The organism is Actinomycetospora aeridis, assembly GCF_037400275.1.
Classification (GTDB): Bacteria; Actinomycetota; Actinomycetes; order Mycobacteriales; family Pseudonocardiaceae; genus Actinomycetospora; species Actinomycetospora aeridis.
The window spans coordinates 1-54,793 of sequence record NZ_JBBEGL010000008.1 but is presented as its reverse complement, the minus strand read 5'-3'; the positions used below and the strand labels follow the sequence as shown (position 1 = coordinate 54,793).

62 protein-coding genes and 2 tRNA genes (1 of these 64 cut by a window edge) are annotated in these 54,793 nt (G+C 72.6%); 36 read left to right on the top strand and 28 right to left on the bottom strand.

The annotated features are described in order from the left end of the window. Both lhgD and era read left to right on the top strand, forming a co-directional pair. Window positions 1-325, top strand: the end of a protein-coding gene (gene lhgD, locus WCD41_RS25120) for an L-2-hydroxyglutarate dehydrogenase (RefSeq protein WP_373695192.1). The gene continues 980 nt to the left of window position 1, outside the view; 325 of the gene's 1,305 nt are visible here — the last part of the coding sequence; its start codon lies beyond the left edge, outside the window; its stop codon occupies window positions 323-325. Next, a complete protein-coding gene (gene era / locus WCD41_RS25115) occupies window positions 322-1,218 on the top strand; it encodes a GTPase Era (protein WP_337717663.1) in 897 nt (298 codons plus the stop codon). Before lhgD ends, era begins: the two co-directional genes overlap by 4 nt. Window positions 1,219-1,278: 60 nt before the next feature. On the opposite strand, the gene WCD41_RS25110 is transcribed toward era, so the two are convergent. Next, entirely contained in the window at window positions 1,279-1,650 is a 372-nt protein-coding gene (locus WCD41_RS25110; RefSeq protein WP_337717661.1) for a nuclear transport factor 2 family protein, read from the bottom strand. A gap of 25 nt (window positions 1,651-1,675) precedes the next feature. Here WCD41_RS25110 and WCD41_RS25105 point away from each other — a divergent pair, with 25 nt between their 5' ends. The 7 genes from WCD41_RS25105 to WCD41_RS25075 all read left to right on the top strand — a co-directional run bounded on the left by WCD41_RS25105 (window position 1,676) and on the right by WCD41_RS25075 (window position 8,552). Continuing rightward, on the top strand, window positions 1,676-2,440 hold the full coding sequence (locus tag WCD41_RS25105; protein ID WP_337717659.1) for an SDR family NAD(P)-dependent oxidoreductase: 765 nt from the start codon (window positions 1,676-1,678) through the stop codon (window positions 2,438-2,440). Between the two features lie 18 nt (window positions 2,441-2,458). Then, window positions 2,459-3,340, top strand: a complete 882-nt coding sequence (gene recO / locus WCD41_RS25100; protein ID WP_337717657.1) for a DNA repair protein RecO — start codon at window positions 2,459-2,461, stop codon at window positions 3,338-3,340. A gap of 68 nt (window positions 3,341-3,408) precedes the next feature. Then, on the top strand, window positions 3,409-4,188 hold the full coding sequence (locus tag WCD41_RS25095; RefSeq protein WP_337717895.1) for an isoprenyl transferase: 780 nt from the start codon (window positions 3,409-3,411) through the stop codon (window positions 4,186-4,188). Further along, window positions 4,185-4,595, top strand: a complete 411-nt coding sequence (locus WCD41_RS25090) for a hypothetical protein (RefSeq protein ID WP_337717655.1) — start codon at window positions 4,185-4,187, stop codon at window positions 4,593-4,595. Before WCD41_RS25095 ends, WCD41_RS25090 begins: the two co-directional genes overlap by 4 nt. A 136-nt stretch (window positions 4,596-4,731) precedes the next feature. Next, on the top strand, window positions 4,732-5,748 hold the full coding sequence (locus WCD41_RS25085; protein ID WP_373695191.1) for a permease: 1,017 nt from the start codon (window positions 4,732-4,734) through the stop codon (window positions 5,746-5,748). After that, window positions 5,745-6,491 (top strand): TIGR03943 family putative permease subunit, encoded by a 747-nt coding sequence (locus tag WCD41_RS25080; RefSeq protein ID WP_337717653.1) that lies wholly within the window; start codon window positions 5,745-5,747, stop codon window positions 6,489-6,491. Before WCD41_RS25085 ends, WCD41_RS25080 begins: the two co-directional genes overlap by 4 nt. A gap of 132 nt (window positions 6,492-6,623) precedes the next feature. After that, window positions 6,624-8,552: a BCCT family transporter gene (locus WCD41_RS25075; RefSeq protein WP_373695190.1), complete on the top strand. Its 1,929-nt coding sequence runs from the start codon at window positions 6,624-6,626 to the stop codon at window positions 8,550-8,552. 165 nt (window positions 8,553-8,717) lie between these two features. On the opposite strand, the gene WCD41_RS25070 is transcribed toward WCD41_RS25075, so the two are convergent. From WCD41_RS25070 to WCD41_RS25060, 3 genes are read right to left on the bottom strand one after another with little or no spacing between them, the layout of a single operon-like run. Then, complete coding sequence (locus tag WCD41_RS25070; protein ID WP_337717647.1) at window positions 8,718-9,140, bottom strand: Fur family transcriptional regulator; 423 nt, start codon at window positions 9,138-9,140, stop codon at window positions 8,718-8,720. Further along, a complete protein-coding gene (locus WCD41_RS25065; protein ID WP_337717645.1) occupies window positions 9,137-9,520 on the bottom strand; it encodes an ArsR/SmtB family transcription factor in 384 nt (127 codons plus the stop codon). Before WCD41_RS25065 ends, WCD41_RS25070 begins: the two co-directional genes overlap by 4 nt. Continuing rightward, on the bottom strand, window positions 9,517-9,762 hold the full coding sequence (locus WCD41_RS25060; RefSeq protein ID WP_337717643.1) for a DUF6703 family protein: 246 nt from the start codon (window positions 9,760-9,762) through the stop codon (window positions 9,517-9,519). Before WCD41_RS25060 ends, WCD41_RS25065 begins: the two co-directional genes overlap by 4 nt. Before the next feature lie 163 nt (window positions 9,763-9,925). Here WCD41_RS25060 and WCD41_RS25055 point away from each other — a divergent pair, with 163 nt between their 5' ends. From WCD41_RS25055 to WCD41_RS25030, 6 genes are all read left to right on the top strand, one after another. Next, a complete protein-coding gene (locus WCD41_RS25055) occupies window positions 9,926-10,258 on the top strand; it encodes an antibiotic biosynthesis monooxygenase family protein (RefSeq protein WP_337717642.1) in 333 nt (110 codons plus the stop codon). Between the two features lie 95 nt (window positions 10,259-10,353). Further along, entirely contained in the window at window positions 10,354-11,781 is a 1,428-nt protein-coding gene (locus tag WCD41_RS25050) for a glycine--tRNA ligase (protein WP_337717640.1), read from the top strand. Between the two features lie 230 nt (window positions 11,782-12,011). Then, a complete protein-coding gene (locus WCD41_RS25045) occupies window positions 12,012-13,007 on the top strand; it encodes an XdhC family protein (protein WP_337717638.1) in 996 nt (331 codons plus the stop codon). Further along, window positions 13,004-13,678 carry a YdcF family protein gene (locus WCD41_RS25040; protein WP_337717636.1) on the top strand — a complete coding sequence of 225 codons (675 nt, stop codon included), beginning with the start codon at window positions 13,004-13,006 and terminating at the stop codon, window positions 13,676-13,678. The genes WCD41_RS25045 and WCD41_RS25040 overlap by 4 nt, the downstream gene beginning before the upstream one ends. Before the next feature lie 7 nt (window positions 13,679-13,685). Beyond that, window positions 13,686-14,954, top strand: coding sequence for a deoxyguanosinetriphosphate triphosphohydrolase (locus WCD41_RS25035; RefSeq protein ID WP_337717633.1), 1,269 nt, complete (start codon window positions 13,686-13,688; stop codon window positions 14,952-14,954). Between the two features lie 26 nt (window positions 14,955-14,980). Next, window positions 14,981-15,496 (top strand): gamma carbonic anhydrase family protein, encoded by a 516-nt coding sequence (locus WCD41_RS25030; protein ID WP_373695189.1) that lies wholly within the window; start codon window positions 14,981-14,983, stop codon window positions 15,494-15,496. A 38-nt stretch (window positions 15,497-15,534) separates the two neighbouring features. On the opposite strand, the gene WCD41_RS25025 is transcribed toward WCD41_RS25030, so the two are convergent. Then, window positions 15,535-16,212 (bottom strand): GntR family transcriptional regulator, encoded by a 678-nt coding sequence (locus WCD41_RS25025; protein WP_337717628.1) that lies wholly within the window; start codon window positions 16,210-16,212, stop codon window positions 15,535-15,537. Between the two features lie 262 nt (window positions 16,213-16,474). On the opposite strand from WCD41_RS25025, the gene WCD41_RS25020 reads away from it, so the two are divergent. From WCD41_RS25020 to WCD41_RS24995, 6 genes are all read left to right on the top strand, one after another. Further along, window positions 16,475-18,217 carry a 2-hydroxyacyl-CoA lyase gene (locus tag WCD41_RS25020; RefSeq protein ID WP_337717625.1) on the top strand — a complete coding sequence of 581 codons (1,743 nt, stop codon included), beginning with the start codon at window positions 16,475-16,477 and terminating at the stop codon, window positions 18,215-18,217. Further along, complete coding sequence (locus WCD41_RS25015) at window positions 18,217-19,614, top strand: phenylacetate--CoA ligase family protein (RefSeq protein ID WP_337717623.1); 1,398 nt, start codon at window positions 18,217-18,219, stop codon at window positions 19,612-19,614. Before WCD41_RS25020 ends, WCD41_RS25015 begins: the two co-directional genes overlap by 1 nt. A gap of 89 nt (window positions 19,615-19,703) precedes the next feature. Beyond that, on the top strand, window positions 19,704-20,351 hold the full coding sequence (locus tag WCD41_RS25010; RefSeq protein ID WP_337717621.1) for a gluconate 2-dehydrogenase subunit 3 family protein: 648 nt from the start codon (window positions 19,704-19,706) through the stop codon (window positions 20,349-20,351). A gap of 7 nt (window positions 20,352-20,358) precedes the next feature. After that, window positions 20,359-22,011, top strand: a complete 1,653-nt coding sequence (locus WCD41_RS25005) for a GMC family oxidoreductase (protein ID WP_337717619.1) — start codon at window positions 20,359-20,361, stop codon at window positions 22,009-22,011. A 34-nt stretch (window positions 22,012-22,045) separates the two neighbouring features. Continuing rightward, window positions 22,046-23,383 carry an MFS transporter gene (locus WCD41_RS25000; protein WP_337717618.1) on the top strand — a complete coding sequence of 446 codons (1,338 nt, stop codon included), beginning with the start codon at window positions 22,046-22,048 and terminating at the stop codon, window positions 23,381-23,383. Then, window positions 23,380-23,715, top strand: a complete 336-nt coding sequence (locus WCD41_RS24995) for a thioesterase family protein (RefSeq protein ID WP_337717616.1) — start codon at window positions 23,380-23,382, stop codon at window positions 23,713-23,715. The genes WCD41_RS25000 and WCD41_RS24995 overlap by 4 nt, the downstream gene beginning before the upstream one ends. On the opposite strand, the gene WCD41_RS24990 is transcribed toward WCD41_RS24995, so the two are convergent. Further along, complete coding sequence (locus WCD41_RS24990) at window positions 23,712-24,503, bottom strand: SDR family NAD(P)-dependent oxidoreductase (protein ID WP_337717614.1); 792 nt, start codon at window positions 24,501-24,503, stop codon at window positions 23,712-23,714. The two genes, WCD41_RS24995 and WCD41_RS24990, sit on opposite strands and share 4 nt — an antisense overlap. 90 nt (window positions 24,504-24,593) lie before the next feature. Between WCD41_RS24990 and dnaG the strand changes: the two genes are divergently transcribed. From dnaG to WCD41_RS24975, 3 genes are read left to right on the top strand one after another with little or no spacing between them, the layout of a single operon-like run. Next, window positions 24,594-26,513 (top strand): DNA primase, encoded by a 1,920-nt coding sequence (gene dnaG, locus WCD41_RS24985; protein WP_337717612.1) that lies wholly within the window; start codon window positions 24,594-24,596, stop codon window positions 26,511-26,513. After that, complete coding sequence (locus WCD41_RS24980) at window positions 26,510-27,070, top strand: hypothetical protein (RefSeq protein ID WP_337717610.1); 561 nt, start codon at window positions 26,510-26,512, stop codon at window positions 27,068-27,070. Before dnaG ends, WCD41_RS24980 begins: the two co-directional genes overlap by 4 nt. Beyond that, window positions 27,067-27,837, top strand: coding sequence for a trans-aconitate 2-methyltransferase (locus WCD41_RS24975; RefSeq protein ID WP_337717608.1), 771 nt, complete (start codon window positions 27,067-27,069; stop codon window positions 27,835-27,837). Before WCD41_RS24980 ends, WCD41_RS24975 begins: the two co-directional genes overlap by 4 nt. Window position 27,838: 1 nt before the next feature. On the opposite strand, the gene WCD41_RS24970 is transcribed toward WCD41_RS24975, so the two are convergent. Then, window positions 27,839-28,123, bottom strand: a complete 285-nt coding sequence (locus WCD41_RS24970) for a hypothetical protein (RefSeq protein ID WP_337717606.1) — start codon at window positions 28,121-28,123, stop codon at window positions 27,839-27,841. 105 nt (window positions 28,124-28,228) lie between these two features. On the opposite strand from WCD41_RS24970, the gene WCD41_RS24965 reads away from it, so the two are divergent. Continuing rightward, window positions 28,229-28,301 (top strand) — tRNA-Asn (locus WCD41_RS24965). Window positions 28,302-28,428: 127 nt separating this feature from the next. Here WCD41_RS24965 and WCD41_RS24960 read toward each other — a convergent pair. The 3 genes from WCD41_RS24960 to WCD41_RS24950 are packed head-to-tail and all read right to left on the bottom strand — an operon-like array spanning window position 28,429 to window position 29,650. Continuing rightward, window positions 28,429-28,809: a maleylpyruvate isomerase mycothiol-dependent enzyme family protein gene (locus tag WCD41_RS24960; protein WP_337717604.1), complete on the bottom strand. Its 381-nt coding sequence runs from the start codon at window positions 28,807-28,809 to the stop codon at window positions 28,429-28,431. A 17-nt stretch (window positions 28,810-28,826) separates the two neighbouring features. Then, window positions 28,827-29,306 (bottom strand): SRPBCC family protein, encoded by a 480-nt coding sequence (locus tag WCD41_RS24955; RefSeq protein WP_337717602.1) that lies wholly within the window; start codon window positions 29,304-29,306, stop codon window positions 28,827-28,829. Further along, on the bottom strand, window positions 29,303-29,650 hold the full coding sequence (locus tag WCD41_RS24950; RefSeq protein ID WP_337717600.1) for an ArsR/SmtB family transcription factor: 348 nt from the start codon (window positions 29,648-29,650) through the stop codon (window positions 29,303-29,305). The genes WCD41_RS24955 and WCD41_RS24950 overlap by 4 nt, the downstream gene beginning before the upstream one ends. A 350-nt stretch (window positions 29,651-30,000) precedes the next feature. Between WCD41_RS24950 and WCD41_RS24945 the strand changes: the two genes are divergently transcribed. Beyond that, window positions 30,001-30,534: a hypothetical protein gene (locus tag WCD41_RS24945; protein ID WP_337717598.1), complete on the top strand. Its 534-nt coding sequence runs from the start codon at window positions 30,001-30,003 to the stop codon at window positions 30,532-30,534. Here WCD41_RS24945 and WCD41_RS24940 read toward each other — a convergent pair. From WCD41_RS24940 to WCD41_RS24930, 3 genes are all read right to left on the bottom strand, one after another. Next, window positions 30,521-31,048 carry a hypothetical protein gene (locus WCD41_RS24940; protein ID WP_337717596.1) on the bottom strand — a complete coding sequence of 176 codons (528 nt, stop codon included), beginning with the start codon at window positions 31,046-31,048 and terminating at the stop codon, window positions 30,521-30,523. The genes WCD41_RS24945 and WCD41_RS24940 overlap by 14 nt on opposite strands. A gap of 4 nt (window positions 31,049-31,052) precedes the next feature. Beyond that, window positions 31,053-31,511: a hypothetical protein gene (locus WCD41_RS24935; protein WP_337717594.1), complete on the bottom strand. Its 459-nt coding sequence runs from the start codon at window positions 31,509-31,511 to the stop codon at window positions 31,053-31,055. A gap of 87 nt (window positions 31,512-31,598) precedes the next feature. Beyond that, window positions 31,599-32,825 (bottom strand): adenylate/guanylate cyclase domain-containing protein, encoded by a 1,227-nt coding sequence (locus WCD41_RS24930; protein ID WP_337717592.1) that lies wholly within the window; start codon window positions 32,823-32,825, stop codon window positions 31,599-31,601. Between the two features lie 83 nt (window positions 32,826-32,908). On the opposite strand from WCD41_RS24930, the gene WCD41_RS24925 reads away from it, so the two are divergent. From WCD41_RS24925 to WCD41_RS24915, 3 genes are read left to right on the top strand one after another with little or no spacing between them, the layout of a single operon-like run. Continuing rightward, window positions 32,909-33,835, top strand: coding sequence for a metallophosphoesterase family protein (locus tag WCD41_RS24925; protein ID WP_337717589.1), 927 nt, complete (start codon window positions 32,909-32,911; stop codon window positions 33,833-33,835). Continuing rightward, the gene (locus WCD41_RS24920; protein ID WP_337717587.1) at window positions 33,832-34,578 is read left to right on the top strand and encodes a 4'-phosphopantetheinyl transferase family protein; all 747 of its coding nucleotides are present in this window, start codon (window positions 33,832-33,834) and stop codon (window positions 34,576-34,578) included. The genes WCD41_RS24925 and WCD41_RS24920 overlap by 4 nt, the downstream gene beginning before the upstream one ends. Next, window positions 34,578-35,069: a DnaJ family domain-containing protein gene (locus WCD41_RS24915; RefSeq protein WP_337717585.1), complete on the top strand. Its 492-nt coding sequence runs from the start codon at window positions 34,578-34,580 to the stop codon at window positions 35,067-35,069. The genes WCD41_RS24920 and WCD41_RS24915 overlap by 1 nt, the downstream gene beginning before the upstream one ends. 4 nt (window positions 35,070-35,073) lie before the next feature. Here WCD41_RS24915 and WCD41_RS24910 read toward each other — a convergent pair whose 3' ends face one another. The 6 genes from WCD41_RS24910 to WCD41_RS24885 form a co-directional block, all read right to left on the bottom strand. Then, window positions 35,074-37,845: an AAA family ATPase gene (locus WCD41_RS24910; protein ID WP_337717583.1), complete on the bottom strand. Its 2,772-nt coding sequence runs from the start codon at window positions 37,843-37,845 to the stop codon at window positions 35,074-35,076. Next, window positions 37,842-39,014: a metallophosphoesterase family protein gene (locus WCD41_RS24905; RefSeq protein ID WP_337717581.1), complete on the bottom strand. Its 1,173-nt coding sequence runs from the start codon at window positions 39,012-39,014 to the stop codon at window positions 37,842-37,844. Before WCD41_RS24905 ends, WCD41_RS24910 begins: the two co-directional genes overlap by 4 nt. A 247-nt stretch (window positions 39,015-39,261) precedes the next feature. Continuing rightward, window positions 39,262-40,893 carry an alkaline phosphatase D family protein gene (locus WCD41_RS24900; RefSeq protein WP_337717579.1) on the bottom strand — a complete coding sequence of 544 codons (1,632 nt, stop codon included), beginning with the start codon at window positions 40,891-40,893 and terminating at the stop codon, window positions 39,262-39,264. A gap of 50 nt (window positions 40,894-40,943) precedes the next feature. After that, a complete protein-coding gene (locus tag WCD41_RS24895; protein ID WP_337717576.1) occupies window positions 40,944-41,645 on the bottom strand; it encodes a hypothetical protein in 702 nt (233 codons plus the stop codon). Then, entirely contained in the window at window positions 41,614-41,763 is a 150-nt protein-coding gene (locus WCD41_RS24890; protein ID WP_337717574.1) for a hypothetical protein, read from the bottom strand. Before WCD41_RS24890 ends, WCD41_RS24895 begins: the two co-directional genes overlap by 32 nt. A gap of 156 nt (window positions 41,764-41,919) precedes the next feature. Next, entirely contained in the window at window positions 41,920-42,111 is a 192-nt protein-coding gene (locus WCD41_RS24885) for a hypothetical protein (protein WP_133828170.1), read from the bottom strand. Between the two features lie 424 nt (window positions 42,112-42,535). Here WCD41_RS24885 and WCD41_RS24880 point away from each other — a divergent pair. Continuing rightward, window positions 42,536-42,613: transfer RNA gene (locus WCD41_RS24880), tRNA-Ile, on the top strand. Window positions 42,614-42,672: 59 nt separating this feature from the next. Here the strand turns inward: WCD41_RS24880 and WCD41_RS24875 are convergent. The 7 genes from WCD41_RS24875 to WCD41_RS24845 are packed head-to-tail and all read right to left on the bottom strand — an operon-like array spanning window position 42,673 to window position 46,625. Then, on the bottom strand, window positions 42,673-43,836 hold the full coding sequence (locus WCD41_RS24875) for a site-specific integrase (RefSeq protein ID WP_337717573.1): 1,164 nt from the start codon (window positions 43,834-43,836) through the stop codon (window positions 42,673-42,675). A gap of 2 nt (window positions 43,837-43,838) precedes the next feature. After that, entirely contained in the window at window positions 43,839-44,030 is a 192-nt protein-coding gene (locus tag WCD41_RS24870; RefSeq protein ID WP_337717572.1) for a helix-turn-helix transcriptional regulator, read from the bottom strand. 3 nt (window positions 44,031-44,033) lie between these two features. Continuing rightward, the gene (locus WCD41_RS24865) at window positions 44,034-44,378 is read right to left on the bottom strand and encodes a hypothetical protein (protein WP_337717570.1); all 345 of its coding nucleotides are present in this window, start codon (window positions 44,376-44,378) and stop codon (window positions 44,034-44,036) included. Next, entirely contained in the window at window positions 44,375-44,599 is a 225-nt protein-coding gene (locus WCD41_RS24860; RefSeq protein WP_337717568.1) for a hypothetical protein, read from the bottom strand. The genes WCD41_RS24865 and WCD41_RS24860 overlap by 4 nt, the downstream gene beginning before the upstream one ends. Continuing rightward, window positions 44,596-45,855, bottom strand: a complete 1,260-nt coding sequence (locus WCD41_RS24855; RefSeq protein ID WP_337717566.1) for a hypothetical protein — start codon at window positions 45,853-45,855, stop codon at window positions 44,596-44,598. Before WCD41_RS24855 ends, WCD41_RS24860 begins: the two co-directional genes overlap by 4 nt. Then, on the bottom strand, window positions 45,855-46,211 hold the full coding sequence (locus tag WCD41_RS24850) for a WhiB family transcriptional regulator (protein ID WP_337717564.1): 357 nt from the start codon (window positions 46,209-46,211) through the stop codon (window positions 45,855-45,857). The genes WCD41_RS24855 and WCD41_RS24850 overlap by 1 nt, the downstream gene beginning before the upstream one ends. Before the next feature lie 3 nt (window positions 46,212-46,214). Further along, complete coding sequence (locus WCD41_RS24845; protein ID WP_337717562.1) at window positions 46,215-46,625, bottom strand: hypothetical protein; 411 nt, start codon at window positions 46,623-46,625, stop codon at window positions 46,215-46,217. Window positions 46,626-46,786: 161 nt separating this feature from the next. Here WCD41_RS24845 and WCD41_RS24840 point away from each other — a divergent pair, with 161 nt between their 5' ends. The 4 genes from WCD41_RS24840 (at window position 46,787) to WCD41_RS24825 (ending at window position 50,325) form a co-directional block, all read left to right on the top strand. After that, the gene (locus tag WCD41_RS24840; protein WP_337717559.1) at window positions 46,787-47,533 is read left to right on the top strand and encodes an XRE family transcriptional regulator; all 747 of its coding nucleotides are present in this window, start codon (window positions 46,787-46,789) and stop codon (window positions 47,531-47,533) included. A gap of 93 nt (window positions 47,534-47,626) precedes the next feature. Further along, a complete protein-coding gene (locus tag WCD41_RS24835) occupies window positions 47,627-48,571 on the top strand; it encodes an NACHT domain-containing protein (protein WP_337717557.1) in 945 nt (314 codons plus the stop codon). A 521-nt stretch (window positions 48,572-49,092) separates the two neighbouring features. Next, a complete protein-coding gene (locus WCD41_RS24830; protein ID WP_337717555.1) occupies window positions 49,093-49,749 on the top strand; it encodes a hypothetical protein in 657 nt (218 codons plus the stop codon). Window positions 49,750-49,851: 102 nt separating this feature from the next. Continuing rightward, window positions 49,852-50,325, top strand: coding sequence for an NUDIX hydrolase (locus WCD41_RS24825; RefSeq protein ID WP_337717554.1), 474 nt, complete (start codon window positions 49,852-49,854; stop codon window positions 50,323-50,325). Here WCD41_RS24825 and WCD41_RS24820 read toward each other — a convergent pair. Further along, window positions 50,322-50,876 carry an HD domain-containing protein gene (locus tag WCD41_RS24820; protein WP_337717552.1) on the bottom strand — a complete coding sequence of 185 codons (555 nt, stop codon included), beginning with the start codon at window positions 50,874-50,876 and terminating at the stop codon, window positions 50,322-50,324. The two genes, WCD41_RS24825 and WCD41_RS24820, sit on opposite strands and share 4 nt — an antisense overlap. A 10-nt stretch (window positions 50,877-50,886) precedes the next feature. Then, window positions 50,887-52,068: a rep family protein gene (locus WCD41_RS24815; RefSeq protein WP_337717550.1), complete on the bottom strand. Its 1,182-nt coding sequence runs from the start codon at window positions 52,066-52,068 to the stop codon at window positions 50,887-50,889. A gap of 989 nt (window positions 52,069-53,057) precedes the next feature. Between WCD41_RS24815 and WCD41_RS24810 the strand changes: the two genes are divergently transcribed. Both WCD41_RS24810 and WCD41_RS24805 read left to right on the top strand, forming a co-directional pair. Further along, window positions 53,058-53,777, top strand: a complete 720-nt coding sequence (locus tag WCD41_RS24810) for a GAF and ANTAR domain-containing protein (RefSeq protein WP_337717548.1) — start codon at window positions 53,058-53,060, stop codon at window positions 53,775-53,777. Between the two features lie 93 nt (window positions 53,778-53,870). After that, entirely contained in the window at window positions 53,871-54,557 is a 687-nt protein-coding gene (locus WCD41_RS24805; protein WP_337717546.1) for a hypothetical protein, read from the top strand. Window positions 54,558-54,793 lie beyond the last annotated feature (236 nt).

Here is a 54,793-nt window from a genome sequence, read left to right as displayed (position 1 = left end):
CGGGCGCCAGTGGCGCTACGGGCTGGGGGAGATGCACCGGTCGCTGTCGCGGGCGGCGATGGCCGCGGCGGTGGCGCGGATGCTGCCCGGGGTGACGGCGGACGACCTGCGCACGCCGCACGACGTCCCCCGCCGGGCCGGCGTGCGGGCCCAGGCCGTCCGGCCGGACGGCTCGCTCGTCGACGACTTCCTGTTCGTGCAGGACGGGTCGGCCGAGGACGGGCCGAGCGTGCTGCACGTGCTCAACGCGCCCTCGCCCGCGGCGACCGCGGCGCTGCCCATCGGGCGGGAGATCGTGGCGCGGCTGGAGGGGAAGGCGGCGTGACCTCGCCCGACGAGACCTTCCGCTCCGGCTTCGCCTGCTTCGTCGGCCGGCCCAACGTGGGCAAGTCGACGCTGACCAACGCGCTGGTGGGGTCGAAGGTCGCGATCACGTCGTCGCGGCCGCAGACGACCCGGCACGCGATCCGCGGGGTGGTGCACCGTGAGGACGGCCAGCTGGTCCTCGTCGACACCCCGGGCCTGCACCGCCCGCGCACGCTGCTGGGCGAGCGGCTCAACGACGTCGTGCACACGACCTGGGCCGAGGTCGACGTGATCGGCTTCTGCGTGCCGGCCGACCAGCAGATCGGGCCGGGCGACCGGTTCATCGCCGCCGAGCTGGCGAAGGTCACCGCGAAGACCCCGTTGATCGGGATCCTCACGAAGACCGACCTGGTGCGCCCCGAGGTGATCGCGGAGCGGCTGCTGGCGCTCCACGAGCTGGCGGAGTTCGCCGAGATCGTCCCGGTGTCCGCGTCGCAGGGGCACCAGGTCTCGCTGCTCGCCGACCTCCTGCTCGCGCGCATGCCTCCCGGCCCGCCGCTCTACCCGGACGGCGAGCTCTCCGACGAGCCGGAGACGACCCTGATCGCCGAGTTCGTCCGCGAGGCCGCCCTCGAGGGCGTGCGCGACGAGCTCCCGCACTCGCTGGCCGTCGTGGTCGAGGAGATGACGCCGGGCAAGGTGCTCACCGTCCGCGCCGAGATCTTCGTGGAGCGCGACAGCCAGAAGTCGATCGTGATCGGCAAGGGCGGCTCGCGGCTCAAGCACGTCGGCACCGAGGCCCGCCGCCAGATCGAGGCCCTCCTCGGCGAGAAGGTCCACCTCGACCTGTTCGTCAAGGTCGCCAAGGACTGGCAGCGCGATCCGCGCCAGCTCCGCCGCCTCGGCTTCTAGACGTGTCAGCGGAGTGGCTCCGCAGACGTTCAGTGCCCGCAACTCTCCGTCGCATCGGCGTCAGGCCAGCAGCGCGAACAGCCCCGCCAGCTGACCCGTGTCGACGTACTCCTCGATCCGGGTGACGAGCCCGTCCTCGACGTGCACCACCAGCGCCGCCGGGGCCCGCAGCGCCGAGCCGTCCGGCAGGGTCCCGACGATCACGTATTGCGCGAACCCGTCGCCCGCACGCACGTCGGTCATCGTGAAGTCGGGGACCTTCTCCCGGATCGCGCGCAGGGTCGCGAACGTGTCCGGCACCGTCGGGGCCTCGACCTCGTCGAACGAGTGCCAGGTGATCGCGCCGGGGGCGAAGAGGCCCTCGGGCGGCTCGGACGCGGGGTGGGCCAGGGCATCGACGACGCCGACGACCTGCGCAGCGATTCCGCTCATGGCCCGATCGTCCTACGTTCGGGCCATGAAGCGATACCGGGACAAGGTCGCCCTGGTGACCGGCGGCGCCTCCGGCATCGGTGCCGCGATCGGGGCGCGGCTGGTCGCCGAGGGCGCCTCGGTGGTGCTCGTCGACATCGACGAGGTCGGCCTCGGCCGGCAGCAGGGCGCGGAGACGGTCGTCGCCGACGTCACCGACTCCGCGCAGGTCCAGGGCGCGGTCGCGCGGACCGTGGAGCGGTTCGGGCGGCTCGACGCGGCGTTCAACGTCGCCGGCTCGGCCCGGTTCGGCACCGTCGTCGACGGCGACGAGGAGGACTGGCGCTGGACGGTCGACCTCGTGCTGCGCGGCGTCTACCTCAGCACCCGCCACGAGGCGCGGGCCATGGCGCCGGGCAGCGCGATCGTCAACATCTCCTCGCTCAACGCCCACGTCCCGCTCTACGGCGCGAGCTCGTACGCCGCGGCGAAGGCGGGCGTGGAGATGTTCACGAAGAACGCCGCGCTGGAGCTCGGCGACCGCGGCATCCGCGTCAACGCGATCCTCCCGGGCCTGATCCGCACGCCGCTGACGGCCGGGTTCCTGGACGGCGGGCCGATCGAGAAGGACTTCGTGACGAGGATCGTCGCGGCCCGCGCCGGGGATCCCGACGAGATCGCCGGGCCCGCGCTCTTCCTGGCCGGCGACGACGCGTCCTACGTCAACGGCACCAGCCTCGTCGTCGACGGCGGCTGGGAGATCACGAACTACCCCGATCTGCGGCCACTGCTGCACCCTCCGTCGCCCTAGGGGTGGGACGATGGCGCCGTGGGCTTCTATCGCGACACCGGGGTGGTGCTGCGGCTGCAGAAGCTCGGTGAGGCCGACCGGATCGTCACGCTCCTGACCCACCGGCACGGCAAGGTCCGCGCGGTCGCCAAGGGCGTGCGGCGCACGAGCTCGCGGTTCGGGGCGCGGCTGGAGCCGTTCGGCCACGTGGACCTCCAGCTGCACACCGGCCGCAGCCTGGACATCGTCACCCAGGTCCAGACCCTCGACGCGTTCGGCGGCGAGCTGACCGGCGACTACCCGCGGTACACGGCGGGGTGCGCGCTGCTCGAGACGGCCGACCGGCTGACCTCCGAGGAGGGCGAGCCGGCGCGTGACCTGTTCCTGCTGCTCGTGGGCGCGCTGCGTGGGCTGGCCGGCGGCGTGCGCGACCCCTATCTCGTCCTCGACGCCTACCTCCTGCGCGCCATGGTCATCGCGGGCTGGGCCCCGGCGATCACCGAGTGTGCGCGCTGCGGGGTCGAGGGCGCGCCGTACCACCGGCGTTTCTCGGTGCCCGCGGGCGGCGCGGTGTGCGAGCACTGCCGGCTCTCCGGGGCCGTCGTGCCGTCCGAGGAGACCTGGCGCCTGCTCGAGGCGCTGCGCAGCGGCGACTGGGCCACCGCCGAGGGCACCGACGCCGCCGCCCGTCGCGACACCGCCGGGCTGGTCGCGGCCCACCTGCAGTGGCACCTCGAGCGCACCCTGCGCTCGCTGCCGCTGGTCGACCGCCGCGGCGGGGTCCCGCGCGTCGACCTCACGGGGACGCCGCTCGCGATCGGGATCGACGACGAGCACGACGCCGAGACGAGCGAAGGGCACCTTCGCCCCGAAGAGCCGAGCGAAGGTGCCCTTCGCTCGGGACCGGGAGTCCCTCTGTGAGCCCCCGCCTGCGTCCCACCCGCGGCCGGAGCGCCGACCGGCTCCGGGGACGTGACGACCCGACGGTGATGGCGCCGACGCCGCACCCCAGCGGCGCGACCGCGCCGGCGATCCCGTCCGAGCTCGTGCCGAACCACGTCGCGCTCGTGATGGACGGCAACGGGCGGTGGGCCAACCAGCGGGGCCTGCCGCGGATCGAGGGGCACCGCCAGGGCGAGGGCCAGCTCCTCGACGTCGTCCGCGGGTGCATCGACCTCGGCGTCAAGTGGATCTCGGCCTACGCCTTCTCCACCGAGAACTGGCGGCGCAGCCCCGACGAGGTGCGCTTCCTGCTGGGCTTCAACCGTGACGTCATCCGCCGCCGGCGCGACGAGATGCACGCGATGGGCGTGCGGGTGCGCTGGTCGGGGCAGCGGCCGCGGCTGTGGCGGTCGGTGATCAAGGAGCTGGAGATCGCCGAGGAGCTGACGAGGGACAACGACGTCGTCACGCTGACCATGTGCGTCAACTACGGCGGGCGCGCGGAGATCGTCGGCGCCGCCCGCGAGCTCGCCCGCCGGGCTGCCCGCGGGGAGATCGACCCCGAGCGCATCGACGAGAAGGCGCTCGCGCGCCACCTCGACGAGCCCGACATGCCCGACGTCGACCTGTTCCTGCGCAGCTCGGGGGAGCAGCGGACGTCGAACTTCCTGCTCTGGCAGTCCGCGTACGCCGAGATGGTCTTCCTCGACACGCTCTTCCCCGATTTCGACCGTCGCCACCTCTGGGAGGCGTGCGAGATCTACGCGCGGCGTGACCGCCGGTACGGCGGTGCCGTCGACGGAGCCGAAGGGACCGGTGCCCCGTGAGCCGTGAGGCCGCCACCACCGCGGGCCTGCTGATCATCGCCCGCGAGGCGATGGAGCAGTTCGTCGACGTGCACGTGGACGACGACGGCGCGCTGTCGTTCCGCCACGCCGGCGTGCCGTGCGCGATCCAGGGCGTCGAGCTGGTCGAGGGCCTCGCCGTGCTGAGTCTCACGTGCGTCGTCGCCTGGGACCTCGCGGACGCGGACACGCCGCGCCTGGTCGCCGAACGCGCCGGACAGGGCCTGTTCGGCACGCTCGGCGCGGTCGCGACCGACCAGGGCTGGGACGTCACCCTGCGGTACGCCTTCCCCGCCGAGGGCCTCACGGTCGGCCCGCTCGGCACCCTGCTCATGCTCGTCGTCTCCACGGCGGCCCAGGTCCGGGAGGACCTGCTCGGCGAGGCCTGAGGGCGCCGCCGCTGCGCCGGGCGGCGGGCGCGTCGGGAGGCGCTGCTCCCGTCGCCGTCCCCATGCTCCGTTCGCCTCCACAGGGTCCGCGACGGGTCCTCGGCGTCCGCGCGGCCGGCTGGGAGCATCACGATCCGTGAGCTCCCCGCCGCCGCGCACCACGCCCCGGCCGGCGTCCCGGACCCGCCACGGGTCGGTGTCGCTGGTCGTGCTGTGCGGGGCGCTGCTGGTGGCGACGGCGCTGCAGGGGCCGCTGGTGCGCCTGCTCGACGTCGGCGTCGTCCGGACGGCGGCGACGGTGTTCGTCGCGGTGTGCGTGCAGGCGCTGCCGTTCCTCGTCCTGGGAACGGTGCTCTCGGGGGCGATCGCGGCGTGGGTCTCGCCCGCGGTGCTGCGCCGCGTCCTGCCGGCCCGGCCCGCCCTCGCGGTGCCGGTCGCCGGTGCCGCGGGGATGGTGCTGCCGGGCTGCGAGTGCGCGTCGGTGCCCGTGGCCCGGCGGCTGACGGCGCAGGGTGTCCCCGAGGCCGCGGCACTCGCGTTCCTGCTCGCCGCGCCGGCGATCAACCCGGTGGTGCTCGTGGCCACGGCCGTCGCCTTCCCGGACCACCCGGAGATGGTCGGCGCCCGGTTCCTCGGCTCGGCGGCCACCGCGCTCGGCGTCGGCTGGTTGTGGGTCCGGTACGGGCGCGCGGAGTGGATCGCGGCGCGCGTGCGCCGACCGCCACCGGACGACGGCACGCCGCGGTGGGCGGTGTTCGCCGAGACGGCGCGCCACGACGTGGTCGAGGCCGGGGGCTTCCTCGTGCTCGGCGCGCTCGCGGCCTCCGTGGTGACCGTCGTGGTGCCGTCGGCGTGGCTCGACGGGCTGGCGGGCCGGGTCGTCCTCGCCTGCGCGGTGATGGCGGTGCTCGCGGTGGTGCTCGCCCTGTGCAGCGAGGCCGACGCCTTCGTCGCCGCGTCGCTCTCGGCGCTGCCGTTGCTGCCGCGCCTGGTGTTCCTGGTGGTCGGGCCGGCGGTCGACGTCAAGCTCGTCGCGCTGCAGGCCGGTGCGTTCGGGCGCGCGTTCGCGGTGCGCTTCGCCCCGCTGACCTTCGTGGTCGCGGTGACGTGCGCGGTCGCGGCCGGGCTGCTGGTGTTCGGGGGCCCGCGATGAGCCGCGACACCCAGCACGTCCTGCTCGTCCTCGTCGGCGGGGTGCTCGTCAAGATCGTCGTCGACGGGTCCTACCTGCGCTACGTGAAGCCCTGGTCGGCGACGCCCGTGCTCCTCGCCGGCGTCGTGCTCGTCACGGTGGCGGTGGTGGGGATGGTGCGTGACCTGCGGGGGCGGGCGCCCGCCGGCGCGGGGCACGACCACCTCGACCACGGGGCCGGGCCGTCCGCGTGGATGCTCGTGCTGCCGGTGCTCGCGCTGCTGCTCGTGGTGCCCCCGGCGTTGGGATCGGCGGCCGTGGACGGGGTCGGCGCCCGCGCGGCCCCGGTGAGCGCGGTTGCCGACGACCCGCTGCCCGCCGGGGACGCGCCGGCGCTGGGGCTGCTCGACGTCGTCTCCCGCACCGCCGCCGACCCGTCCGGTCCGCTCACGACCCGCGACGTCACCGTCACGGGCTTCCTCGTGCCGGCGCGTGGCGCACCCACGGGGGCCGGCGCCGTCGACCTGGCGCGGCTCGTGATCACGTGCTGCGCGGCCGACGCCTCGACCGTGCGGGTCCATCTCGCCGACCCCCGCGGGGCGCTCGGCGAGGCGGCCACCGGCGGGTCCGGCGACGACCGCTGGGTGGCGGTGCGTGGACGGGTCGTGGCCGGGACGGGCACCCCGGACGACGGTCATGTCCCGACACTGTCGGTCACATCATGGTCGCCGGTTGCCACACCCGACCCGGTGTACGAATACTGACCCGAACACGGCGATGCGACAGCAAAGGTCCGAAAGCGGGATGAACTCGCTGCAACCAGACGTACACTCGGCGTCCGCTGACGACCCGGAGAGGAGGGGCGTCTCTCGAGAGCCTGGGAGGCGCGACTCGCCATGACACAAGATCTCTCATCACCGCCGGGCCAACCGGCCGGATCGTCGGGGGGCGAGCCGGACGTACCGGCGACGAGCGCGGCCGATCGGAAGCAGGGCACCGACTGGGTGGTCTTCGGGATCGGTGCGGCGCTCGCCGTGCTCTTCCTGCTCTGGGGCATCATCGGCACCGACAGCCTGAGCTCCGCGTCGAGCGCCATGCTCAGCGGCCTGATCCGCGGTGGCGGCTGGGGCTTCATCCTCGCCGCGACGGGCTTCGTGGTCTTCGCGCTGTGGCTCGCGTTCAGCCGCTTCGGGAAGATCCGTCTGGGCCGCGACGACGAGCAGCCCGAGTTCAAGACGGTCTCGTGGATCGCCATGATGTTCAGCGCCGGCATGGGCATCGGGCTGATGTTCTACGGCGTCGCCGAGCCGCTGTCGTTCTTCACCGAGCCGCCGCCCGGCTCCGCGCCCCCGGGTGACCAGGTGGAGGCGCTGCGCACGGCGATGGCCACCTCGCTCTTCCACTGGACGCTGCACCCCTGGGCGATCTACGCCGTGGTCGGCCTGGCCATCGCGTACTCGACCTTCCGCAAGGGCCGTCGTCAGCTGATCAGCTCCGCGTTCATCCCGCTCATCGGGGAGCGCGCGGCCAACGGCACCATCGGCCGGATCATCGACATCATCGCGATCTTCGCGACGATCTTCGGCTCCGCGGCCTCGCTGGGCCTCGGGGCCCTGCAGATCGGCGGCGGCCTCGACGCCACCGGCTTCCTGCCCGGCGCGGGCAACGAGGTCCTGGTCCCGCTGATCATCGTGCTCACCGCGGCGTTCGTGCTCTCGGCCGTCTCCGGCGTCGCCAAGGGCATCCAGTGGCTGTCGAACATCAACATGGTGCTCGCCGGCGTGCTGGCGTTCTTCCTGTTCGTCGTCGGCCCGACGGTGATCATCCTCGACCTCCTGCCCACCGCCCTCGGCGCGTACTTCGGCGACTTCGCCGAGATGGTCGGACGCACCGAGGCCACCGGCGGCGAGGCGATGCTGACCTGGCTGAGCTCGTGGACGGTCTTCTACTGGGCGTGGTGGATCTCCTGGACGCCGTTCGTCGGCATGTTCCTGGCGAAGATCAGCCGGGGGCGCACGATCCGCCAGTTCGTCGGCGGCGTCATCCTCGTGCCGAGCCTCGTGAGCCTCGTCTGGTTCTCGATCTTCGGCGGCACGGCGATCAGTCAGCAGCAGGCGGGGCTCAACCCGGCGGCGGCGGACACCGAGACGCAGCTGTTCGCCGTGCTCCAGGCCTACCCCTGGGCGACCTTCACCGGGCTGCTCGTCATGGTCCTGGTCGCGATCTTCTTCGTGTCCGGCGCCGACGCCGCGTCGATCGTCACCGGCACGCTCTCGCAGCGCGGCACCGACGAGCCGTCCCGGTGGGTCGTGATCTTCTGGGGCTCCACCATGGGCGCCGTCGCGATCATCATGCTGCTCGTCGGCGGCGAGGACGCGCTGTCCGGTCTGCAGAGCCTCACGATCCTGGTCGCGGCCCCGTTCGTCGTGATCATGGTGTTCCTCTGCGTCGCCTTCATGCGCGACCTCAACCACGACCCCGTGATCCTGCGCGAGCGCAAGAGCCTCGAGGTCATGGAGCAGGCGATCGACCACGGCACCGACAAGCACGGCGAGGACTTCTACCTGCGCGTGCAGGCGTTCCCGACCACGAGCCCCCGGCAGCGGACGGGGGATGCGACGGGCCCGACGTACGCCGAGGTCTACGGCGTGCAGGACCCGTTCTCGACGGGGGAGACCCCGGTCGTGCCGTCGGACCCGGAGGAGGCACGGGCTCAGGCACGGGCGGTGCCGAAGGACGACGACCCGGGCGGCACGGAGGTCGTCGACACCGGCCCTGGCGCGAGGGCCGAGGCCGCCGGGCGGCCGTCGGCGGACCGCGAGTAGTCAGCACCACCGAGCCGCGAGCCGGGTCCCCGCGCGGGGGCCCGGCTCGTGGCGTGTCGGGGCCCGGCTCGTGGTGTGTCGCTGCGCGGCACGGGGTGTGGAGCGAGGGACTCCCGGAGTGCTCCGGACGCAGCGAGGGACGCCCTCGCTCCGGACGGGGCGCGCTCAGCCGGCGGCGCGGCAGGCGGCGCAGACGCCGAGGATCTCCACGGTGTGGGAGATCTCGGCGAAGCCGTGCTGGGCGGCGACGCGGTCGGCCCAGTGCTCGACGGCGGGGCCCTCGACCTCGACGGTCTTCCCGCAGACACGGCAGACCAGGTGGTGATGGTGGTGCTCCGAGCAGCGCCGGTACGAGGCCTCGCCGGTGCCGGTGCGCAGCACGTCGATCTCGTCCGCGTCGGCGAGCGCCTGCAGCGTCCGGTACACGGTGGTCAGCCCGATGCCCTCGCCGCGGCGTCGCAGCTCCTCGTGGATCTCCTGGGCGGAGCGGAAGTCGGAGAGCTCGTCGAGGAGTCCGGCGATCGCGGCCCGCTGCTTGGTCGCGCGCAGCCCGGGCACCGAGGGCGTCCGCGAGCCGGATGCCGTCACGACTCCTCCTCCACGTGCGCGACCGCGTCGACGACGATGTGCGCGAGGTGATCGTCCACCAGGCGGTAGACGACCTCGCGACCCCGTCGGTCACCGCGCACCACCCCGGCGGCCTTGAGGACGCGCAGGTGCTGGCTGATCAGCGGCTGGGTGACCTCGAGGGCGTCGACGAGCTCGTGGACGCAGCGCGGCGAGCTGCGCAGCTGCAGCACGATCGCGATCCGCACCGGCGCGGCGAGCGCGCGCAGCAGGTCGCCCGCCGCGACCAGCGACGCAGAGCCGGGCGTCTCGGGACCGGGGACGGGGAGCCCGGTCGGGGCGCCGGCGTGGAGGTGCTCGGGGCCCGCGATCGTGGTCCTCCCGACCTGCGGCGCGCTCATCGCAGGACCAGCCCGACGGCGATGGCGACGAGCACCACGAGGACGAGCACGCGCAGCATCCGCTCGCCGGTGCCCAGGCGCGGCCACGTCGCGGCGAGCAGCCCGGCCACCCCGACGGCGAGCAGGCCGAGCAGGACGGCGCCGACCGGACCGCCGACGATCACCCCGGCGGCGAAGACCACGACCACCACGGCGAACACCGCCACCGCCGGGACGCGCGCCAGCGGCCCGTCGCCGGGCACCGCCCGGCCGCGCCGTCCTGGGAACGGTGTCCGCGCCCGCCCCGGTCCGCCACCGTTCACGGCTGCCTCCCGGCCGTCGGCTCCCCGTCGCACCGGGCTGCGGCCCGGGACGACATCTCCCGATAATGGTATCCGTTGTCGATGCACGGGGGAGGACGCCCGGATGCTGCTCGTCTGTCGATTCGCGCCGGCCCCGGCGGACGCCGAGCGCTTCCTGGAGCGCGCGCGGCGCGCGGTCGGGCTACTGGCCGCCCAGCCGGGCTGCGAGGGCGTCGACCTCGGCCGCGCGATCGAGGAACCGGGACGCTGGGTGCTCGTCGCCCGCTTCGCCACCGTGACCGCCTACCGCCGGGCGCTGCAGCCCTTCGACGTGCGCGAGCACGTGGTGCCGCTGCTCTCCGAGGCCCTCACCGACGAGCCCGCCGCCCACGAGCGCGCCCTCGTCGCCGGACCCGACGGCGTCACCGAGCACCCGAGCCTGCTCACCGACCGCTGACCAGAACCTCCGGTCGCCGGGCGCCGCGGGCCCGCTCGCTACGCTGGGTGCACCCGCACGACGCGCGATCCCCTGCGATTTCCCGGAGTACCACCGTGCCCACCCCCACCGGCAGCGCCCGTATCGAGACCGTGGTCAACCTGTGCAAGCGCCGCGGCTTCGTCTTCCCGTCCGGTGAGATCTACGGCGGTACCCGCTCGGCCTGGGACTACGGCCCCCTCGGCGTCGAGCTCAAGGACAACATCAAGCGGCAGTGGTGGAAGTCGATGGTCACCGGCCGCGAGGACGTCGTCGGCCTCGACTCCAGCGTCATCCTGCCCCGCCAGGTGTGGGTCGCGTCGGGCCACGTCGACGTGTTCACCGACCCGCTGGTGGAGTGCACCAACTGCCACCGCCGCTTCCGCGCCGACCAGCTCGCGGAGGACTTCTCGGAGCGCACCGGCGGCCCGTCGCTCGAGACCGTCGACGCCGAGGGCAAGGTCGGCTACGAGCTCGCGACGGTGCCGTGCCCGAACTGCGGCGTGCGCGGCGAGTACACCGCGCCGCGCGAGTTCAACATGATGCTGAAGACCTACCTCGGCCCGGTCGAGTCCGAGGAAGGGCTGCACTACCTGCGCCCCGAGACCGCGCAGGGCATCTTCGTGAACTTCGCCAACGTCATGTCCGCGGCGCGCAAGAAGCCGCCGTTCGGCATCGGCCAGATCGGCAAGAGCTTCCGCAACGAGATCACCCCGGGCAACTTCATCTTCCGCACGCGCGAGTTCGAGCAGATGGAGATGGAGTTCTTCGTCGAGCCGGGCTCCGACGAGCAGTGGCACCAGTACTGGATCGACGAGCGCACCCGCTGGTACACCGACCTCGGCATCGACCCGGAGAACCTGCGGCACTACGAGCACCCCAAGGAGAAGCTCTCCCACTACTCCAAGCGCACGGTGGACGTGGAGTACAAGTTCCAGTTCAACGCCGGCCAGGAGTGGGGCGAGCTCGAGGGCATCGCGAACCGCACCGACTTCGACCTCACGACGCACACGAACCACAGCGGCGTCGACCTGTCCTACTACGACCAGGGCACCGACTCCCGCTACCGGCCCTACGTCATCGAGCCCGCTGCGGGCGTCGGCCGCCCGATGATGGCGTTCCTGCTCGAGGCCTACACCGAGGACGAGGCCCCCAACGCCAAGGGCGGCGTCGACAAGCGCACCGTGCTGCGCCTCGACCCGCGCCTGGCGCCGGTGAAGGCGGCGGTGCTCCCGCTCTCGCGCAACGCCGACCTGTCCCCGGTCGCCCGCGACGTCGCGGCCACGCTGCGCAAGCACTGGAACGTCGAGTTCGACGACGCCGGCGCGATCGGCCGCCGCTACCGCCGACAGGACGAGATCGGCACCCCGTTCTGCGTGACCGTCGACTTCGACTCGCTGAACGACCAGGCGGTCACCGTCCGGCACCGCGACGCCATGACCCAGGAGCGCGTGGCCCTCGACCAGCTCGAGTCCTACCTCGCCGGCCGCCTGATCGGCTGCTGAGCTCGCCTGCCTGTTCCGCAACGAACGGGTATCTCGCTGCTTCTAGGCGCGCAAAGTCCGCGTTCGCGAACGCCGAGCACTGCGGAGCCGTTCGCGAACGCGGACTTCCGGCGCCTAGTAGCAGCGAACAGCGCGTTCGCTGCCAACCCGGCGCGCAACCCGGCGCGCACCACGGCCTGCCCGGGCCCGGCGAGCAGGGCGGGTCGGGGGGCTCGCCTACCCTGGTGGGCGTGAGCGACCTGACGGACGTGGCGGCGGTCCTGGCGCGCGGGGACGGGGCGCGGGTCGTGGTACGGGTGCTCGACCGGCACGGGTTCGGCACCGTCGAGCCCGGGCAGCTCCTCGTCGCCGGCGCCGACGGGACTCTCGGGGGCGACCTGCTCCGCGGCGCGCTCGACGACCGCGCGACGGCGCTGGCGAAGGACGCGCGCGACCACCCCGCGACCGTGGACGCCCACGTCGCCGAGGACGCCGCGGTCGCCGCCGGGCTCGCCTGCGCGGGCGGGGCGACGCTGCTGGGCCACCCCCTCGACGCCGCGCCGGCACGGGCGCTCGGCGAGGCGTTCGCCGCCGGCACGCCGGCGGCGTTGATCTCCCGCGCCGACGGGTCGGCGTCGCTCGCGGTCACGGGCGGCGAGCTCGACGCCCCGGTGGGCACGCTGGGTGACGCGACGCTCGACGAGGCCGGGCTCGCGCACGTCCGGAGCTTGCTGCGCCGGGGCGCGACGGCCACCGACCGCACGACGCTCGAGGGCGCGGACCTGCTGGTCGACCTCTGGGTCCCGGTGCCGACGATCACGGTGGTCGGCGGCGGGGCGATCGCCGACGCGCTGGCCGCGCAGGCCGGGGTGCTGGGCTGGGCGTCCCGCCGCGCCGACACGGTCGCCGAGGCCGACGCCGCCGTCGCCGCGTTCACCGACGCCGACGTCCTCGTGCTGCTCGACCACGACCCCGCGTTCGACGCGATCCTCCGGACCGGGCTGGAGGGCCGCGGCTTCCTCGGGGCCCTCGGCTCGCGCCGCACCCAGGCCGCCCGCCGCGAGCGCCTGCTCGCCGCCGGCGTCACCGAGCACCAGCTGGCGCGCATCCACGGCCCGGTGGGCCTCGATCTCGGGGCCCGCACGCCCGCGGAGACGGCCGTGTCGATCGTCGGCGAGGTCCTCGCCGTCCGCAGCGGGCGCGACCCCTCGGCCCTGGGCCGCGCGGCGGGACCGATCGGCGCATGAGCCGGACGCGGGAAGCGACGCCGGCCACCGGAGGAGGCACCGCCCGCGCGGCGCTGGCGTGGGCGCCGCGGGTCGTGGTCGGCGCGATCGTCGTCGCGCTCCTGCTCGTCGGCGGCACGGCGATCCGGGTGTGGCAGCTGGGTCGGGTCGACGAGCGCCAGCCGGTCGACATGATCGTCGTGCTGGGCGCCGCCCAGTACGACGGTGAGCCCTCGCCGGTGTTCCGCGCGCGCCTGCAGCATGCCCTCGAGCTCTACGAGGAGGGCGTCGCCCCGCGCATCGTGACGGTCGGCGGGGCCGCGGACGGCGACGCGTTCACCGAGGCCCAGGCCGGCGAGCAGTGGCTCGTCGAGAACGGTGTCCCCGGTCAGGCGCTGCTGCCGGTCGACGAGGGACGCGACACCTACGAGAGCTTCGAGGCCGTCGCGGCGGTCGCCGAGCAGCGCGGGTGGTCCTCGGCGGTGCTGGTCAGCGACCCGTGGCACTCGCTGCGCTCCCGCACGATGGCCGACGACGTCGGCCTCGACGCGACGACGTCGCCGACCAAGCGCGGCCCGGTGGTGCAGACCCGCGAGACCCAGTTCCGCTACATCGTCCGCGAGACCGGCGCGCTGATCTATTACCACCTCACCCACGGCTCGGCGGACTTCTCCGACCCCGGGCTCGGCTGAGGCCCCGGTGAGCACGGACGGCCACCGCGCCGCGCGGCTGTTCGACGAGGCCCCCAAGCCGGGCCGCGACCTGCGCTCGCCGTTCGCCCGCGACCGCGGCCGGGTGCTGCACTCCGCGGCCCTGCGCCGCCTCGCCGGGAAGACCCAGGTCGTCGGCCCCGACGAGGACGCCGCGGTCACCGGCGTGCCGCGGACGCGCCTGACCCACTCGCTCGAGGTCGCGCAGATCGGCCGCGGCATGGCCGAGGACCTCGGCGCCGATCCCGACGTCGTCGACACCGCGGGGCTGGCCCACGACATCGGCCACCCCCCGTTCGGCCACAACGGCGAGCGGGCCCTGCACGCGGTGGCGGGCGACTGCGGCGGTTTCGAGGGCAACGCCCAGACCCTGCGGATCCTCACGCGGCTCGAGCCCAAGGTGCTCGACGACGAGCGCTGCCGCGGGCTCAACCTGACGCGCGCGGTCCTCGACGCCTGCCTGAAGTACCCGTGGGAGCACCGCCCGGGGGTGCGCAAGTTCGGCGTCTACGCCGACGACCTCCCGGTGTTCCGTTGGGTCCGCGAGGGCGCGCCCGCCGACCGGCGCTGCGTCGAGGCGCAGATCATGGACTGGGCCGACGACGTCGCGTACTCCGTGCACGACCTCGAGGACGGCATCCTCGCCGGGCGCATCGTGCTGGCCTGGCTCGGCCGGCCCACCGAGCGCGCCGCCCTCGCCGAGCTCGCGGCCGACGCCTTCTCCGCCGCCCCGCGCGCCGAGCTCGAGGCCGCGGCCGGGGTGCTCGCCGAGCTGCCGGCGGTCCGCGCGGCCGCCGCCCACGGACCCCACGACGGCTCGCTCGCCGCGACCGCCGCCCTCAAGCGGCTGACCAGCGAGCTCGTCGGACGCTTCGTCACCAGCACCGTCGAGGCCACCCGGGCGGCGCTCGGCGACGCCGTCGTCCCCGCCGGCCACGGCGCCGACCTCGTCGTGCCCGCGGGCGTGGGGGCCGAGGTGGCCGTGCTGAAGGCCGCCGCGCTGCGCTGGGTCATGAGCGACCCGGCGCGGCTCGCCGTGCAGGCCCACCAGCGCGACCTGGTCACCGAGCTCGTCGGGCGCCTCGCCGCGGCCGCGCCGGCCGCCCTCGACCCCGCGTTCGTCCCCGCCTGGGAGGAGGCCGCCGACGACGCGGGCCGCCTCCGGGTGGTCGTCGACCAGGTCGCGGTGCTCACCGACGCCGGCGCCGAGCGGTGGTGTGCCCGCCTGCGCGCGCAGGCGAGCCCCGCACGATCATGAGACGTCCCGACCGAGAGGAGCCACCCGTGCAGCTGATCACCGTCGACGGCCACACGCCGGAGATCGCCGAGGGCGCATGGGTCGCGCCGGGCGCCGTCGTCGCGGGCCGCGTGACGATCGGGGACGGCACGGGTGTCTGGTACACGGCGGTCGTGCGTGCCGACACGGCGAGCGTGACGGTGGGGGAGGGGACGAGCATCCAGGACGGCACGGTCGTCCACGCCGACCCCGGCTTCCCGGCCTCGATCGGCAACAACGTCACCGTCGGCCACCGCGCGGTGGTGCACGGCTGCACCGTCGAGGACGACTGCCTCGTCGGGATGGGCTCGGTGATCATGAACGGGGCGACGATCGGGCGCGGGTCGGTGGTCGCCGCGGGCGCGGTGGTCTCCCAGGGCGTGACGGTCCCGGCCGGGTCGCTGGTCGCGGGCGTGCCGGGCAAGGTCCGCCGCGAGGTCACCGACGACGAGCAGAACATGATCGCGCTGAGCGCCGCGACCTACCGCCACCTGCTCGAGGTCCACCGCGCCGCCACGAGCTGACGGCGCCGCCCCGCCACCCCGGCCGGGTGAGCCGGGGTCTACGCGTCGGCGGCCTGCGCGTCGTCGCTGCCCATCGCGTCGAGGATGAGCTGCTCGCCGTGCGCCGCGTGGCGGCGGGCGAGCTCCTCGGCGTGGGCGGCGTCGCCGCGGACGATGGCGTCGAGGATCGCGGCGTGGTCCTCCCACACCCAGGCCGGCGAGCCGCCCTGGAGCAGGACCTCGCCCATGACGCGCTGGACGTTGCGCCACATCACCGCGGTGCTCTCGACGAGCAGCGGGTTGCCCGAGGCCTCGACGACGCCGCGGTGGAACTCGACGTCCGCCGAGATCATCCGGGCGAACGCGCGGTCGGCGAACGCCTGCTCACCCAGCCGCACCACCTCGGAGATCTCCTCGAGCCAGGCCTCCGTGCGGCGCTCGGCGGCGAGCCGGGCGGCGTAGCCGTCGAGCAGCTCGCGCAGGTCGTAGAGGTGGCTGACGAACTCCCGGTCGAGCGGGGCCACCTCGAGGCCGCGCCGGCCGAACTCGCGCACGAGGCCCTGGTTGCGCAGCAGCAGCAGCGCCTGCTGCACGGGCTGGCGGGACACGTTGAAGCGTTCGGCCAGGTGCTCCTGGCGCAGTGGGGTGCCCGGCGTCAGCCGGCCGGTGCAGATGTCGTCGACGATCGCGTCGAACACCTGCTCCGTGCGGGACGGAGGGGTCGGCAGCGCGGTCACGGCCGGCACTCCCGGAGCGGCTCCGCGAGCGGCACGGAGGGCCTCCTCGGAGATCCGGCGGCAGGGGCGTCGACCGCCCAGCCTAGCGCCTGTCGGGGAGCGACTTCCGAGCCAACTCTTGACTTCTGAATTCAGAATGCGTCACGGTGGGCGTGGGCCGGATCACGTGGCGTGCATCACCGGAGGCAATCGAGGAGTGCCCCCGGTCCTCGGTTTCACACGACCGGTCCGTACCCGGATCACTCGAGGAGGAGAGGGACGGATGGCGGAGGGTGGAACGAGGGGTCCGGTCGTCGTCGCCGACCTGGTCGCGCGGTTCTTCCGCGACCACGGCGTGCGCCGGGTGTTCGGTCTGCAGGGCGGGCACATCCAGCCGGTCTGGGACCAGCTGGCCCGGCTCGGGGTCGCGATCGTCGACGTCCGCGACGAGGGCTCGGCCGTGCACATGGCCCACGCCCACTCCGAGCTCACCGGCGAGACCGCGGTCGCGCTCGTGACCGCGGGCCCCGGCGTCACCAACACCGTCACCGCCGTCGCCAACGCCTCCATCAGCCGCGTCCCGCTGCTGGTGTTCGGCGGCTGCCCGCCCCGGCCACAGGCGAACATGGGCCCGCTCCAGGACATCCCGCACACCGAGATCCTCGCGCCCGTCACGCGGCTGTCCCGCACGCTGCGCCAGCACGACCAGGTGCTGCGCGAGCTCGACGAGGCCTGGGCCCGGGCGTCCGGCGATCGCGGCGAGCCGGGCCCCGTCTACGTCGAGATCCCCACCGACGTGCTGCGCCAGGAGGTCCCGCCCGCGCTCGTCACCGACGAGCACCTGCGCGCCAAGCCCCGCCGCCGCCCGCAACCACACCCCGACGACGTCGCGGCGGTCGCCGAGCTCGTCCGGAACGCGCAGAAGCCGGCGGTCATCTCCGGTCGCGGCGCCCGCGTCACGGACGGCCGCGAGCTGGTGCGCTTCCTCGACGCCAGCGGCGCGGCGTACCTCGACACCCAGGAGTCGCGCGGCCTCGTGCCTGCCGAGCACCCCGCGGGGGTCGGCTCGGCGCGCTCGGCCGTCATGCGCGACTGCGACCTGCTGATCACCGTCGGGCGTCAGCTCGACTACCAGCTGGGCTTCGGATCGCCCGCGGTCTTCCGCAACGCGACCGTGGTGCGGATCGCCGACACCGCGAGCGAGCTGATCGACAACCGGCGCGGCGAGGTCGAGATCCTCGCGGATCCGGCAGGCGCCCTGGCGGCGCTCGCCACCGCCCTCGACGGACACGCCCCGGACACGTCCTGGCGTGACGAGCTGCGCGCCAAGCACGAGAAGCGCAGCTCGGAGTACAGGACGGCGATGGCCGAGGCGCCCGCGGGCTCCGACGGGCTCATGCACCCCAACCGCATCTTCGCCGCGCTCGACGCGCTCGACGGCACGGACAGCCTCGACCTCGGCGAGACGATCATGGTGGCCGACGGTGGCGACCTGCTCTCGTTCGCCCGCCTCGGCATCACCCGCTGCGCGCGCTACCTCGACCCGGGGGCCTTCGGCTGCCTCGGCGTCGGCACCCCGTTCGCGATCGCCGCGGCCCTGGCCCACCCGGAGCGCCCGGTCGTCACGGTCACCGGTGACGGCGCCTTCGGCATCTCGGCGACCGACATCGACACCGCGGTGCGGCACGGCGCGAAGGTCGTCGTGATCGTCTCGAACAACGCCGCCTGGAACATCGAGCGCTACGACCAGCAGGAGAACTACGGGCTGGTCGTCGGCACGGAGCTGGCGTTCTCCGATTACGCGGCGCTGGGACGCAGCCTCGGTGCGCACGGCGAGCGGGTCACCGATCCCGCCGACCTGCCGGACGCGATCCGGCGCGCCCTCGAGAACGCGCCGGCCGTCGTCGACGTCGTCACCAGCCGCGACGCGCCGTCCCCCGACGCCGACAAGGGCCTGGGCTTCGTGCCCGACTACCAGGCCCTCACGCCCTGGAACGACGCGGAGATCGAGCGGAGGAAGGTCTGATGGCGCAGATGGAGGAGTGGGCGTTCCCGACCCGCTACGACCAGAGCTACCTGCCGGATCCGGGGTCGCCGTACTGGTTCCCGCACCGGGAGACCATGGATCCCGAGGAACGCAACGCCGCCGTTCTCCCGCGCCTGCGCGAGGTGATGGAGTACGCGTACGCGAACTCGTCGTTCTACAGGAACAAGTGGGACGCGGTGGACTGCAAGCCCGCCGACATCACGTCGTGGGAGGCGTTCGAGCAGGTCCCGGTGGTGACCAAGGCCGAGATGCGCCAGGCGCAGGCCGATCACCCACCGTTCGGCGACTACCTCTGCATCGAGCCGACCGACGTGCACCACATCCACGGCACCTCGGGCACCACCGGCCAGCCCACCGCGTTCGGCATCGGTCGGCGCGACTGGGAGGTCATCGCCGACAACCACGCCCGCATCCTCTGGGGGATGGGTGTGCGCCCCGGCGACACCGTGTTCGTCGCGGCCCTGTTCTCGCTCTACCTCGGCTCGTGGGGCGCGATGGCCGGGGCGGAGCGGCTGCACTGCCGGGTGCTCCCGTTCGGGGCCGGCGCGCAGGGCATGACCTCCCGCGCCGTGAACTGGCTGGCCCGCCTCAAGCCGACGGCCTTCTACGCGACGCCGTCCTACGCGCTGCGCCTGGCCGAGGTCGCCGAGCAGGAGGGGATCGACCCGAAGGAGTTCGGCCTGAAGGTCATGTTCTTCTCGGGCGAGCCCGGCGCGTCGGTGCCCAAGGTGCGCTCGGCGATCGAGGAGGCGTTCGGCGCCACGGTGATCGACTGCGGGACGATGGCCGAGATGACGCCGTTCATGTCGGCGTCGGCGACGGCGGGCACGCCCGACGGCATGCTGCTCTGGCAGGACATCGTCTGGCACGAGGTCTGCGACCCGGACACGTTCCGGACCGTGCCGTACGGCTCCGAGGGCACGCCGGTCTACACGCACCTCGAGCGCACGTCGCAGCCGATGATCCGGCTGGCGTCCAACGACCTGACCCGCTGGGTCATGGAGGACAACCCCTGCGGGCGCACGTACCCGAAGCTGCCGCAGGGTGTCTACGGGCGGATCGACGACATGATCCACATCCGGGGCGAGAACGTGTACCCCACCGAGGTGGACAACTACCTGCGCGGCGTCGACGGGTACGGCGGCGAGCACCAGATCATCGTGCGTCGCACCGGCGTCATGGACGAGATGATCGTCCGCGCCGAGACGACCCACCCCGAGGGCCAGCGCGAGGACTTCGAGCAGCGCACCGGCTCGGGCCTGCAGTCCTTCCTGGGCGTCCGCGTGACCTTCGAGTCCGTCGACGCCCACACCCTCGAGCGCGCGGAGCACAAGTCGCGCCGCGTCGTCGACGAGCGCGAGCACACGAAGCGCTGAGCCCATGTGAGCGAAATTCGGGGCTATAGCCCCGAATTTCGCTCACGTCACCCACACGGACCCACCTTCAAGGAAGAGGGGAGTACCTCGTGAACGACAGTCAGGCGCTGGGAGAGAAGCCCGCACCGTTCGGCGCCCCGGAGACGACGGCGACACCGGGGGAGGCCGGAGGCTTCTTCGAGTCCGGTCGTCCGCGCCTCGGCGGCCTACAGGACCCCGTGCGCTTCAGCGACGCGCAGGCGGCGGTGATCAACGCCGCGGCCGACACGATCATCCCGCCGCACCCGGACTGGCCGACGGCGAGCGAGCAGGACCTCGTGACGTTCGCGGGCCGCTACATCACCCCGAGCGGCTACCGGAACAAGCACTTCCCGTTCGCCACCGAGGACGAGTTCAAGGCCGGTCTCGACCGGCTGGGTCAGGGGTTCGTGGACGGCTCGGCGGCGGACAGGACGAGCGCGATCGCCGCCCTCGAGAACGCCGAGGACCCGCTGTTCGAGCAGCTGCGCGCGCTCGTCTACTACGGCTACTACTCGCGCCCGACCGTGACGCTCGCGATCAACCGCAACCTCCCCGCCGGACGCGACTACCACGGCCCGCCGCTGCCCTACGGCTACCTGCAGACCACCGAGCCGTGGGACGAGGAGCTGCTGACGCAGGCGCAGGAGAACGGCTCCTATCTCGAGACCGACGAGGTCGTGCGCGTCGACCTCTCCCAGCTGTCCTGGACGAAGTGAGGCGATCATGGCCGCATACGAGGAGACCGACGTCCTGGTCATCGGCGCGGGGCCCGGTGGCGCCGGGATCGCGCTGAAGCTCGCCAAGCAGGGCGTCAAGGTGACCTGTCTGGAGCAGGGGCCCTGGGTCAAGCCGACCGACCACCCGCACTACCACGACGAGTGGGAGCTCGAGAAGCAGCGTGGGTGGGCCTACGACCCGAACGTCCGCCAGCTGCCCGAGGACTATCCGGTCACCGGCACCACGACGCCGTACATGATGAACAACGTGGGCGGCTCGACCGTGCACTACGCGGGCCACTGGCCGCGCTACAAGCCGGTCGACTTCCGCAAGGGCACCGAGCACGGCCTCGAGGGGACGATCGACTGGCCGATCTCCTACGAGGACCTCGCGCCCTTCTACGACGAGAACGACGAGATCTACGGCATCTCCGGGCGCATCGGCGACCCGTCCTACCCGGATCGCAAGCAGGCCGTCCGTGACCCCGAGGTGCTGCCCGGCAAGCTGGGCCTGAAGTACGCGAAGGCGTCGCGTGACCTGGGCTGGCACTGGTGGCCGTCGGACAACGCGGTGATCACCGTCCCGCGGGAGAACCGCGAGGCCGACCAGGCGATGGGCAACGAGCTCTCGGGCAGCCCGACGGGCTCGCTCTCGACGCCGGCGAACGCGCACTGGCCCTACGCGATCCGGGCCGGCGCCGACCTGCGCACCAACGCCCGCGTCGAGACGATCAACGCCGACGGCGGCAAGGCCACCGGCGCCACCTACCTCGACCGCGTCACGGGGGAACGGCACGAGATCCGCGCCAAGATCGTCGTGCTGGCGGCCAACGGCATCGGGTCGCCGCGCCTGCTGCTGCAGAGCGCGCAGAAGGGCCACCCGGACGGGCTGGCCAATTCCAACGGCATCGTCGGCAAGTACCTGATGCACCACGTCTTCGCGTTCTGCGACTCGTGGTTCGACGAGCCCATCGAGGGCTTCAAGGGCTCGTTCGGCGCGCCCCTCTATTCGCACGAGTTCTACCACACCGACGTCAGCCGGGGATTCGTCAACGGTTTCGGCATGCAGGTCGCGCGCAGTTTCGGGCCCGCCTACGCCGCCATGGGGACGCACACCGGCTACACGGCGCCGTGGGGCGAGAAGCACCGCGAGTTCTTCGACGGCCACTTCGCCAACCACCTCATGGTCTTCATGTTCGGCGAGGACCTGCCGGTGGAGTCGAACCGCGTCACGCTCGACCCGCACGTCACGGACTCCTCGGGGCTGCCGGCCGCGCACGTCGAGTACGCGCTGCACGACAACGACGTCGCGCTCGCGCACTACGGCATCGAGAAGATCTTCGAGGCCACGCGGGCCGTCGGGGCGACCGAGACCAACGACACCGGTGTCCTCTACCCGCCGCCGGGCTGGCACCTCATGGGCACCTGCCGCATGGGCAACAACCCCGGCGACTCGGTGCTCAACAAGTGGTGCCAGACCTGGGACGTGCCGAACCTGTTCGTCGTCGACGGCAGCACGCTCACCACGGGCGCCGCGGTCAACCCGACCTCGACGATCGGTGCGCTCTCGCAGCGCACCGGTGAGTACATCCTGCGCAACTTCGACCACATCACCGCGCAGAGGACGACGCCCAGCAACGCCGACGCCCCGACGATCTGATCCGTCTCCGGGGGGAGTCACAGGAGTTCACGAGATGACATCGACTTCCCCCGGAGCGGGGGTCGACCGCGTCTACCAGAAGATCACGCGACGGCTCGTCCCGTTCCTGTTCGTCTGCTACGCCGCGGCCTACCTGGACCGCGTGAACGTCGGGTTCGCGAAACTGCAGCTGCAGGACGACCTCGCGTTCTCCGACACCGTCTACGGCATCGGCGCCGGCATCTTCTTCGTCGGCTACATCGTGTTCGAGGTGCCGAGCAACCTGCTGCTGCACAAGGTCGGGGCGAAATGGTGGATCGCCCGGATCATGGTGACGTGGGCGCTGATCTCGGGCGCCATGGCGTTCACCAGTTCGGCGACGATGTTCTACGTCCTGCGGTTCCTGCTCGGCGTCGCCGAGGCCGGCTTCATCCCCGGCATCCTGCTCTACCTGACCTACTGGTTCCCCGCCCACCGCCGCGGCCGGGTGACTGCGATCTTCCTCGCCGCCATCCCCGCCGCCACGATCGTCGGCGGCCCGCTCTCGGGCTGGATCCTCTCGGCGCTCGACGAGGTCGGCGGCCTCGGCGGCTGGCAGTGGATGTTCCTGATCGAGGCCGTCCCGTCGCTGGTGCTCGGCCTGCTGGTGCTGCGCTACCTCGACAACACGGTCGACGACGCCCGGTGGCTCACGGCGGAGGAGAAGGCCGTGGTCCACCGGGACCTCGCCGCGGAGGAGGCCACCCGCGAGGGCGGTCACGGCAGCGTCCGCGCCGCGATGCTCAGCGGCCGGGTGTGGCTGCTCTGCGGCATCTACTTCACGATCGCGCTGGGCATCTACCTCGTCAGCTTCTGGCTGCCGACGATCATCAAGAACTCCGGCGTCGACGACACCCTGACGATCGGGCTGCTCACGGCCGTGCCCTACGTCGTCGCGGTGGTGGCCATGGTCGCGTGGTCGGCGCACGGCGACCGCACGGGCGAGCGGCGCTGGCACACGGTGATCCCGTGTCTCGTCACCGCCCTCGGACTCGTGCTGACGGCGGTCTTCCTGCAGAACACGGCTCTGGCGGTCGGCGCCATGGTGCTGGTGGCGGCGGGCGTGTCCACGGCCCAGGCGGCGTTCTGGAGCATCCCCTCCGCGCTGCTCTCCGGCGCCGGGGCCGCCGCCGGCATCGCGCTGGTCAACTCGATCGGCAACATCGGCGGCGCCGTCGCGACCTCGCTCGTCGGCTGGCTCTCCGACCTCACCGGCTCGGCCGCGTCGAGCCTCTACCCCTTCGGCGCGGTGCTGCTCGTCGGCGGGCTGCTCGTGCTGCTGGTCCCGCGATCCGTCGACGACCGCGTCGGCACCGCGCGCACCCCCGGACAGGACCTACCATCGCCGCGATGAGGTACGAGGTCACCGACGACGACACCGCGAGCGCCCTGGGCAGCGGCGACGTCCCCGTGCTGGGCACGCCCCGGCTGATCGCCTGGCTCGAGGCGGCCACGGTGGTGGAGGCCGCGCCCCGTCTCGCCGACGGGCAGACGACGGTCGGTGCCGCGATCCGGGTCCGGCACCGCCGGCCCACGCCGGTCGGCGGCACGATCGACGTCTACGCGACGCTGACCACCGAGGGCGACCGGCTCACCTTCGACGTCAGCGCGATCGACGGCGACGGCCACTACGTCGCCGACGGCGAGATCGACCGGGTCGTGGTGGAGCGCGCCGCGTTCGGCTAAGGGACGATCGAGTCGACGTACCCGCCGTCGACGCGCACGGCCGCGCCGGTGGTCGCCGAGGCCAGCGGCGAGGCGAGGTAGGTCACGAGGTGGGCGATCTCCTCGGGCTCGATGAGGCGCTGCAGCAGCGACTGCGGCCGATAGGAGATCATGAACTTGCGCTGGGCCTCGTCCCAGGGCAGGTCGTCGCCGACGAGCTCGCGGACGAACCCTTCGACGCCGCCGGTGTGCGTGGGGCCGGCGATCACGGAGTTGACCGTGACGCCGGTGCCCGCGGCCTCCTTGGCGAACCCGCGGGACACGGCGAGCAGGGCCGTCTTCGACATCCCGTAGTGGATCATCTCGGCCGGGATGACGACGGCGGAGTCGCTGGCGATGTCGAGCACCCGGCCCCAGCCGCGGGCGGTCATGCCCGGCAGGTAGGTGCGGATCAGGCGCGTCGCGGCGAGGACGTTGACCTCGAAGTACCGCCGCCAGTCGTCGTCGGAGATCTCCAGGGCGGGCTGCGGGCCGAAGATGCCCAGGTTGTTGACCAGCACGTCGACGTGCGGCTCCCGCGCGGCGACCTCCCCGGCCCCCTCGGCCGTGGCCACGTCCGCGACCACCCCGACGACCTCGCCGCCGGTCTCGTCGCGCAGCTCCGTCACCGCGGTGTCCACCCGCGGCGCCGTCCGCCCGTTGACCACCACGCGCGCGCCGGCACGGGCGAGGTCGGCGGCGATGGCTCGCCCGATGCCCCCGGTCGAGCCGGTGACCAGCGCGGTCCGTCCGGACAGGTCGAGCTGCATGGCGCACTCCTCGGAGATCGCGGACGTTCCGGGTGGGGGAACCGCCCGATGGCGACGAAGCTTCCCGGGTCGGGTCCTACACTCGGTGCCATGGCGGGGCGCATCCGGGACGCGGACATCGCGGAGGTCCGCGACCGCAACCGGGTCGACGAGCTCGTCAGCGAGTACGTCGCCCTGCGGCGCGCCGGCGGCGGCTCGGTGAAGGGCCTCTGCCCGTTCCACGACGAGAAGTCGCCGTCGTTCACCATCCGGCCCAGCCACGGGACGTTCCACTGCTTCGGCTGCGGCGAGCACGGCAACGTCATCGACTTCATCATGAAGATCGAGCAGCTCGGCTTCGTCGAGGCCGTCGAGAAGCTCGCCGACCGCATCGGCTATCGGCTGACCTACGAGGGCGGCGGGTCGAGCGTCCAGAAGGACCGCGGCACCCGCGCCCGCCTGCTGGCGGCCAACAAGCTCGCCGCCGAGTTCTACGCCGAGCAGCTGCGCGCGCCGGGGGAGGCCCAGCGGGCCCGCGAGTTCCTCCAGGAGCGCGGCTTCGACCAGGCGGCCGCCGAGGAGTTCGGCTGCGGGTTCGCGCCCTCGGGGTGGGACAAGCTGACCAAGCACCTGCTCGCCCAGGGCTACACGCTCGACGAGCTCGAGAAGGCCGGCCTGTCGCGCCCCGGGCAGCGCGGCCACATGGACCGCTTCCACCGCCGCCTGCTGTGGCCGATCCGCGACCTCGGCGGCGACGTCGTCGGCTTCGGGGCGCGGCGGCTGTTCGACGACGACCGCATCGAGGCGAAGTACCTCAACACCCCCGAGACGCCCGTCTACCACAAGTCGAAGGTGCTCTTCGGGCTCGACAAGGCCAAGCGGGAGATCGCGAAGACCCGTCAGGCGGTGATCGTCGAGGGCTACACCGACGTCATGGCCATGCACCTCGCGGGGGTGACCACCGCGGTGGCGAGCTGCGGCACGGCGTTCGGGGACGAGCACGTCGCGGTGCTGCGCCGCCTGCTGATGGACGACTCGTTCGACCGCGGCGAGGTCATCTACGTCTTCGACGGCGACGCCGCCGGGCAGGCCGCGGCGCGCAAGGCCTTCGAGGGCGACCAGCAGTTCGCCACCCAGACCTACATCGCCGTCGCGCCCGAGTCGATGGACCCGTGCGACCTGCGCCAGGCCCGCGGTGAGGTGGCGCTGCGCGACCTGGTGGCCCAGCGCGCCCCGCTCTACTCGTTCATCATCCGCGGCATCCTCGACGAGCACGACCTCGCCACGGTCGAGGGCCAGGTGGCCGCCCTGCAGCGCGCGGTGCCCGAGGTGGCCCGCATCCGCCGCGAGGACCTGCGCGACGGCTACGCCCGCCGGCTCGCGGGCTGGGTCGGCTGGACCGACGAGGCGCAGGTGGTGCGCCGGGTGCGCGAGACCGCGGGCGCGCCCGCCGACGCCCCCGCCCGCCGCGCCCCGGCCCGGCGGGCCGCCGGCCGCGGCTCCGGGGGCAACGGCTCGGGGACCGGCACCGACGGCCCGCCGCTGCCCGCGCGCGACGACCCGCGCCTGCGCGTGCAGCGTGAGGTGCTCAAGGCGGCGCTGCAGTCGCCGGCGCTGGCCGGGCCCGTGTACGACTCCCTGCCCGAGGACGCGTTCAGCAACGACGCCTACCTCGCGGTGCACCGCGCGGTGCTCGCCGCCGGGGGCACCTCGGTGGGCTGGTCGGGCTCGGCGTGGATCGCCGCCGTCGGGCAGGAGGTCCCCAGCGGCTACCGCTCGCTGGTCCACGAGCTCGCCGTCGAGCCGCTGCAGACCCGCGAGACCGACGAGCACCGCTACATCACCTCGATGATGAGCGCGCTGCAGGGCACGCTGGTCGAGCGCCAGGTGTCGGAGATCAAGTCACGGCTGCAGCGCCTGTCGCCGCTCAACGACGCCGACGAGTACCACGAGCTCTACGGCGACCTCGTCGCGCTCGAGCAGTACAAGAAGGCGCTGCGGTCGCAGGCCGCGGGCGCGGTCTCGCTGTGAGCGGCCTGCTCGACCGCCTCGGCGCCCTGCTCACCGGGCGCGAGCCGGTCCCGGAGGGCTTCGCCGGCACGCTCGACGAGGGCGAGCGGGTGATCGCCGACGGTCGCGGGCCGCGCGGGTCGATCGTGCTGGCCACCGACCGCGGGCTCTGGCTCCCGCCGGCGGGGTCCGGCGAGGGGGCGCACCGCGTGCCGTGGCACCTCGTCACCAAGGCCACCTGGGCCTCGGGTGCGCTCGAGGTGATCGAGGCCGACGAGGTCGAGGAGCTCGCCGGCGGCGTCGTCGTGCTCGCCGACCGTGCGCCCCGCCGGGTGCCGCTGACGACGCCGGGCCGCCTGCCCGAGACCGTGCACCGCCGGGTCACCGCGGCGGTGAAGGACAGCCAGCACCACGATCTCGGTGACGGCGAGAGCGAGGGGGGCGCCTGGTTCGTGCAGCGCCGCGTCCCCGGGGCCGGGATCGTCCTGCACGTGCGCCCCGACCCCGGCACCGATCCGGAGGTCGTGCGCACGGTCGCGGCCGGGGTGGGGGAGAAGCTGCGGGACGCCCGCCCGTGACCCTCACCTGGGACCCGGAGCTCTACCGCCGTCACGACGACCACCGTGCGCGCCCGTTCCTCGACCTCGTCGCCCGGATCGGGGCGACGGCGCCACGGGAGGTCGTCGACCTGGGGTGCGGGCCGGGGCACCTCACCGGTGTCCTCGCCCGGCGGTGGCCGCACGCGCGGGTGCGGGCGTCGGATGCGTCGCCCGACATGGTCGCGGCGGCCCGGGAGCACGGCGTCGAGGCCGAGCTCGCGGACGTCCGGGACTTCGTCCCCGGCCCCGAGGCCGACGTCGTCGTCAGCAACGCGGTGCTGCACTGGGTGCCCGAGCACCGCGAGCTCCTCGCCCGCTGGGCCGGCGACCTGCCCGCGGGCGGCTGGCTCGCGGTGCAGATGCCGGGCAACGAGCGGTCTCCGTCCCACGTGATCGCGCGCGACCTCCTGGCCGGCCCGGACTGGGCCGACCGCGTCCCCGCCGGCCTGCCCGCCTACGGCGTCGGCCCGCCCGAGGAGTACGCCCGGCTGCTCGCGGCCGCCCGTCCCGGAGGTGTCGTCGACTGCTGGGAGACGACCTACCTGCACCCTCTGACGGGGGACGACCCCGTCGGCGACTGGATCGCGGGCACCACCCTGCGTCCCGTGCGCGACGCGCTCGACGACGACGGGTGGGAGCGCCTGCGCGCGGAGCTCGCACCCCGCCTGCGTGACGCCTACCCGCCCGGCGACGCCGGCGTCACCTGGTTCGGCTTCCGCCGGGTGTTCGCCGTACTGGGGGCCTGACTCAGCGCCCCGAACCGTTGGCGGCGGCACGGCCCGGCGCGGACGGCTCGGCGCCGCCCGCCGTCTCGGCACCACCCGACGGCGCGACCTTCTCCTTCGCGAGCGCGACGCCCGTCTGGACGGCCTCGCCGGCCTTCGCCCGGGCGACGCCGGCGGCGCCCTGCACGCTCGGGTGGTCGGCCACCTGGCGGTACGCGCGCGCGATCTGCTCGTAGCGCTCCCGGCCCGCGCGCGTCCCCAGGACGTACCCCACGCCGGCACCCAGCAGGAACGGAATGATCTTCATGCGTTCTCCTCCCCGACGTCTCGTGGCGCCCATCCTGCCCCACCCCGCACGGAAAGGCGGTGGGGCCCGTGGGGTAGCGTGTAGGAGTCCGCAAGGACACCACGGTCCTCCGTAGCTCAATCGGCAGAGCATTCGACTGTTAATCGAAGGGTTACTGGTTCGAGTCCAGTCGGAGGAGCCGAAACCCCAGGTCAGCGCGCTGGCCTGGGGTTTTTCTGTTGATCGGGCCCGCCGGCCCGGGTGGCGGTCCTGAGTGATCGACACCTTCGCGTGCCCGAGCTCCGTGGCCGAGTAGTGAGCTCGGATCAGCCGTCGATCCGTTCGGAGAGGGTGGCGACCCCGGGGCCGGACAGTTCGGCGGTGATGCCGCGACGCCCGGCGATCGCCATCAACAGGGCCTCGCCGCTGCCGGTGATCTCGGGCCCGTCGCCGGTGCTCCAGTCGATGTCGGTGGCGGTGAGCGTGAGGCGGTTGATCCGCTTGGCCGCGCCGATCGTGGGCGCGGTCTTCGCTGTGTCGAGAGCGGCGATCAGTCGATCGGCCGGTATCTCACGCGGGAGCCCGAAGGGCCGCCGGATGTCCTGGTGGTGGATCATGCCGTCGGTCAGGGCGATCTTGCCTCCCATCATCGCGGTCAGCCCCGCCGGTTCGGCCATGTCGGTGCGCTCGTCGCCGGCCAGCCCCATCGTGTCGACCGCCGCGGTCACTGCTGGCCCTCGACCATCTGCGAGTAGGCCGCGAGCAGTGCGACCCAGCCACCACCGCCGTGCTCGATGGCGCCGTAGACGCCCTCGCCGCCGACCAGGCGCTCGAAGTGACGGTGCTCGACCTCGACGGTGGTCTGCTCGGGACCGTCGGCGTGGAAGCGGACCTCGATCTCGCTGGCGTGGGACGGGTCGGGGTCGAACTGCCAGTCCCCGCCGATCTGCCAAGTGAACACCACCCGCTCCGGGGGCTCCCAGCTCAGCACCCGACCCCAGTCGCACTCGCTGCCGTCGGCGCCGCGCTCGAACCAGCGCCCGCCCTCCTGCGGTTCGAGGACCACGTCGGCGACCTCGGCACTGCCGATGTGGTACTGGCGCGGCCACCACGCACCGAAGTGGCCGGTGAACAGCTCGAAGGCGCGGTCACGGCTGACGTTGACGGTGGTCTTGCCCTCGATCGCCGGGATCGGCGCGGTCATGGCATCCCCTTGGTGGAGCGGTTCGGGTGGTCGATGTCGGGGTGGTCGGTGCCGGCGGTCTCGTCGGCGACGGTCTGCTCGGCGAACTTGTGGAAATCGGCCAGGGCGTGCTCCCACACGCCGTCGAGCCACGAGCGCAGCGCGGCGACGCCCTGGGGGTTGAGCCGGTAGATGCGCCGAGTGCCCTCGGCGTGCGCGACGACCAGCCCACCGTCCTTGAGCGCCTTCAGATGCTGCGACACCGCCGGGCGAGAGATCGGCAGTTGCTCGGCGAGTTCACCCACCGAGCTGGGCCGCTGCGCCAGCGTCTCGAAGATCGCGCGGCGCATCGGGTCGCCCAGCAACCCCAGTCCGGCATCTCGGTAAGCTGACACGAACGGTAAGCCTAGAACGACGGAGAGCGTCGCGGAAGTGGTGGGACCCGGCCGACGCGCACGAGCGTCCGGAGGTCGTCCGAGCCCTGAGGGTTCCCCAGGTCGAGTGAACCCGTGCCCGTGTCGAGTGAACCTCGGCGTGGACACCTGGTGCGGCCGGTCGGGGGCCGGGCACTCTCTGTTCCGAGCCGGTGAGCAGTCCCGGTGTACCGGTGCCCGGGGGCACCGACGGCGAAGTGGTGGGCCGGACCAGGCAGCTGGGGAGCGGGCCCCCGGCCCACCACTCTCGCGGTCCCTAGCGCGGAGTCGTCGTCGGCGTCGTGCTGCTCGAGGACGGCTCGGGGGTCGTCGTCGGCGGGGTCGTCGTCGGCGCCGGGGTTGTCGTGTTCGCGCGCGGGGCGGTCAGCGCGGTGGGGCAGTTGACCGGCTTGGACACCCCCGCGCTGGGGACGCTGGTCCAGGTGCCGGCGGTGGCCGAGACCGTGACGGTGATCCCGACGCCCAGGGTGGTCGTGGTCGTGAGGGTCGTCGACGTGGTGGTCACCGTCTTGGAGGGGGGCACCCCGAGGTTCAGCGTCCGGGTCGAGTCGACGGTGTACTGCCCGGCCCCGCTCACCGCGTTCCAGCTCACCGGGATCGTGGCGGTGGTGACGAGGCCGCTGGTGGCGCACGTGATGGTGCCGATCGTGACCCCCGTCGGAGCGCTGATGCTCCCGGCCCTGGCCGTGGCCGTCCCGGCGTTGCGGGAGAGCCACGCCGCGGCCGCCACGCCGCTCCCCGCGAGCAGCAGCGTGACGACCACGGCGGCGACGGCCGCCGTGGACCACCGTCGCGGGCGCGTCAGGCGCTGGTGATCGCGACGGTCACGGGGATGGTGAAGGTCGCGTTCTGGCATCCGTTCTCCGAGGCGCTGGTCATCGACGCCGCACCGGTGAGGGTCAGCGTCGCCGAGGAGTTCGCGGGGATCGCGGTGCCCGGCGTCGCGCCGGTCAGGCTGACGCCGGTCGTCGCACACGTCCCCGTCCCCCCGGACGCCGTCGGCGCGCCGTTGGCGCTCACCGAGGTGACGGTGACCGGGTAGACGTTCGGGTTGTTGACGGTCAGCTTCACGTCGCCGCTGGTCCCGGGGTAGAGCAGGTTGGTGGTGATCGCCGTGCCGGCGACGGCGGTCGTCGTCGGTGGGACGGCCTGCCCTCCCCGGGCCGTGCCGGTGCCGCCGCCGCTCGAGAGCCAGGCCGCCGAGGCGAGCCCGGCGCCCAGCAGGACGGCGACGGCGACACCGGTTACGCCGACGGCCGGGAGGCGGCGGAGGAACCACCGCCACGACCGCCGCCGCTGCGACGACCACCGGGCGCGTCGCGGTGACATCGGGCTACTGGGCCGCGGAGGCCAGGCTCGCGGTGAGCGGCAGCACGAAGGTCTGGTTCTGGCAGGCGTTGTCGGGGTTGCCGATCATCTTCGCCGTCAGCGTGTAGGTGCCGGTGGCCCCCGGGGCGATCGTCCCGGACGGGTTGGTCAGCCCGGCGGTGGTGACGGTGCCGGCCGGGCAGCTGCCGGCGGTGGCGTTGGAGCTGCCCGGCGAGACCGAGGCCACGATCACCGGGTAGGCGTTGGGGTTGTTGATCGTGACCGTCGCGGTCGTGGTGGCCCCGGGGTACAGCCCGGCCGCCCCGGTCGCGGGCGTGATCGTCGAGTTGACGGCCTGGGTCGAGCTGCCCTCGGCCGTACCGGCGCCGCTAGAGAGCCATGCGGCGAGCGCGACGCCCGCGACGCAGGCCAGGGCGATGCCGCCGGCGACGGCGCCGAGGCGCCTCTTGTTCTTGGTCTCCACGTCGAACACTCCTCTCGGACGTCGGCCCTTCTCCGACGTTCGCCCGAGGAATAGTCCAGATGGAGCAGTGTCCATTCGCCGAGGGCGCTAGTTCACCGCATCGATGGGCGCGCCGTTGCCGGAAGCCCCGGTCGGACGACGCTGGACCCGGTACAGGCGTTGCGCTCCCCGGACACCCTTGAACTTGCGCGGGGCCGCCGCGCGGAAGCGGAACGGCGGGTCGTCCCCGCCCGCGGCCAGGACGGCGTCGTGGACCGCGGCCGTCACCGTCACCTGGTCCGGGCGCGCCGACTCGGTGACGCGGCTGGCGAGGTTGACCGGCGGGCCGAACCAGTCGCCCGCGTGCGGGACGCCGACGCCGTTGGCGACGCCGACGCGCAGCGCGGGACGCCCGTCCTGCGGGCCCGCCCAGGTGTCGACGAGGTCGAGGGCGGCGCTCACGAGCAGCGTCGGGTCGGGGGACACGAGCATCACCGCGTCGCCGATCGTCTTGGCCAGGCGCACCGGCCGCACCGACACCTCGGTGGCGCAGGCCGAGAGCATCTCGGCCACCTCGCTGAGCTCGACCGCCGAGACCGTCTCGCCGAGGTCGGTGAAGCCCACCAGGTCGGCGAAGCACACCGTGACCTCCTGGGCGCCCTGCAGCCGTCCCGCACTCGACTCCTCGACGGCGAGCGCGTGCGAGCGGATGCGGTCGGCCAGCGCGGCGGCCACGAGGTGGACCAGGTGCAGCGAGTCGTCCTCGACGATGCGGCGCGCCTCGGTGGCGTAGCGCAGCGCCATCTCGGGCTCCGGCTCGCCGGGCCGCAGCAGCGCCTCGCCGAGCAGCCCGCCGAGGGCGTCGGCGATGTTGAGCACGCCCCGGCCGATGGCCCGGACGACCGGCATCAACTCCTCGTCGGAGAAGCCCAGGCTGCGGTAGCGGTGGATCCGCTGCGCGATCTCGACGTCCTCGTCGGTGTAGATCGGCTCGTCGGGATCGGCGGCGAGCGGCCGGCCGAGGGCCTGGAACCAGCGCCGCACGACGTCGGCGTCGATGTCGGCGATGCGGCACACGTCGGTCAGCGAGTGGCCGTCCTCGGGCCGCAGCGTGCGCTCGAGCAGCAGCAGCCCGAGGCGGTCGCGCGCGATCGCGTCGCGCATGGCGTCGATGGCCACGCCGTCGGCGGCGAGCGACTCGAGGACCGAGACGCGGGTGCGCCGCGCGTCGCCGGCGAGACCCTCGAGCAGCCCCGCCCGCTCGTAGTCGCCCTCCGCCCAGACCGACCGGATCCGCGCCGGGATGGGCAGCGACGGGCGGTGGCGCGGCGGCACCTGCTCATGGTGCCAGGGGCCCCGGACACCGACATCTCGTGCGGGAGGTCCGTACCGTGGCGGGCGGGAGACAGGGAGGACCCATGACCGGCGGCCCCACGATCAGTCGGCCCCGCCTGCTGGCCACGAGCGACCTGCACGCCAACCGCTCGGACAACGAGGACATCGTCCGCGAGCTGCACCCGACCCACCCCGGTGACTGGCTGATCGTCGCGGGCGACGTGGGCGACCGCGTGGACACCGTCGCGTGGGCCCTGGAGATCCTCGCCGGGCGCTTCGCGAAGGTCATCTGGGTGCCGGGCAACCACGAGCTGTGGACCCCGCCGGGCGACGAGGTCGACCTCGTCGGCCCCGCCCGCTACGACCACCTCGTCGACGTCGCGCGCGGGCTCGGCGTGCTCACCCCCGAGGACCCGTGGCCCGTGTGGGAGGGCGACGGCGGCCCGGCGCTCGTGTGCCCGATGTTCCTGCTCTACGACTACAGCGTTCGGCCGCCCTCGATCCCCGACGAGTGGTCGAACGCGGCGGCGCTCGAGGTCGCCCGCGAGGCCGGGGTGGTGTGCACCGACGAGGTCCTCATGTCGTGCGACCCGTTCCCCGACGCCGCCGCCTGGTGCGCCGACCGTCTCGGGCGCACCGAGGCCCGGCTCGCCGAGCGCCCGGCCGGGATGCCGACGGTCCTGGTCAACCACTGGCCGCTGACGCCGCACCCGACCCGCATCCTGCGCCACCCCGAGTTCGCGCTCTGGTGCGGCACGACGGCCACCGCCGACTGGCACCGGCGCCACGACGCGACGGTGCTCGTGTACGGCCACCTGCACATCCCCCGCACCACCGTCGAGGACGGCGTGCGCTGCGAGGAGGTCTCGGTGGGCTACCCGCGCGAGTGGCAGCGCCACGGCCTCGTCCGCGGCGCGCTGCGCGAGATCCTGCCCGGCGCGCCCGGTGCCGGGCCGGACCCGTTCACCGCCTGGGCGGCCGAGCAGAGCGCGCGCTGGGCCCGGACGTGACCACCACCGTCGCGGCCCTCGACACCGTCCTGCCCGGCGCGGTCGTCGCCGCGGTGCGGACCGACGACGACCCGCGGGCCGTGCTCCCGCCCGAGGAGGAGGCGGCCGTCGCGAAGGCGGTGACCTCGCGCCGCGCGGAGTTCACGACGGCGCGCGGGTGCGCGCGTGACGCGCTGGCCCGTCTCGGGGCGCCGGCCGCGGCGATCCCGGTGGGGGAGAAGCGCGCCCCGGTGTGGCCCGACGGCGTCGTCGGCGCGATCACCCACTGCGCCGGCTTCCGCGCCGCGGCGGTGGCCTGGCGCGAGGCCGTCCGCACGGTCGGCCTCGACGCCGAGCCCCACGTGGCCCTGCCCGCCGGCGTGCTCGAGGCGGTGTCGGACCCCGGCGAGCGGGCGGTGCTCGCGTCGCTGGCGACGTCGGCGCCCGAGGTGCGGTGGGACAAGGTCCTGTTCAGCGCCAAGGAGAGCGTCTACAAGGCGTGGTTCCCGCTCACCGGCACGTGGCTGGGTTTCGAGGACGCCGAGCTCGTGCCCGCCCGCGACGGGACGTTCCGCGCGACCTTGCGCGTGCCCGGGCCCGTCGTCGACGGTGGCGAGGTGACCGGGTTCGAGGGGCGCTGGGTCGTCCACGACGGCCTCGTGATCACGGCGATCGCCCTGCCGGCGCGCCCGCCTGCTGCCGCAACGAACGTGCTGTTCGCTGCTTCTAGGCGTCCGAACGACGCGTTCGCGGGCGAGCGCTGATGCGGGGCGAGGCGTTCTGGGAGGGCTACGAGTCGGTCGTCGAGCAGCGGATCCGCGACGCGCAGGACGAGGGCAAGTTCGACGGGCTGCGCGGCGCCGGCGAGCCGTTGCGCGGGCTGAACCGGCCGGACGACGAGAACTGGGGGCTGCGCTCCTACCTCGACCGCGAGGGCATCCCGAACGACGTCCTGCTGCCCACGCCGCTGCGCCTGCGTCGCGAGGTCGACCGGCTGCCCGAGACGGTGCGGGACATGGCGACCGAGCGGGAGGTCCGGGACGCCGTGGCCGCCGTGGCCGCCCGTGTCGCGCAGTGGCTGCGCTTCCCCGACGGGCCCCAGGTCGCGGTGCCGATGCCGCGGGTCGACGAGATCGTCGCGGGGTGGCGCGCGCAGAGCAGCGCGGCGTCGGCGTCCGTCCCCGCGCTGCCGGTGGAGCCTCCCGCACGACGGTCGCGGCTGCGCCGGCTGCTGCGCCGACGCCGTCGCCCGTGATCGTCTAGCCGGCGCGTGGGGCCCGGGGGAGGTCGACGACCGTGCCCGGTGTCCGGGCGGGGGTGTCCTCGACGACGGCCGCCGGCGCCTCGCGCTCGCGCGCGTGCTCACCGGGACGACGGGACGGGGCCAGCGGGACGACCGTGGCGGCCCCGATGCCGTGGTAGCGCTCGGGGGTGCAGGTCAGCACGATCACCTGCGCGGCGCCGTCGGCGGCCGTGGCCGCGGTGAAGACCGCGCCGAGGCGCGCGAGGCGCTCCGGATCGGTGTGGCCGAGCGCGTCGTCGATCACCACCGGGACGCCGTCGGCCGGGTCGACCAGGGCGGCGCACGCGAGCCGCGCGCACAGCCCGAGCTGCTCCTGGGCGCCGCTGGACAGCGCGCCGAACGCCACCGTCGTGCCGTCGAGCGTGCGGTGGGTGATGCGCAGGTCCTCGTCGATCTCCAGGGACAGCGAGGAGCCGAACACGATGCGCGCGAGCCGCTCGACCTGCGCGCGGAACGGCGCGACGTAGGACCGGCGCACCCGCTCGCGGTGGCGCGCGAGGGTGTCGTGCAGGCGCTGCGCGGCGGCGGAGCGCCGGGCGACCGCGTCGTGCTCACGCACGGCGACCTCGAGCTCGGCGGCCGCGGCGGCCTCCTGGTCGTGCCAGCCCTCCAGCCCGGCGGCCTGCAGGCGGCCGGTCGTCTCGGCGTGCTCGCGCTCCAGGCGCACCGCCTCGCCGCCGAGGCGCTCGTCGACGGCGCGGGCGTTGACCACGCGGGCCTCGACGGTGTCCGGGTCGTCGTCGGCGAGCGCGGCGGCCAGCGCCTCGTGCTCGCGCTCGGCGTCACGGGCCCGGGCGAGCCGCTCGCCCTCGGCGTCGGCGAGGTCGGCGTCGGCCTCGGCCGCGCGGGCGGCGCGCAGCTCCTCGGCGCGACGGGCGTGGGCGTGGCGGGCGTCGGCGGCGCGCTCGGCCAGCACCGCGGCCCGGGTGTCGGCGTCGCGCACCGCGTCCTCGGCGGCCCGGCACGCCGCGGCGGCCTCGTCGGCGGCCCGCGCGGCCTGGTCGGCGGCGTCGCGGGCGGCGTCGGCGGCGGTGCGGAGTGCGGGGACGTCGGCGTCGCCCTCCGGGATGTCCTCGCCCAGACGGTCCCGGATCGCGTCGTGGGCGGCGCGCAGGGCAGTCGCGTCGCCGTGACCGGCGAGCTCGCGGGCGAGGGCGGCGCGGTGCTCCTCGGCGCGGCGCTCGGCGTCGTCGGCCTCGCGCCGGGCGACCCGGGCGTCCTCCACGCCGGCGACCCCGAGCTCCTCGCAGCGTTCCGCGAGTGCCTGCTGCCGCTCGCGCACCGCGTCGTCACGGCCGGCCTCGTCGAGGCCAGGGCGGACCCGCACGTCGAGCACGCCCGGCACGGAGAGCGCGCGCGAGCCCGCCACCGGCAGGGTGCGGGTCTCGCCCGCCCCGAGGGTGACCTCCGTGCCGTCGACCAGCACGGTCAGCCCGGCGGGCGCCGTCAGCTCGAGACGTGCGGCGGCGGCGTCGCGGGCGGCCTCGGCGCGCACCAGGTCGCGCGCGAGGTCCTCGAGCCCGGCGAGGTCGTCGGCGTCGAGGGCGGTGGCCGCGAGGACACGTCCGGCCGCCGCCAGGCCGGTCCGTGCCACCTCGGCGCGCTGCAGCCGGTCGGCGAGGTCGGCGAGCTCGGCACGGTCCCGGGCTGCGGACACGGCGCGGGCGGCGTCGTCGGCGCGCCGCCGCGCGGCGCCGGCCTCGTTGCGGGCGGCGGTGTCGGCGGCGCGGCGCGCGTCGCGCTCGTCGCGGGCCGCGGCGTGCTCGCCCTCGTGGGCGGCGAGCGCCTCGGCCGCCCGCGTGACGACGTCGGCGTCCGCCCCGAGCGCGGCCACCAGGGCGTCGCGCGACGCGCGGCGCTCGCGGGCGGAGTCCGCGCGCTCGCGGGCGAGCACGGCGCGGGAGCGGGCGGTCTCGACCTCACGCAGCCGGGACTGCAGGCCCGACCAGCGGTCCTCGAGCTCGGCCACCTCGGCGGCGTGGGCCCGGCGCCGCGCCCGGACCGTCGCCACGTCGGCGTCGAGCCGGTCGCGCACGGCGACGTCCCGCTCGACGGCCTCCAGCGCGGTGCGGCAGCGCTCGTGCTCGGCCTCCGCCGCGCTGCGACGGACCTCGGCGAGGCGCAGCTCGCCCGTCGCGCGGCCCCCGGGGGTGCGGTAGCGCCGCAGCTCCTCGACGGCCCGCTCGACGAGGCCGTCGTCGACACTCGGATCCGGGCGCGGTGAGCTCGCGGCACCGACGGCCCCGGACGCCGCCCGGTCGAGCGCGCGGGTCAGCGCGTCCTGGCCGCCGAGGTCGGCCTGCCCCACGGCGGTGTGCTGCTCGACCCGCAGGCCGCGCCAGAGCACGCGGTCCATGGTCTCGTCGAGGATCGCCGACACCCGCGCGTGCGCCTCGGCGCCCGTGAGCTGCTCGGACGACGGGGCGAGGACGGTCAGCTCGGTGCGCGGGCGGCGCAGCCAGCGCTTGCGGTAGACGAAGCGGTAGGGGCCGGTGGAGACCTCGGCCTCGACCTCGGGGCCGGCGTCGACACCCGAGGGCTGGGCGGCGCGGATCTCGGCACGACGCGAGGAGTCGGCGGCATCGAAGAGCAGGTCGAGTGCGGCGACCGTGGAGGTCTTGCCGACCTCGTTGTCGCCCTGCAGGACCGTGACCCCGCGCTCGGCGAGCGTGACCTCGCGGTCGTGCACGCCGCGGAAGTCGCGCAGGCGGATGCGGTGCAGCCTCACCGGTCGCTCCCCACGAGGCGGTGCAGCAGGCGCAACGCGTCGCGGGCCTCGGTGTCCGCGCCTCCGTCGGACCCGCCCGCCGCCGCGAACAGCTCGGTGGCGGCGTCGGCGGCGAAGCCGTGCAGGTCGAGATCGGCGAGGTCGGCGTCGTCGGGCACGGTCGCGAGGTCCGAGTGCTGGGGGAGCACCTCCACCGCGGCGAAGGCGTGGCCGTGCGCGGCGAGGAGGTCGTCGAGGTGGCTGCGCTGGCGCAGCGACAGCGTGCCGACCAGCGCGAGCCGCACGGCGGCGCGCTCCTTGTCGGGACGCGCGGCGAGCCAGGCGTCGAGCCGCTCGAGGTCGTCGTCGGTGTCGAGGCGCGTGTCGTGACGCACGAACGACCAGCACCCGACCCGCTCGGTGGCGACGGCCGCGGCGTGCTCGTCGAGGTCGACGACGAGGACGTTGCCCGGGTCGACCTCGTCGAAGTCGGTGACCTCCGGCGTGCCCGGGTGGCGGATGCGGTCGTCGGCGGCGTCCACCCACGTCGAGTGCCGGTCGCCCAGCGCCGCGTAGTGGATGCGGCCGTCGCCGAGGGCGGCGAGCACCCCGTCGCGGCGGATGCGCGCGGGCTCGTCGTCGTCGGGGTCCAGGACGTCGAGCTCGCCGTGGCCGGCCAGCACCCGCAGCGTTCCTGGCGGGGCGGGCCCGAGGTCGGCGAGCTGCTCGCCGACGAGGTCGGTGAGCGGGTGCTTGGAGCGCCACGGCGCGGCGACGACCTCGATGCCCGGCGCCACCTCGTGCACCCCCGGCGAGTCCAGCACCGTGACGTGCGCGGGGCGGCGGCGCGCGAAGTCCGGCCGGCGGAGCACGCACGCGGCGTCGGCGGGGTCGTGGTTGCCGGGCAGCAGCAGCACCGGCGTGCGGAACGACGCGAGCGCCTCGCAGGCGCGGGCGACGACGTCGGGACCCACGAGGTTGGACTCGAACACGTCACCGCACACGAGGACGAACGCGGCGTCGCGCTGGTCGGCGAGGCGCCCGAGGGCGGCGACGGCGTCGAGCCGGGCCTGCGCGTAGCGGGCCTGGGCCTCCCCGGTGACCCCCGCGGCGGCCTCCTTGGGCGGCCGGGCCCCCAGGACCCGCCGCCTCATGCCGAGCTGCCAGTCGGCGGTGTGCACGAACCGCACGCCGGTGCTCCCTCCGCTGCTCGACTCTCGACCGTAGAACGGCCCCGCCGCCCGGGCGGGCAGCGACACGGACGGAGCCCACAGGTTCCGTCTGTGGGGTTCGACGCAGCCGGTGCTCCGACGGTTCCCCCGGATCGCGGGTCCGATCGAGCGGGTGGCTTTTCTGACGTCGGGTGTCAGCGTGGCCGCCAGGCTGACACGCCCACCACGATCACCACGCCCACCACGCTCACCACGGCCACCACGCTCAGGTCAGGGGGAGCTCCGCGACCGCCTCGAGACCACCGCGGGCACCGGAGCGCTCCACGCGCAGGCGCGCGTCGCGTCCGGAGGTCTCCAGCGTCGACACCGCGTTGCCGAACCACGGCCCGCCGATCGTCGTCCAGTCCAGCGGCAGCTCGCCGATCCCGGCGGCCCGCGACACCCGCGAGAGCGCGCCGGTCAGGCCCCGCCACCACCCGAGCGCGAACACGTACTCCATGAACCAGGGGACGCCGTTGCGCACCGGCGAGCACGTCAGCTGGTAGACCCGCGACCGCGTCGGCGACGACCAGCGGGCCTCCGCCGCGTAGCTGTGGTGGACGTCGCCGGAGAGCACGGAGATCGTCGCGGGGGCGGCCGGACCCGAGGCGACGCCCCGGATGAGGTCGGCGAGCCGGTCGAACGAGGCGCGGAACGCCGGCCAGTGCTCGAGGTCGACGGCCTGGCGCACGGTCTCCGCGAGCTTGCTGCCCCGGGCCGCGGCCCACTCGTCGAGCGACTGGACGTGGCTGACCGCGGGCGGCATCAGCCAGGGGATCGAGGAACCGATCAGCAGGTGGTCGACCTCGCCGTCGGACGCGCTCTCCTCGATCCAGGCGAACGAGTGGTCGTTGATCATCAGGCGGTCCTGCGCGTTGAGCACCCGGGCGCACCGCGTGTCGACCATGAGCAGTCGTGTGCGCCCGAGGTCCCAGCGGTAGCTCCAGCGCACGCCGGTCGGCTGTCCCACCTCGGCGTCGGCGCGGGCGGCGAAGTCGGCGAGCAGGTCGTAGACGTCGCCGTCGGCCTCGAGGACCTTCCGGTAGAGCGGGTCGGCGTCGCGCGTGGCCGGGTCGAGGTTGCCCAGGTGCTGGTAGACCCAGTACGACGCGAGCCCCGCCCGGATCCGCTGGGGCCACCACGGCTTGCCCGCCATCTCGTCGCGCCAGGCCTGGGAGGTGTTCCAGTCGTCGCGGATGTCGTGGTCGTCGAAGATCATCGCGGTCGGCACCGTCGAGAGCAGCCACCGCAGCTCCCGGTCGCTCCACGACTCGCTGTAGAGGTGGGAGTACTCGCCGAAGTCCGCGATCTCGAGTCCCGGCCCGTCCGGGTCGTCGGGGTCGCGGTTCTCGCGGATCCACCGCTCGGTGCGGGGGGTGATCTCGTCGGCGTAGACCTGGTCGCCCAGCAGGCACAGGGCGTCGGGCAGCACGCTCGCCGCGTCGTCCGCGGCCGCGACCTCGTCCATCAGGCGTGTCGCGAAGGCGTCGAGCGCGTCGATGCCGAGCGACGCCTCGAGCTCCGGGTCGTCGGTCGGGGGGTAGCGGCACGACCCGTAGACGAACCGCAGGCGCCCGGTGTGGTCGGCCTCGGCGCGGGTGCGCAGGTAGCTCGGCGGCGTCCCCGTGCCCTCGAGCGGCCAGACGAGCTCGCCGTCGAGCCGCACCTCGTAGGGCAGGCACGACGCCGGCTCGAGCCCCTCGACGACGACGAGCGCGTAGTGCTGCCCGCACACCTCGAACGTCGGCGCGCTGGTGCCGAGCACCTCGACGACGCAGCGCGCGCTCGTCTCCACCCAGATCGTCGCCGTCGTCGTCCCGACGTGGCGCAGCACGGGACCGAGCTCGAGGGAGGTCACGTCTCCTCCCTACCCGAACGGCGCCGGTCACCCACGCGGAGGGGTGCTCGTCAGTCCGAGCGGTGCGTCAGCTGCTCCAGACGGCTCTGGACCTGGTCGAGCCGCGCCTGCAGCAGGGCCACCTCCGCGCTCAGCAGCGGCACCAGCGTCGCCTCGTCGACCTCCGCGCCGACCACCCCGAGGGGGGCGCCGGCGTCCTCCGGCTCCTCGGCGCGCACCGGCACGTTCCCGCAGAGCACCCCGAACGCCTCCGGGGTGACGACGGGACGCGGCCCCGCACACAGCCCGCACACCGGGTGCAGCCGCCGCCAGCCCACGACGCCCGGCCCGCCGTCGGCGAGCGCCGCCGCCGCCCGCCCACAGCCACAACGCCCCAGCCGCACCGAGCGGACGGTCTGGCGCGCGTAGCGCAGGCCCAGCTCGTAGCGCACGAACCGCCCGGACGCGGCGATCTCGAGCAGCACGCAGTGCTGGTACTGCGGGTCGCACGCGAGGTCGCGCGCGTCGTCGAGGGCGTGGAAGCAGTAGAACCCGCAGTCGCACCACGAGGAGGGGCAGCGGTGGCGCGGGCTCTGGATGCACACCGCGTCGGCGACCGCGCCGTAGACCTGCGAGCGGCCCAGGGCGACGCCGTTGAACCCCCCGCGGCGCGTGTCCGCGGAGATCATCGGGTAGGCGATCTTGTACCCGGTGAGCGGCCCGTCCGGCCGCGGGCGGTGTCTACCGATCGACCAGCTGCTCGGCCGGCTCACGGTGCTCCGTGGTGAGGTGCTCGACGGTCTCGCCGACCTCCGGGGTGACCTCCGGGGTGTCCGGTGGCGCGGGCGGGTCCTCGGCGATGCCGGCGGAGAGTCGACGTCCCAGGCGCATGGCGGCCTCCGAGATGATCGGGGTGACGTGGCACCAGCGTCGTCGGCGAACCGCCCGCTGTCCAGGGGGCAGGGGGATGCTTCGGACGCACGGAGGGCCCGGGTCGGCGTCGACCCGGGCCCTCGCGGCAGTCGCTGTCGTGCCTGGTGCTGCGACCTACTCCGCGGCCTCGAGGCCCAGGTCGTCGAGGACGGCACCGACCTCGGCCTCGGTGGCCGCGACGTCCTTGTCGAGCTGGTGCGCGTACGGGGCCAGCTCGACCGCGTTGGCCGCCGGCGCGGCGAAGCCGGTGACGGCCGCGGGGACGGCGACGGCGGCGAACGCGAGGCGCATCGTGCTCTTCTTCATGGGGGTCCTTCCCGATCAGGACTGGGGAGCTGTCTAGGCCAGGCTTGACCCGGACGGCGGAACCATCGCCGCCCTTCGCCTGCCGATTCAACTCAGAACGGCCCAATTCGGGACTCGGTAACGAGATCATCACGAAGCGTCGGCGCCGCTCGTCGCGACCCGCCGTCGAACGCGCACGTCGAGGGCCTGTCGGGCGACGTCGCTGCGGATCTCGGTGACGTCACGGCGTCGTAACGGGCGGTCACGCCGTGGTCACTGGCCGCGGCCGTTCACGAGCAAGATCCGAGTTCCCGGAGCGGATGTCCCGCTCAGCGGAGCGTTCGCTCCACAGACACAGATCTTGCTCGTCCAGGCGTCCGAGGGGTCCGGTCCGGTGTCGTATTGTTCGCCCGGTCGTGGACGCCCCGCGTGTGCACGGCACCGGGGGGCAGTAGCTCAGCTGGTCAGAGCAGCGGACTCATAATCCGTCAGGTCGTCGGTTCGAGCCCGACCTGCCCCACCATCTCCGCAGGGCAGCGGCGTGCCGAGGATCACGACCAAGATCGCGCAGGCACTTTATCGTCACTTTTCCTCCTCGTCGTCCGAACCCAGAGCGGCGTCGAGGGCGTCGGCGGCCTCGCGTCCAGCGGCTCGCTTGTCCATGTAGACGTCCTGCGTGATCGACGGCCGGGCGTGCCCGATGTGGCCGGCGATGGCTCGCGCGGAGAGGCCGGCCTGGTCGAGGATCGTGGCGGCGGTCTTGCGGAAGACGTGGCTGGTGACCCATCCGTACCCGGCGCGGTCGAGAGCGGTCCGGAGTCGGTGGCCGGTGTTGTGGGGGTCGCGCCAGGACCCGCGGCCGAGGGCGTGACCGCGGGTGTTCGGGAAGACCATCGAGCCTGGCGTCACGTCGTCGGGACGGCGCTCCTTGAGCGTCGCGAGCAGGAAGCCCGGCAGGGGCAGCACCCGCTGGGCCGAGAACGTCTTGCCCTCGTGGCGAACCAGGCCGACCTGCTTGACGCGCACGATGTTGGCCCGGACCGCGACGGTCTGTGCGTGCCAGTCGAACGCGTCGTCCTGTACGGCGATCACTTCGCCGATGCGGCAGCCGGTCGCGAGCATGAAGCGCACGAGGTCCGGGACGTCGAACCGGAACGCCTCCTCGTCGTCGTCGAGCCGAGCGAGCAGGTCGACGCGCTCCGACCGAGTCAGCGCACGGGCGTCCGACTTGGTGCCCTCGATGCGGCCGACGTCGCGGACCGGGTTGGTGGGGATCGCGCCGAGTCGGGCGGCGTGGGACATGGCGCCGGAGACGACCGTTCGGACGCTGCGGACCGTGTTCGCGGACAGTCGTTTCTCGCACGTGCGGAAGAAGGCGTCGAGGCGGGCGACCGTGGCCTCGCGGACGCGAAGCTGGCCGAGCGCGGGGACGACGCTGTTGCGCGCGTGGAAGGCGTACGTGTCGTACGTCGTCCCTCGGCGCCGGCGCTTGGTCTCCGCCAGGAACACGTCGACCAGGACCGCGACCTTCGTGTCGCCGGTGATCGACGAACCGGTCTGCGGCTGGCGCTCCTGCAACGCCTTCTTGAGGTTCCGCTCGGCCGCCGCCCGTGACTTCCCGGTCCGGTCGACCTTGCGCACCACGCCGTCGAGGTCCCGGAACTTCGTCGAGGCCAGGAAGCCCGACCCGTAGGGGTAGAGGCGCACCTTGCCGTGCGACCCGATGGGCATCGGCGGCCGGCCCATTGCTAAGCCACCTCGTCCGTCAGGCTGTCGAACCAGGCTTCGACGTCGGCCTGGTCGTAGCGGACGTAGCGGCCGACCTTCTTGCCCCGGGGCCCGTAGCCGGCCGATCGCCACGAGTAGATCGTCTTCACCGGGACGTCGAGGAAGTCGGCGAGGTCCTGGACGGTCCAGAGCTTCGCCAGTCGTGGGTTCATCGGTCAGTCCTCCGTGATGCGCCGGCCGAGATGGCCGAGGTGGTTGTGGGCGTGGTCGAGATGGCCGGCGAGCGTCCTGGCGGCCGCGTCGGCGGCCCGGAGGTCGTCTTGGGCGGCGAGCAGGGCACCGATCGGGTCGTGGCCGCGGTCGTCGTAGTGATCGGCGGGGTCGGCGCACCCCAGGCCGCGGGCGAGGTAGTCGAGGAGTTGCGAGAGCCGGTGGACGAGCTCGGCCAGCGAGCCGACGACGGCGTAGGCGTCGGGCCTGGTGACCGGCTCGCGGCTGGCGTGGTTGGCCTGGCGGATGTTCTCCGCGGCGGCATCGAGGTGCTGGGCGATGGTGGTCATCGGGTGTTCTCCGGGACGTCGGCGGCGCGGTCGGTGGCGGCGCCGAGCTGACGGGCGAACTCGCCGGCGCTGCTCGACACGGCGGGCCCAAGCGTCGGGAAGGCGGCGAAGAGCAGGACGAGGGTGATGACTCCGGACACGAGCGCGGGCGCGGCGCGGTGGCTCTTGACGAGCAGAGCCGTGACTAGGCCGGCGATGATGACGATCGCGATCAGGTTCACGACTCGGCCCGCCGTCCGAAGCGCTGAACGCGGTCGACGTACTCGCCGTACTCACCGAGGTAGGGCACCCGGATGCGTTCGCAGTCGCGCCCGAGCCCGGACAGGTAGGCCACGCCCGGCGCAGCGTTGGCGTGCTCCTGCCCAAGCGGGCGGGCGTCCGCCCCGTGGAGCATCTCCAGCGAGTCGGCCGGCACCCGGAACGAGAGCCGCAGGGCGAACTGGTCGCGGGCGTAGCCGCCGCCGACGGCGGTCGCCTCGAACCGCTGGGCGAGCATCAAGACCCGGAACGCCGCCTTGCGACCCTCGGAGAGCAGCCGCAGCACGGCGGTGCGGATGCGGTCGCCGACCGGGATGCCCTCACCGCGTTTGGGCTTCGGGAGCGCATCCGCGGCGCGGAGCAGGCCGGGGAACTCCTCCAGGACTACGAGCACGATCGGCGTGGCCGGCGAGGGCCGGATCGTGTCCCGGCGGGGCGGGATGGTCTCCAGCCGGCGGTCCATCTCGGCCACGAGGTCTTCAAGCAGGACCGCGTGGGCGGCGATGTCCTGGGTACCGACGACCTGATGTGCTCGGTGGGCGGTGCCGTCCCAGGCCCGGCCGAGCAGCAGACCGGTGATGTCCGAGCCGGTCACGAGGACATCGGGGGCGGCGGCGAGCTGGGCGAGCAGCCCGTAGCAGAACGCGGACTTGCCCGACCCGTTCTGGCCCTGCACCCCGAGGTGGGCGGGGTCGGCGATGGCGTGGCCGAGAGTGGTGGCGTCCTCGGTACGCCCGAGGATCACCGACTCGGCACCAGTGGCGACCGCGAGGGAGGGCAGCCCGAACCCGTCGCGCAGCGGGTCGGCGTCGAGCAGGTGGATACGCACCCATCGGCCGGCGACCGGTTCGACCCGCAGCCCGTGGGCACCGAGGGTGTGGGCTAGCCGGGGCCCGCGGTCCTTGGAGGTGAAGTCGGCCGGTTCCTGGCCGGCCATCAGCTCGACGGTGAACGAGGTGGGCGGGCCGAGCCGTACTTCTGCGACTCGTGGCGTCCTGACGGTGATCCCGGCGGCGACCGAGACGTACTGGCACAGGCCGATCCCGGCGCAGGCGTCCCGGAACATCCCGCGCAGAGCATTGGCGAAGCAGATCACCGATGCCTCGTGCTCGCGCTGGGCGCGGCGCCGGCGCAGCCGGCCGAGGAACCCGTGCGCGCCGGGAACGTTAGTACGCCCCGACCGGTGCTCGAGGGGCTGGACGTGCTCGAGGGCGGGCATCAGGCGCTCCTCTCGATGCAGGCGGCGCAGAGCGCGCCATCCACGGAGGGCATGGGGAACAGCAGCGCGCAGCCCGAGCACATGGGCTCGGCGTCGGCCACGGGGTCGGGGACGCCGGCCAGGCGGGCGCGGCGGATGGCGCGCCGGTCCGTGGGTGTGGTGGCGGCCCACAGGCCGTGGTCCTGGCCGGTGTCGAGCGCCCAGCGCAGGCACTCGGTCGCGACTGGGCAGCGCCCGCAGATCGGGGCGATGGCGATGCGCGCCCGGGCGACGATCGTGCTGGTGTCGTCCTCGGACGGCGGGAAGAACAGCTCGGGGTCGGTGTCGCGGCACGCCGCGTGCGTCTGCCAGCCCACGACCTACGCCGCCTCGGAGGTGTCGGCGGAGCGGCGACGGGTGGCGGGTGCAGCGTCGGCGGCCGGGCGGATGGCTTCGGCGGAGAAGCTGACCTCGACGCCCTTACCGCCGTTGCGGGCGGGCTTGACGCGGACCCAGAGCCCGACCAGCTCGACGGGGGAGTAGGGCGCGAGCTCGGGTGCCTCGTGGGACACGACGCGGATGCCGTGCAGTTCGTGGCGCCCGTCGCGGCCGGTCGGCAGCATCACGTCGTAGATACGGACCGGGGCGCCGGTGGCCTCGTCGATCAGCGGCTGGCCCGAGGACCGGCGGCCGGTCGGGGTGTCCTCCCAGCGCTCCATGGTCGCGCCGTGGCCGGTGGCAATGGCGTTGAGCCGGCTGGTGTCGATCGGGGCGGAGATGTCGTAAGGCATGTCGTTGGCTCCTGGTGATGGGCGGCGTGGCCGCTCGTGCTGTGCATCACCAGGAGACGGCGAACGCGGGGGACACCAGCACCACCAAGAAGGGACGTGACGGGACGTCCTCAGCGAGATAAAGTGTCCCTAAGAGTAATCGAACGTCCCTTGGGGTCCCCATGTCGACGAACCAGCGCCTCCGCGGCTCGATCGTGTCTGCGGGCATGCGTACGGCCGACCTGGCCGAGCACGTGGGCGTGGACGCCAAGACCGTCGAACGATGGATCACCAAGGGCCGGCTACCGCACCGCACGCACCGGGTCGCGGTCGCAGGCGCACTGGGCGTGGACGAGGCATACATCTGGCCCGAGGTCCTGGACTCGCCGGCCACCCAATCCGCGAGCGTCGCCGAGCTGCTGGAGATGCACCCGACCCGAGCCTCGATCCCGCACGACACTTGGACCCAGCTCATCACCAGCGCCCGCGAAGCCATCGACATCCTCGTCTACGCCGGTTCGTTTCTCTTCGAGCAGTACGACTTCACCGCCGTCATCCGCGAGAAGGCCGCTGCCGGCGTCCGAGTGCGCATTCTGCTCGGAGACGAGACCTCGCCGGCCGTCGCGCTCCGAGCCGAGGAGGAAGGCACCACCGGCGGTTTACAGGGCCGCATCCAGCTTCATCGCCGCTACCTGCGGGACATCGAAGATGTCCGCGGCGTCGAGGTCCGCACCCACGACACCACTCTCTACAACTCGCTGTTCCGCTTCGACCAAGACCTACTCGTCAACGGCCATGCGTGGGGCGCACCAGCCGGCCAGTCGCCGGTTCTGCATCTTCGGCGGGTGCCTGGCGGGCGAACGTGGGACCACTATATGCGATCTTTCGAGGAAGTATGGAACCTTGCGGCGACCGGCCACTCGCGGTAGACACGCGGACCTACCGGCCTGCAATCGCCCCAATACTTGCATGAGATACGATCTTCAAGAGGGCCGAGACGAGGATTCAATTTCCTCGGGGGGATGATTCTTCTGGTGGACAGATTTCGGATGGCGAGGATCGTAGCCTGGGTTCTGGTAGCCGCAGCCCTCTTGACTCCCGCTCTCATCCTTCCGTACCTCGCATGGCGCGACAGAGAACTAACTGAAGCGTTCAATGGCTATGTCGGCTGGGCGAATATTCTTGCTTTTACGGCGGGTGCCGTCGGCATCATCATTCTAGTTGCGGACAGGATCGCCTCACTCCGAGCGCCAACTGAAGAGCAGCTGGAACGAGGCGTCGACTCCATAGCTCACGTAGCAGCGCGACAAGACCAAGAACTTCTAGCGCAGCTACTCCGGACAGACATACCAGAAATTCGCTCGGCCAACTTCCGGTTTATGAGTAGAGAAAAACGATCGAAGAAGGAGAAGCGCGCTAGACGCAAAGAAAATAGCTTCTCTGACATCGAGTCGTATTTCACTAGTCAAACTTCTCGACGACTCGTGATCTTAGGCGCGGCAGGCAGTGGCAAGACTATCTTGGCGCTCACCCTCTCGACTCGACTACTTGAACGTCTCCGTGCGAGTGGCGGGGTCATCGGCAGCGTGAAGACACCGGTCCCGATCTTCGTGAGTGCGGAATCGTGGAGCTTAGCGACGAATGATCTAGACGAATGGTTCGCAGAGCAGGTGGCCCAACGCTTCCGGCTGGCGAACAAGTTTGCCCAGCGCGTAGTCGAATCTCGGCGGGTCTTCCCTGTGATCGACGGCCTGGACGAGATGGACGATCAAAAAGACTTGTCGAACCCTCGTGCGCAGGCAGCCATCGATCGAATCAACACGTACATCGCGCTAACGCCAGGAAGTCATGTTGTAATAGCATCTCGTCCTATCGCAGGGAAGCTCGATTTGACATCGCGTCAAATTCGCAATGCCGACGTGGTTAGTATTGAATCGATCACTCCCGCTGGATCGTCGAGTACATAGAGGAACAATTTCGCACCACCGATCAAAAAGACCTCTGGCGCCCAGTCCTATCGGAAGTCAGGACGTCGAATAGCAAGATCGCTCGGTCACTGAGTACGCCGTGGCGGCTAAATGCAACTTCATATTTTCTTCACGAAGGCGGCGACCCGCTATCGCTATTGCCAAAGTCAACGGAGAAAAATCTCCGCTGGGAGGAGTACGACTTACGAGTTCGCGATGTCCTCATGAAGAGCCTGGTAGCCTCAAGAATCGTTCTAGGCCCAGCTTTACGCATGCAAACCTCTCGCGCGGTCGCTTGTCTGTCTGCGTTGGCGCTGATCATGTCGAGCAACAAGAGCGAAAGCCGAGCATCGGGACAGATAGCTACAGATCAGTGGTGGCTGTTCTTCAACGAACGATCTGTACGGGCTCGGCATGCTCTAGCCGCGTGGGCGGTCATGCATGTGCCTTTCGCCGTCATTGGCAACCTTCCCTTTGCTAGACCAGAGCCAGGTTTCACGACTTTCACATATTTCGCAGTCATGACCAATTACGCCACAATAATGTTGATCTGTACGATGTATGCAGCTCGCCGAAAGCGAACCTACACTTTCAGATTTGAGATGTTCCGCCGCCCACTCCCCGCGATAGGAGTTACGGCGCTTGCTGTCATCGGCGGCGCAATTGTTGGCGTCCCTTCCGCTTTGCTCAACGGACTCTTCTTCGGTGCCACCTTCGGCCTCTCTGCCATTGTCTTCGTTGTGCTCCGATTTGCAGCTGCTCCGGCCAACACTGCAGCTTCTCTAGGGCCCAACACCTACTTGCGTGACGACACCAGGGTGTCGCTGGCGCTCGGAATCGTGGTGGGCTCTTACTTCGCGCTCTACTACTATCCAATATATGGACTCTATATCGCATCCGTCTTCGGGACGATGATTTTGCTCGCCGTTCCTATGACTTCGATGTACGTAAGGTATCTTGCAGCGGTACACCTCGGCGCAAAGAAATTCGGCTTACCCTTACGCTTCACGCTCTTCCTTAACGACTGCGCCAGAGCCGGCTTCCTCCGGGTGAGTGGCGGGGCTTTCGAATTTAAACACCGCGAAGTCCAAGACTATCTTGCGTCACGTGCAGAGGCAGACTCAATCGCGACCCGAGGGCGAGCTATCAAGGAGGAAGACCTTCAAATCACTGCGTGATTCTCTCGATACTGAGGGTTGAACTCTTCCCACCGTGCAGCTCGACCGCAATCTAGCTGACCTCCGGGAACCACAAGACGGCAACCGAGGCATGATGTGAAGATGGCGCGTACTGACTACTACGACGACCCAACGGCGCCTGCGGCAAACAGCGTCGTGCCCTCGGTTACTGCGGCAGTCCGTGATGGGGGCGGGCGCCTCCTACTCATCCACAAGATCGACAACGACTACTGGGCCCTCCCGGGCGGTGCCATGGACCTCGGGGAGTCGATCCGAGATGCGGCAGTCCGGGAGGTAGAGGAAGAGACCGGAGTGCACGTGGAGGTGACCGGGCTCGTCGGCATCTACACCGACCCGGGGCACGTGATGGTCTACGACGACGGCGAGGTCCGGCAGGAGTTTTCAGTGTGCTTCCACGCTCGGTACGTCTCGGGCGAGCCGCGGGAGGACGGCACGGAGACCAAGGCCGCCCGGTGGGTCGAACCCAACGAGGTGCCCGAGCTGTCGATCCATCCGACGATGCGCCGCCGGATCGAGGCGGCACTGAGCGGGGCGACGAGCCCGGAGATCGTCTAAGCGACGGCTGCGAGGCGCTGGTCGGTGCGCTCGATGGCGGCTGCGATGTCGGGTTGGGCACGGCTCATGGCACGGCCGACGATGGAGTCGGCTTCGTAGCGGGCAAGGATTTCGGCCAGGCGCTCGGTGTAGTCGAAGCGTTGCCCGCGAGGGCCTGTGGTCATATCCGCGGCCCAGAGCGCGTCCGCGACGGCCCCTTCTTCGCGGGGCCAGTCGGCCAGCTCCTCGGTGAGCCCGCGCTCCTCGGCCTCATACGTGGCAGCCGAGTGGTGGGCGACGAGAGCGCAGAGCCGGGGGGAGTGGCCCTGACTGGCGAGGTAACGCGCGCCGTCGATCGGGTGGAAGCCGGTCTGGACCAGCTCCGGGGCGTATCCGAGGTCGTGCCACCAGGCAGCGACGACGAGGAGGTCTCGCTCGTCTTCCGGCACTGATGGGGCCAGCTCGGCGGCACGTCGGGCGACCTGCTGGGTGTGCTCCCAGCGCGCGCCGAGAGGCGCGAGCAAACGGCGCGCGAGGTCCGCGGCGACGGTCGGGCCGGGACGCTCCTGCATGCCGACGACTCTAGGAGCGGGCGCGAGGGAGGACAGCGCGGGCATCAGTGCGCCAGCCGTAGGGCTGGATGATCTCGGGTGGTGGTCCTGGTGACGGTGTCGCTTCGGTCCAGGTGAGGCCGTGGCGATGGAGCCAGTGTCGGGCGCCGTCGAGCCCGTAGCGCTCGGCGACGGTCAGAAGCTCGGGTTCGCGCTGGGTGCGGCGTAGCCAGTCCCAGCCGTCGGCGGTCAGCCCGAGGCGGACGTCGGCCTCCTGGTCCTCTTCGGCGATCTCCTCGTCCGTGGCTTCCTTGCCGAGCCCGGCGAAGGCGCGCAGGTCGCGGCGGCCGGTGGACCACGTGAGCTGGCGCCGGCCCTCGGAGGATCGTTCCCATTCCCACCAGCGCGCGAGCGCGTTGACCTCGTAGGTGTCGACGGCCTCGCCGAGCAGCTGCATCGGGGTCCAGCCCCCGCGGGCCCGCTTGCTCTCCTTGCGGTGCCCGCTGGTGACCTCGTGGGCCATCTTCACGAAGTAGTCGGCGAGGTCGCCGTCGCCCAGCTGGGCGCGGCGCAGGTCCCAGCCGTGCTCTTCGGAGGCGGAGTAGCCCTTGCGTTCCAGGGCGCGGCGCCACCGGCCGAACATCCGTGCGCCGATCGAGGCGGCGACGAGGTCGGCGGAGACCTGCTCGGCGAAGCAGAGCAGGACGTGGATGTGCAGGTGCCAGCCGTTGTGCTCCGACCAGGTGGCCTCGACGGCGCGGGCCCAGCCGAGCAGCCCGCCGAAGCTCTCAGCGTCCTTGGTCCACACCGACCCGGAGGTGACCGCGGACCAGGCGTAGCCGAGCACGTCCCACACGCCCTCGCGGGTGCGGATGTCGGCGAGTTCGATCTCTTCGGCTTCGGCGGCGCGTTCGTCGACGTCCCAGCCGTTGGCCTCGGCGACGTCACGCATCGCGGCGCGGTCCTCGAGCTCGGCGCGTCGGGAACGGTCCTCGCGGGAGAGCCCGAGACGGTCGCCGCGGTCGTGGCGCATGGTCAGGGTGAGCATGAACGCCGACCCAGCGGCGTCGTCCACCGCACGCATCACCGTGGCGAGATCGTCGGCGCGGCGGGTGGCGATCTTCCCGGCGCACACAGGGCACACCCACACCGACCCGCAGGTCGTGAGCCCGCCGTAGGCCGCGGAGCGGGAGCCGTCCGGATTGGTGATCACCCCGAGCGTCGGACCCGACTCCGCCGTGGTCGTGGAGTGGCCGCAGTTGTGGCAGCGCCGCAGCTTGGTGATCCGGCGGAGCTGACGCCGACGCGTCCACCGCTGATCCCGACCGGCGCGAGCCGCTGCGATCTTCTCGGAGGGGCGTGGACCGATGCCTTCCCGGCGCCGTCGGTCCCGGCGAAGACCTATTGCCCCTTTACCGAGAACCCGCCCGCTCACCGGACACCACCCGCCAGGTGCGGGGCCGGCGCTGGCGCGCCGGCGCGGCCCGGCTGCGCCGGTCCGCGCCCTTCCGCACTCCTGTCTTCGACCCGTGCGTCGGGCGCTCCCCGGCTACCGGGCCGCAGACGGTGCGAAGCGGCGGCCACGACCAGGGCGACGGTGACCAGCAGCGGTAGGGGTGTCGGCCTCCGGCGGCCAGGCGCTCCGCCCTGGACCCGGGCACCAACCAAGAGAGAGCCCCCCACGAGCTCCACCAGACGAAGACCACCGGCGGGGCGGGTGGGGTGGTGGTCAGGACGGGGTCTCACCCACGACGACGCGCCCGACGGGTGCCAGACTCGGGGCGGCCCCGCAACCCCGTTCCCGGCATGACCAGAGGTGCCGCTCTTTGCCGCTGGAGGGGTTGCGGGGCCACCCCGAGCCCGGCAGGGCAGGGCCCGCGCCGCCGAGGGAGAGACCCCGAACTCGGCCCATGTCGCCGAGCGACGCCTGCGCTGATTCGGTTGCGGGCCAACGGGTACTCTCCGCGGACAACGGTTGACCACTCCTGCCGTTGACCGTGGCGCGAAGTGCTCGCCTTGGTGGGTGAGCGCTCTACAGGTTCGATCCTCATGTGCATCCCCGGGGAGAGTTTCTCGCCGACCGGTAGAGCGCAGCGCATGTCGCTCTCGGCTCTGCCCAGCCCACCCCGAGTGGGGGTCTGGCGCGTCGTGTGCACCAAGCTTCGAACAGGTGGCCTTCCCTTGGAGCCCCAGAGGGATCAGTTGCTGCTGGACGCCCTGCGATCCGCAGCCCACGATCTGATCGACCGCCGCAACTTCCGCGACCTTGACCTGCTGCTGAGCAGAATCGTGCTCACCGCGGTGGAGACCGTGCCCGGCGCCGACGCCGGCGGCATCTCCACCACCACCGACGGGCTGCTGGGCTCGCAGAACCCGACCTCGGGAGTGATCAGCAAGCTCGACCAGCTCCAGAGCGAGCTGCGCGAAGGCCCCTGTATCAGCGCCATCGACCAGCTCCCCTCCGATGGTCTGGTGATCGTCGACGACCTCGCCGGGGACGACGCGGCGCGCTGGCCTCGGTTCGCCCCGCAAGCCGTCGAGCAGGGCTACCGCTCGATGGTGTCGGTGCAGCTGACCCGCGAGCCGAATCTGCGGGCCGCGCTGAACCTCTATGCCGCCGAACCCGAAGCCTTCGACGCCGACGCCCGGCTGACCGCGGCGCTGTTCGGGCTGCAGGCCGCAGCGCTGCTCTTCGGCGCCGATACCGCCCGCCACCTGCAACATGCCGTTGACAGCCGTGACGTCATCGGGCAGGCCAAGGGCATCCTGATGGAACGCTTCACGGTCACCGGCGACCAGGCGTTCCAGATGATGGTCACCTCCTCCCAAGAGACCAACATCAAGCTCGTCGAGGTCGCGAGCTGGCTGGTCGGCGAAGCCGACCAGCGCCAACCACCGCGCGGCCACCACCACGGGCTCTAGGCGTGAGCGAGCCACCCCCGCCGGCCCGCGTGCGCCCCTGCGCGCCGAGCCCGCACGCGATATTGCAATTGATGTTGTTCGAGGAGCTGTGCCATGACCGACCCGGGCGAGCCATTCGGCCTGCGTGAGTCCCTGCGACTCATGCAGGCCCACCACAACCATCCCGACCACGCCGGGTACGACCCGCTCGACGCCCTGCTCAGCGTCTGCGTCGACACCATCCCCGCCGCCGACGCCGCCGCCATCTCCCACGCCCAGCACAATTCGGTCCGCTCGACCCATCTCACCGACCCCGCCATCAGCGAGATCGACCGCTGGCAGGAAGTGTTCGCGCAGGGCCCGCTGCTCGACCAGGCCCTCGCGTCCCAGCCCTACCGGTCGGTGCTGATCGTCGACGAGCTGGTGCTGGACGCCGTGATCGAGGGCGCGATCGTCGAGGCCGTGCCGCCGTTCCGGTCGCTGCACTCCACCACCCTGCGCAGCGAGCGCGGGCACCGCACCGCACTCGACCTCTACGCCCGCAACCCGAACGCGTTCGGCGCCGACACCAGCGTGCTCGCCGACATGTTCGCCATCCGCGCGGCCCACCTGCTCTACGGCCACGACGACACCCGCGCCGATCTCGAGCACATCCTCACAACCACCGCGCGCCGCCTGGGCCTGTCTCGCGCGACACTCCAAGCGCTCCTGGAAGAACACCTCGGGCGAGACTCCCGGTCGCTCGACGCCGACCAGCGCAACGAAGGCCGCCAACAGCCACCGGACGTCCCGCCCATGTAGCCAGCAAGGTGAAGGGCACTCGTCTGGAACCAGGTCACGCCGGCCAACGCAGAGACAGCGAGACTCCGTCGACAGGGACGCGGCCTCGGCCTGTTGGCGGTCGCTTGCGGCTGATCCTGAACCCGCCCAAGGAAGATGATCGTTTAGGCACTTTACCGGCACAGAACGACCGGCGAGCGGCCCTCGCACGAGGTTACGACCGGCAGCGCCGTCCACGCGTTCACGCGGCTCACGAG

Coding starts and splice junctions, on each gene's coding strand:
- WCD41_RS24970 (WP_337717606.1), bottom strand. CDS start 28,123: ATGAAGATCATTCCGTTCCTGCTGGGTGCCGGCGTGGGGTACGTCCTG.
- WCD41_RS24855 (WP_337717566.1), bottom strand. CDS start 45,855: ATGCCCGCCCTCGAGCACGTCCAGCCCCTCGAGCACCGGTCGGGGCGT.
- WCD41_RS24820 (WP_337717552.1), bottom strand. CDS start 50,876: ATGCAGGAGCGTCCCGGCCCGACCGTCGCCGCGGACCTCGCGCGCCGT.
- WCD41_RS24805 (WP_337717546.1), top strand. CDS start 53,871: ATGACCGACCCGGGCGAGCCATTCGGCCTGCGTGAGTCCCTGCGACTC.
- WCD41_RS25065 (WP_337717645.1), bottom strand. CDS start 9,520: ATGAGCGCGCCGCAGGTCGGGAGGACCACGATCGCGGGCCCCGAGCAC.
- WCD41_RS25110 (WP_337717661.1), bottom strand. CDS start 1,650: ATGAGCGGAATCGCTGCGCAGGTCGTCGGCGTCGTCGATGCCCTGGCC.
- WCD41_RS24960 (WP_337717604.1), bottom strand. CDS start 28,809: ATGGGGCTGGCCGGCGACGAGCGCACCGACATGGCCGAACCGGCGGGG.
- WCD41_RS25020 (WP_337717625.1), top strand. CDS start 16,475: ATGGCGGAGGGTGGAACGAGGGGTCCGGTCGTCGTCGCCGACCTGGTC.
- WCD41_RS24890 (WP_337717574.1), bottom strand. CDS start 41,763: ATGCGCCTGGGACGTCGACTCTCCGCCGGCATCGCCGAGGACCCGCCC.
- WCD41_RS24840 (WP_337717559.1), top strand. CDS start 46,787: ATGTCGACGAACCAGCGCCTCCGCGGCTCGATCGTGTCTGCGGGCATG.
- WCD41_RS24875 (WP_337717573.1), bottom strand. CDS start 43,836: ATGGGCCGGCCGCCGATGCCCATCGGGTCGCACGGCAAGGTGCGCCTC.
- WCD41_RS24845 (WP_337717562.1), bottom strand. CDS start 46,625: ATGCCTTACGACATCTCCGCCCCGATCGACACCAGCCGGCTCAACGCC.
- WCD41_RS24825 (WP_337717554.1), top strand. CDS start 49,852: ATGGCGCGTACTGACTACTACGACGACCCAACGGCGCCTGCGGCAAAC.
- WCD41_RS25095 (WP_337717895.1), top strand. CDS start 3,409: ATGGCGCCGACGCCGCACCCCAGCGGCGCGACCGCGCCGGCGATCCCG.
- WCD41_RS25005 (WP_337717619.1), top strand. CDS start 20,359: ATGGCCGCATACGAGGAGACCGACGTCCTGGTCATCGGCGCGGGGCCC.
- WCD41_RS24995 (WP_337717616.1), top strand. CDS start 23,380: ATGAGGTACGAGGTCACCGACGACGACACCGCGAGCGCCCTGGGCAGC.
- WCD41_RS25080 (WP_337717653.1), top strand. CDS start 5,745: ATGAGCCGCGACACCCAGCACGTCCTGCTCGTCCTCGTCGGCGGGGTG.
- WCD41_RS24870 (WP_337717572.1), bottom strand. CDS start 44,030: ATGAACCCACGACTGGCGAAGCTCTGGACCGTCCAGGACCTCGCCGAC.
- WCD41_RS25075 (WP_373695190.1), top strand. CDS start 6,624: ATGACACAAGATCTCTCATCACCGCCGGGCCAACCGGCCGGATCGTCG.
- WCD41_RS25040 (WP_337717636.1), top strand. CDS start 13,004: ATGAGCCGGACGCGGGAAGCGACGCCGGCCACCGGAGGAGGCACCGCC.
- WCD41_RS24830 (WP_337717555.1), top strand. CDS start 49,093: ATGACCAATTACGCCACAATAATGTTGATCTGTACGATGTATGCAGCT.
- WCD41_RS24940 (WP_337717596.1), bottom strand. CDS start 31,048: ATGTCACCGCGACGCGCCCGGTGGTCGTCGCAGCGGCGGCGGTCGTGG.
- WCD41_RS24955 (WP_337717602.1), bottom strand. CDS start 29,306: ATGACCGCGCCGATCCCGGCGATCGAGGGCAAGACCACCGTCAACGTC.
- WCD41_RS24885 (WP_133828170.1), bottom strand. CDS start 42,111: ATGAAGAAGAGCACGATGCGCCTCGCGTTCGCCGCCGTCGCCGTCCCC.
- WCD41_RS25105 (WP_337717659.1), top strand. CDS start 1,676: ATGAAGCGATACCGGGACAAGGTCGCCCTGGTGACCGGCGGCGCCTCC.
- WCD41_RS25015 (WP_337717623.1), top strand. CDS start 18,217: ATGGCGCAGATGGAGGAGTGGGCGTTCCCGACCCGCTACGACCAGAGC.
- dnaG (WP_337717612.1), top strand. CDS start 24,594: ATGGCGGGGCGCATCCGGGACGCGGACATCGCGGAGGTCCGCGACCGC.
- WCD41_RS24915 (WP_337717585.1), top strand. CDS start 34,578: ATGCGGGGCGAGGCGTTCTGGGAGGGCTACGAGTCGGTCGTCGAGCAG.
- WCD41_RS24865 (WP_337717570.1), bottom strand. CDS start 44,378: ATGACCACCATCGCCCAGCACCTCGATGCCGCCGCGGAGAACATCCGC.
- WCD41_RS25055 (WP_337717642.1), top strand. CDS start 9,926: ATGCTGCTCGTCTGTCGATTCGCGCCGGCCCCGGCGGACGCCGAGCGC.
- WCD41_RS24990 (WP_337717614.1), bottom strand. CDS start 24,503: ATGCAGCTCGACCTGTCCGGACGGACCGCGCTGGTCACCGGCTCGACC.
- WCD41_RS24925 (WP_337717589.1), top strand. CDS start 32,909: ATGACCGGCGGCCCCACGATCAGTCGGCCCCGCCTGCTGGCCACGAGC.
- WCD41_RS24835 (WP_337717557.1), top strand. CDS start 47,627: ATGATTCTTCTGGTGGACAGATTTCGGATGGCGAGGATCGTAGCCTGG.
- WCD41_RS25000 (WP_337717618.1), top strand. CDS start 22,046: ATGACATCGACTTCCCCCGGAGCGGGGGTCGACCGCGTCTACCAGAAG.